This window comes from Pseudomonas sp. B10(2017), from assembly GCF_002113295.1.
GTDB classification, from domain to species: Bacteria; Pseudomonadota; Gammaproteobacteria; order Pseudomonadales; family Pseudomonadaceae; genus Aquipseudomonas; species Aquipseudomonas pudica.
The window spans coordinates 1-57671 of sequence record NZ_NEJU01000016.1; the positions used below are offsets into that span (position 1 = coordinate 1).

50 protein-coding genes, 5 tRNA genes and 1 pseudogene (1 of these 56 running past the window's edge) are annotated in these 57671 nt (G+C 62.4%); 43 read left to right on the top strand and 13 right to left on the bottom strand.

The window, feature by feature from the left end:
• Positions 1-9 precede the first annotated feature (9 nt).
• The gene (locus tag CAF92_RS18660) at positions 10-264 is read right to left on the bottom strand and encodes a DUF2790 domain-containing protein (protein WP_085601597.1); all 255 of its coding nucleotides are present in this window, start codon (positions 262-264) and stop codon (positions 10-12) included.
• A 398-nt stretch (positions 265-662) separates the two neighbouring features.
• On the opposite strand from CAF92_RS18660, the gene acs reads away from it, so the two are divergent.
• The 13 genes from acs (at position 663) to astE (ending at position 15561) form a co-directional block, all read left to right on the top strand.
• Complete coding sequence (gene acs / locus CAF92_RS18665) at positions 663-2624, top strand: acetate--CoA ligase (protein ID WP_015271271.1); 1962 nt, start codon at positions 663-665, stop codon at positions 2622-2624.
• Between the two features lie 612 nt (positions 2625-3236).
• A complete protein-coding gene (locus tag CAF92_RS18675; RefSeq protein WP_046614631.1) occupies positions 3237-4022 on the top strand; it encodes an ABC transporter substrate-binding protein in 786 nt (261 codons plus the stop codon).
• Between the two features lie 88 nt (positions 4023-4110).
• The gene (locus CAF92_RS18680; protein ID WP_003260113.1) at positions 4111-4800 is read left to right on the top strand and encodes an ABC transporter permease; all 690 of its coding nucleotides are present in this window, start codon (positions 4111-4113) and stop codon (positions 4798-4800) included.
• The gene (locus CAF92_RS18685) at positions 4797-5495 is read left to right on the top strand and encodes an ABC transporter permease (RefSeq protein ID WP_046614630.1); all 699 of its coding nucleotides are present in this window, start codon (positions 4797-4799) and stop codon (positions 5493-5495) included. The genes CAF92_RS18680 and CAF92_RS18685 overlap by 4 nt, the downstream gene beginning before the upstream one ends.
• Before the next feature lie 22 nt (positions 5496-5517).
• A complete protein-coding gene (locus tag CAF92_RS18690; protein WP_025340127.1) occupies positions 5518-6282 on the top strand; it encodes an ABC transporter ATP-binding protein in 765 nt (254 codons plus the stop codon).
• 98 nt (positions 6283-6380) lie between these two features.
• Entirely contained in the window at positions 6381-7361 is a 981-nt protein-coding gene (gene argR / locus CAF92_RS18695) for a transcriptional regulator ArgR (RefSeq protein WP_085601599.1), read from the top strand.
• Between the two features lie 545 nt (positions 7362-7906).
• Entirely contained in the window at positions 7907-9127 is a 1221-nt protein-coding gene (locus CAF92_RS18700) for an aspartate aminotransferase family protein (RefSeq protein ID WP_046614628.1), read from the top strand.
• A 147-nt stretch (positions 9128-9274) separates the two neighbouring features.
• Positions 9275-10294 (top strand): arginine/ornithine succinyltransferase subunit alpha, encoded by a 1020-nt coding sequence (aruF, locus tag CAF92_RS18705; protein WP_085601600.1) that lies wholly within the window; start codon positions 9275-9277, stop codon positions 10292-10294.
• A gap of 78 nt (positions 10295-10372) precedes the next feature.
• The gene (gene astA / locus CAF92_RS18710; protein ID WP_013973651.1) at positions 10373-11401 is read left to right on the top strand and encodes an arginine N-succinyltransferase; all 1029 of its coding nucleotides are present in this window, start codon (positions 10373-10375) and stop codon (positions 11399-11401) included.
• Complete coding sequence (gene astD / locus CAF92_RS18715; protein ID WP_046614626.1) at positions 11402-12865, top strand: succinylglutamate-semialdehyde dehydrogenase; 1464 nt, start codon at positions 11402-11404, stop codon at positions 12863-12865.
• A gap of 23 nt (positions 12866-12888) precedes the next feature.
• Entirely contained in the window at positions 12889-14238 is a 1350-nt protein-coding gene (gene astB, locus CAF92_RS18720; protein WP_046614625.1) for an N-succinylarginine dihydrolase, read from the top strand.
• A gap of 14 nt (positions 14239-14252) precedes the next feature.
• Positions 14253-14543, top strand: a complete 291-nt coding sequence (locus CAF92_RS18725; RefSeq protein WP_003256592.1) for a topoisomerase II — start codon at positions 14253-14255, stop codon at positions 14541-14543.
• Positions 14544-14553: 10 nt separating this feature from the next.
• Positions 14554-15561 carry a succinylglutamate desuccinylase gene (gene astE, locus CAF92_RS18730; RefSeq protein WP_046614624.1) on the top strand — a complete coding sequence of 336 codons (1008 nt, stop codon included), beginning with the start codon at positions 14554-14556 and terminating at the stop codon, positions 15559-15561.
• Between the two features lie 21 nt (positions 15562-15582).
• On the opposite strand, the gene CAF92_RS18735 is transcribed toward astE, so the two are convergent.
• The gene (locus CAF92_RS18735; protein WP_085601601.1) at positions 15583-16860 is read right to left on the bottom strand and encodes a M91 family zinc metallopeptidase; all 1278 of its coding nucleotides are present in this window, start codon (positions 16858-16860) and stop codon (positions 15583-15585) included.
• A gap of 265 nt (positions 16861-17125) precedes the next feature.
• Between CAF92_RS18735 and alaS the strand changes: the two genes are divergently transcribed.
• From alaS to mgtE, 8 genes are all read left to right on the top strand, one after another.
• Entirely contained in the window at positions 17126-19750 is a 2625-nt protein-coding gene (gene alaS / locus CAF92_RS18740) for an alanine--tRNA ligase (RefSeq protein WP_046614622.1), read from the top strand.
• Positions 19751-19833: 83 nt separating this feature from the next.
• Complete coding sequence (locus CAF92_RS18745; RefSeq protein WP_013973645.1) at positions 19834-21069, top strand: aspartate kinase; 1236 nt, start codon at positions 19834-19836, stop codon at positions 21067-21069.
• A 165-nt stretch (positions 21070-21234) separates the two neighbouring features.
• Complete coding sequence (gene csrA, locus CAF92_RS18750) at positions 21235-21423, top strand: carbon storage regulator CsrA (RefSeq protein ID WP_003254503.1); 189 nt, start codon at positions 21235-21237, stop codon at positions 21421-21423.
• Between the two features lie 72 nt (positions 21424-21495).
• Positions 21496-21586, top strand: a tRNA-Ser gene (locus tag CAF92_RS18755).
• Positions 21587-21692: 106 nt separating this feature from the next.
• Positions 21693-21769, top strand: a tRNA-Arg gene (locus CAF92_RS18760).
• Between the two features lie 71 nt (positions 21770-21840).
• Positions 21841-21917: transfer RNA gene (locus CAF92_RS18765), tRNA-Arg, on the top strand.
• 73 nt (positions 21918-21990) lie between these two features.
• Positions 21991-22067 (top strand) — tRNA-Arg (locus CAF92_RS18770).
• A gap of 530 nt (positions 22068-22597) precedes the next feature.
• A complete protein-coding gene (gene mgtE / locus CAF92_RS18775) occupies positions 22598-24040 on the top strand; it encodes a magnesium transporter (RefSeq protein ID WP_046614621.1) in 1443 nt (480 codons plus the stop codon).
• A 208-nt stretch (positions 24041-24248) separates the two neighbouring features.
• On the opposite strand, the gene CAF92_RS18780 is transcribed toward mgtE, so the two are convergent.
• On the bottom strand, positions 24249-24575 hold the full coding sequence (locus CAF92_RS18780) for an Arc family DNA-binding protein (RefSeq protein ID WP_012273554.1): 327 nt from the start codon (positions 24573-24575) through the stop codon (positions 24249-24251).
• Between the two features lie 345 nt (positions 24576-24920).
• Here CAF92_RS18780 and phnN point away from each other — a divergent pair, with 345 nt between their 5' ends.
• Together phnN and CAF92_RS18795 are read left to right on the top strand one after the other, a co-directional pair.
• Positions 24921-25514, top strand: coding sequence for a phosphonate metabolism protein/1,5-bisphosphokinase (PRPP-forming) PhnN (gene phnN / locus CAF92_RS18790; protein ID WP_085601603.1), 594 nt, complete (start codon positions 24921-24923; stop codon positions 25512-25514).
• 111 nt (positions 25515-25625) lie between these two features.
• A tRNA-Arg gene (locus CAF92_RS18795) sits at positions 25626-25702 on the top strand.
• Positions 25703-25776: 74 nt separating this feature from the next.
• Here the strand turns inward: CAF92_RS18795 and CAF92_RS18800 are convergent.
• Together CAF92_RS18800 and CAF92_RS18805 are read right to left on the bottom strand one after the other, a co-directional pair.
• Complete coding sequence (locus CAF92_RS18800; protein WP_046614619.1) at positions 25777-26103, bottom strand: AzlD domain-containing protein; 327 nt, start codon at positions 26101-26103, stop codon at positions 25777-25779.
• Positions 26100-26834 (bottom strand): AzlC family ABC transporter permease, encoded by a 735-nt coding sequence (locus tag CAF92_RS18805; protein WP_085601604.1) that lies wholly within the window; start codon positions 26832-26834, stop codon positions 26100-26102. The genes CAF92_RS18800 and CAF92_RS18805 overlap by 4 nt, the downstream gene beginning before the upstream one ends.
• A gap of 121 nt (positions 26835-26955) precedes the next feature.
• On the opposite strand from CAF92_RS18805, the gene CAF92_RS18810 reads away from it, so the two are divergent.
• Both CAF92_RS18810 and CAF92_RS18815 read left to right on the top strand, forming a co-directional pair.
• Positions 26956-27834: a LysR family transcriptional regulator gene (locus CAF92_RS18810; RefSeq protein WP_085601605.1), complete on the top strand. Its 879-nt coding sequence runs from the start codon at positions 26956-26958 to the stop codon at positions 27832-27834.
• A gap of 91 nt (positions 27835-27925) precedes the next feature.
• Positions 27926-28392 (top strand): annotated as a pseudogene (locus CAF92_RS18815) (GGDEF domain-containing protein).
• 129 nt (positions 28393-28521) lie between these two features.
• Here CAF92_RS18815 and lpdA read toward each other — a convergent pair.
• From lpdA to CAF92_RS18835, 4 genes are read right to left on the bottom strand one after another with little or no spacing between them, the layout of a single operon-like run.
• The gene (lpdA, locus tag CAF92_RS18820) at positions 28522-29901 is read right to left on the bottom strand and encodes a dihydrolipoyl dehydrogenase (RefSeq protein WP_085601606.1); all 1380 of its coding nucleotides are present in this window, start codon (positions 29899-29901) and stop codon (positions 28522-28524) included.
• A 2-nt stretch (positions 29902-29903) separates the two neighbouring features.
• Entirely contained in the window at positions 29904-31190 is a 1287-nt protein-coding gene (locus tag CAF92_RS18825) for a dihydrolipoamide acetyltransferase family protein (RefSeq protein ID WP_046614615.1), read from the bottom strand.
• Positions 31191-32249 carry an alpha-ketoacid dehydrogenase subunit beta gene (locus tag CAF92_RS18830; protein ID WP_013973637.1) on the bottom strand — a complete coding sequence of 353 codons (1059 nt, stop codon included), beginning with the start codon at positions 32247-32249 and terminating at the stop codon, positions 31191-31193.
• A gap of 1 nt (position 32250) precedes the next feature.
• Positions 32251-33483, bottom strand: a complete 1233-nt coding sequence (locus CAF92_RS18835; protein WP_013973636.1) for a 3-methyl-2-oxobutanoate dehydrogenase (2-methylpropanoyl-transferring) subunit alpha — start codon at positions 33481-33483, stop codon at positions 32251-32253.
• Positions 33484-33681: 198 nt separating this feature from the next.
• Here CAF92_RS18835 and bkdR point away from each other — a divergent pair, with 198 nt between their 5' ends.
• Positions 33682-34167 (top strand): Bkd operon transcriptional regulator BkdR, encoded by a 486-nt coding sequence (gene bkdR / locus CAF92_RS18840; protein WP_012273540.1) that lies wholly within the window; start codon positions 33682-33684, stop codon positions 34165-34167.
• Between the two features lie 238 nt (positions 34168-34405).
• Complete coding sequence (locus CAF92_RS18845; protein WP_046614613.1) at positions 34406-35746, top strand: MFS transporter; 1341 nt, start codon at positions 34406-34408, stop codon at positions 35744-35746.
• Between the two features lie 169 nt (positions 35747-35915).
• On the opposite strand, the gene CAF92_RS18850 is transcribed toward CAF92_RS18845, so the two are convergent.
• The 4 genes from CAF92_RS18850 to flgA form a co-directional block, all read right to left on the bottom strand.
• Positions 35916-36659, bottom strand: coding sequence for a flagellar brake protein (locus CAF92_RS18850; RefSeq protein WP_046614612.1), 744 nt, complete (start codon positions 36657-36659; stop codon positions 35916-35918).
• A gap of 80 nt (positions 36660-36739) precedes the next feature.
• A complete protein-coding gene (locus CAF92_RS18855; RefSeq protein ID WP_085601607.1) occupies positions 36740-37207 on the bottom strand; it encodes a flagella synthesis protein FlgN in 468 nt (155 codons plus the stop codon).
• Positions 37208-37256: 49 nt separating this feature from the next.
• On the bottom strand, positions 37257-37571 hold the full coding sequence (gene flgM / locus CAF92_RS18860; protein WP_015271247.1) for a flagellar biosynthesis anti-sigma factor FlgM: 315 nt from the start codon (positions 37569-37571) through the stop codon (positions 37257-37259).
• 164 nt (positions 37572-37735) lie between these two features.
• Positions 37736-38488 carry a flagellar basal body P-ring formation chaperone FlgA gene (gene flgA, locus CAF92_RS18865; RefSeq protein ID WP_046614610.1) on the bottom strand — a complete coding sequence of 251 codons (753 nt, stop codon included), beginning with the start codon at positions 38486-38488 and terminating at the stop codon, positions 37736-37738.
• A gap of 77 nt (positions 38489-38565) precedes the next feature.
• Between flgA and CAF92_RS18870 the strand changes: the two genes are divergently transcribed.
• From CAF92_RS18870 to CAF92_RS18945, 16 genes are all read left to right on the top strand, one after another.
• A complete protein-coding gene (locus tag CAF92_RS18870) occupies positions 38566-39495 on the top strand; it encodes a chemotaxis protein CheV (RefSeq protein WP_013973629.1) in 930 nt (309 codons plus the stop codon).
• 51 nt (positions 39496-39546) lie between these two features.
• Positions 39547-40374 carry a protein-glutamate O-methyltransferase CheR gene (gene cheR, locus CAF92_RS18875; protein ID WP_046614609.1) on the top strand — a complete coding sequence of 276 codons (828 nt, stop codon included), beginning with the start codon at positions 39547-39549 and terminating at the stop codon, positions 40372-40374.
• Positions 40375-40742: 368 nt separating this feature from the next.
• Complete coding sequence (gene flgB, locus CAF92_RS18880) at positions 40743-41153, top strand: flagellar basal body rod protein FlgB (protein ID WP_015271243.1); 411 nt, start codon at positions 40743-40745, stop codon at positions 41151-41153.
• Between the two features lie 2 nt (positions 41154-41155).
• Entirely contained in the window at positions 41156-41599 is a 444-nt protein-coding gene (flgC, locus tag CAF92_RS18885) for a flagellar basal body rod protein FlgC (protein ID WP_003257260.1), read from the top strand.
• A gap of 15 nt (positions 41600-41614) precedes the next feature.
• Positions 41615-42319 (top strand): flagellar hook assembly protein FlgD, encoded by a 705-nt coding sequence (gene flgD, locus CAF92_RS18890; protein WP_085601608.1) that lies wholly within the window; start codon positions 41615-41617, stop codon positions 42317-42319.
• Between the two features lie 31 nt (positions 42320-42350).
• A complete protein-coding gene (flgE, locus tag CAF92_RS18895; RefSeq protein WP_046614607.1) occupies positions 42351-43706 on the top strand; it encodes a flagellar hook protein FlgE in 1356 nt (451 codons plus the stop codon).
• A 72-nt stretch (positions 43707-43778) separates the two neighbouring features.
• The gene (locus CAF92_RS18900; protein WP_046614606.1) at positions 43779-43964 is read left to right on the top strand and encodes a hypothetical protein; all 186 of its coding nucleotides are present in this window, start codon (positions 43779-43781) and stop codon (positions 43962-43964) included.
• Between the two features lie 274 nt (positions 43965-44238).
• Positions 44239-44979 (top strand): flagellar basal body rod protein FlgF, encoded by a 741-nt coding sequence (locus CAF92_RS18905; RefSeq protein ID WP_085601609.1) that lies wholly within the window; start codon positions 44239-44241, stop codon positions 44977-44979.
• Positions 44980-45026: 47 nt separating this feature from the next.
• On the top strand, positions 45027-45812 hold the full coding sequence (flgG, locus tag CAF92_RS18910) for a flagellar basal-body rod protein FlgG (protein ID WP_015271239.1): 786 nt from the start codon (positions 45027-45029) through the stop codon (positions 45810-45812).
• Between the two features lie 50 nt (positions 45813-45862).
• The gene (gene flgH, locus CAF92_RS18915; protein WP_015271238.1) at positions 45863-46558 is read left to right on the top strand and encodes a flagellar basal body L-ring protein FlgH; all 696 of its coding nucleotides are present in this window, start codon (positions 45863-45865) and stop codon (positions 46556-46558) included.
• 12 nt (positions 46559-46570) lie between these two features.
• Entirely contained in the window at positions 46571-47680 is a 1110-nt protein-coding gene (locus CAF92_RS18920; RefSeq protein ID WP_015271237.1) for a flagellar basal body P-ring protein FlgI, read from the top strand.
• An 11-nt stretch (positions 47681-47691) separates the two neighbouring features.
• Positions 47692-48846 carry a flagellar assembly peptidoglycan hydrolase FlgJ gene (gene flgJ, locus CAF92_RS18925; protein WP_046614605.1) on the top strand — a complete coding sequence of 385 codons (1155 nt, stop codon included), beginning with the start codon at positions 47692-47694 and terminating at the stop codon, positions 48844-48846.
• A 12-nt stretch (positions 48847-48858) separates the two neighbouring features.
• The gene (gene flgK / locus CAF92_RS18930) at positions 48859-50892 is read left to right on the top strand and encodes a flagellar hook-associated protein FlgK (RefSeq protein ID WP_085601610.1); all 2034 of its coding nucleotides are present in this window, start codon (positions 48859-48861) and stop codon (positions 50890-50892) included.
• Between the two features lie 13 nt (positions 50893-50905).
• Entirely contained in the window at positions 50906-52489 is a 1584-nt protein-coding gene (locus tag CAF92_RS18935) for a flagellar hook-associated protein 3 (protein WP_046614603.1), read from the top strand.
• A gap of 76 nt (positions 52490-52565) precedes the next feature.
• The gene (locus tag CAF92_RS18940) at positions 52566-56141 is read left to right on the top strand and encodes a glycosyltransferase (protein ID WP_085601611.1); all 3576 of its coding nucleotides are present in this window, start codon (positions 52566-52568) and stop codon (positions 56139-56141) included.
• Positions 56142-56195: 54 nt separating this feature from the next.
• Positions 56196-57671, top strand: partial view of a glycosyltransferase gene (locus tag CAF92_RS18945; protein ID WP_256573770.1) — the 5' portion only. Its footprint extends 1272 nt past the window's final position; only the first 1476 of its 2748 coding nucleotides appear in the window; the start codon lies at positions 56196-56198; the stop codon falls past the right edge of the window.

Here is a 57671-nt window from a genome sequence, read left to right on the forward strand (position 1 = left end):
CACAAGGTGTCAGCCGTTCGAGCAGCCGTTCCCCATCACGCGATATTCGAGAATGTGCTTCTGGCCCTTGGAGTCCTCGTAGGTCATGCGGGCTGGCACGACTTCGCACACATTGGGCACTTCGCTTATGGAAATGACGCGGGCAATGTCCAGGTGCTGCGAGTAACTGTACTGTTCAACCGGAATCTGCTCGGCATCTTTGGCTTCGCCGGCCATCGCCGCGCCGCAAAGACTGCCAAGTACCAATACCAGTAAAGCTTTCATTTTCAATTTACCTGTCTAAGGTCGTGAGGGGGCACGCGGCGCTTATGGCGCCGCGAGTATTGCTAGTTTCAACTATCGGGTTTGGATGGGGATTAACGCTTGCCTTCGTGGGGGCTGTTACCAGTTGTTAATCGCCTTGCCGTTGCTGGCGAAGTGAATTTTATGGCTGCCGCCAAGACCGAAACAGTGGGTCTTTTGATAAAGTGTTTTGACAGAATCTGTAACAATCCTCTGATAAACCGCCCCCGTATTTTCTCGTCTGGGCTGTAAGGTGCGTGCCAGAGCGCTTTGTCGGGACGGGCGTACCAAATTACTACCAACGTCGAATGGCTTTTGTCGCTCTGGTACAGTTACAAACGGTTCCATACAAAAACAACTATTACACCGAGGTAACACAGATGAGTGCGGCTCCACTGTATCCCGTTCGTCCCGAGGTTGCGGCCACCACCCTGACCGACGAGGCCACTTACAAGGCCATGTACCAGCAATCGGTGATCAACCCGGACGGCTTCTGGCGCGAGCAGGCCCAGCGCATCGACTGGATCAAGCCGTTCACCAAGGTCAAGCAGACCTCCTTCGACGACCACCACGTCGATATCAAATGGTTCGCCGACGGCACTCTGAACGTTTCCTCCAATTGCCTGGACCGCCACCTTGAAGAGCGCGGCGACCAGCTGGCCATCATCTGGGAAGGCGACGACCCTTCCGAGCACCGCAACATCACCTACCGCGAACTGCACGAGCAGGTCTGCAAGTTCGCCAACGCCCTGCGTGGCCAGGACGTGCACCGTGGTGACGTGGTCACCATCTATATGCCAATGATCCCCGAGGCCGTGGTCGCCATGCTGGCCTGTGCCCGTATCGGTGCGATCCATTCGGTGGTATTCGGCGGCTTCTCGCCCGAGGCGCTTGCCGGCCGTATCATCGACTGCAAGTCCAAGGTCGTGATTACCGCCGACGAAGGCGTGCGCGGTGGCCGGCGTACCCCGCTCAAGGCCAACGTCGACCTGGCGCTGACCAACCCTGAAACCAACAGCGTGCAGAAGATCATCGTGTGCAAGCGCACCGGCGGCGACATTGCCTGGCACCAGCACCGCGATATCTGGTACGAAGACCTGATGAAGGTCGCCTCCAGCCACTGTGCACCGAAAGAGATGGGTGCCGAGGAAGCGCTGTTCATCCTTTATACCTCCGGCTCCACCGGCAAGCCGAAGGGCGTGCTGCACACCACTGGCGGCTACCTGGTATACGCCGCGCTGACCCATGAGCGCGTGTTCGACTATCGCCCGGGCGAGGTGTACTGGTGCACCGCCGACGTGGGTTGGGTCACCGGCCACAGCTACATCGTCTACGGCCCGCTGGCCAACGGTGCCACCACCCTGCTGTTCGAAGGCGTGCCGAACTATCCCGACATCACCCGTGTGTCGAAGATCGTCGACAAGCACAAGGTCAACATCCTGTACACCGCGCCAACCGCCATCCGCGCGATGATGGCCGAAGGGCAGGCTGCTGTTGAAGGTGCCGATGGCTCCAGCTTGCGCCTGCTGGGCTCGGTGGGTGAGCCGATCAACCCCGAAGCCTGGAACTGGTACTACAAGACCGTGGGCAAGGAGCGTTGCCCGATCGTCGACACCTGGTGGCAGACCGAGACCGGCGGCATCCTGATCAGCCCGCTGCCGGGCGCTACCGGCCTCAAGCCGGGCTCGGCAACCCGCCCGTTCTTCGGCGTTGTGCCGGCGCTGGTGGACAACCTGGGCAACCTGATCGAGGGCGCTGCCGAAGGCAACCTGGTGATCCTCGATTCCTGGCCGGGCCAGTCGCGTTCGCTGTACGGCGACCACGACCGTTTCGTCGATACCTACTTCAAGACCTTCCGTGGCATGTACTTCACTGGTGATGGTGCGCGCCGCGACGAGGATGGCTACTACTGGATCACCGGCCGCGTGGATGACGTGCTGAACGTGTCCGGTCACCGCATGGGTACTGCCGAGATCGAAAGTGCCATGGTGGCGCATGCGAAAGTTGCCGAGGCCGCGGTGGTGGGTGTACCGCACGACATCAAGGGGCAGGGCATCTATGTGTATGTCACCCTCAACGCCGGTATCGAGGCCAGCGAGCAGCTGCGCCTGGAGCTGAAGAACTGGGTGCGCAAGGAAATCGGCCCGATCGCCTCGCCGGATGTGATCCAGTGGGCGCCGGGTCTGCCGAAGACACGGTCGGGCAAGATCATGCGCCGCATCCTGCGCAAGATTGCCACGGGTGAGTACGATGCCCTGGGTGATATCTCGACCCTGGCCGACCCGGGCGTGGTGCAGCACCTGATCGATACGCACAAGGCCATGAGCCTGGCTTCGGCCTGATAGAGGGCTGGTGCACGCTGAAGGCTTTGTGCGATCCCTGTGGGAGCGGCTTTAGCCGCGGAGAACCCAGCGCGGTGGATGGCACCGGCGTTGCCGGTGTTCGCGGATGAAGCCGCTCCCACAGGGGAAGGCGTGTGCTGTACCAACAAAACCCCGCCCGGGAAACCGGCGGGGTTTTTGCTTTACTGTTACCCGACATTCATCGGTAACTATTCTGTCACCGGCGCCGCACAAGATCGGGGCGCCAGGAAACAATTCCGGCCTGTTTCGGTGCGTTTTCACAGCCTTTTTTTGCAACGCAGCACGCTGCACTTGCCGTAATACAAGGCTTTGCCAATAATAGGCCCGGGAATTGCTAGTACTATAGGTTCTATTTCTTGCGCTCTTGCATATTTTGCAATGGCTGTCAACATCGCCCGCTTCGGTTTCAAGCGCTTCTGTAAGTAGTTGTCGCTTTGAAGAAATATCGACTACCGGGCTGTCGTTAAAATGCCACTCACTCGCTCGTGGTCTGCGACCTTGGTCGAACCCTGCGCGGCTCGCGTTGTACCCATTCGCATATCGGGCAGCCGTTACCTGCCTTGTATTGCCCAGTACCGATGGAGTTACCTGATGAAGAAGCTCGCACTGCTTGGCGCCCTGGCGCTGTCCGTGTTTTCCCTGGTGTCGCAGGCCGATGAAAAACCGCTGAAAATCGGCATCGAAGCCGCCTATCCACCCTTCGCCTTCAAGCAGCCAGACGGCAGCATTGCCGGTTTTGACTACGACATCGGCAACGCCCTGTGCGAAGAGATGAAGGCCAAGTGCACCTGGGTCGAGCAGGAGTTCGACGGCCTGATCCCGGCGCTGAAAGTGCGCAAGATCGACGCCATCCTGTCGTCCATGTCGATCACCGACGACCGCAAGAAATCAGTCGACTTCACCAAGCGCTACTACCTGACCCCGGCGCGCCTGGTGATGAAGGAAGGTACCGCCGTCAGCGACAGCCTGGATGAGCTCAAGGGCAAGAAGATTGGTGTGCAGCGCGGCTCGATCCACGACCGCTTCGCCAAGGAAGTGCTGGGCGCCAAAGGTGCCACCGTGGTCCCTTACGGCACCCAGAACGAAATCTACCTGGACGTGGCGGCTGGCCGCCTCGATGGCACCGTGGCTGACGCCACCCTGCTGGAAGACGGCTTCCTCAAGACCGACGCCGGCAAGGGCTTCGCCTTCGTAGGCCCGTCCTTCACCGACGCCAAGTACTTCGGTGACGGCATCGGTATCGCCGTGCGCAAGGGTGACAAGGCCAACGTCGACCGCATCAACGCGGCGATCGATGCCATCCGTGCCAACGGCAAGTACAAAGAAATCGAGAAGAAGTACTTCAACTTCGACATCTACGGTCCAGACTCGAACTAAGGCGTCGGGTTTCACCTGTGCAATGGTGCAAACAGCAGAAGCTCTGAGGTTTGCACCATTTTTCATTCTCTAGGTCGAGGACCTCATCATGTTGAAAGGCTACGGGGCAGTCATCCTCGACGGGGCGTGGCTGACGCTTCAGCTCGCCCTGTCGTCGATGGCCCTGGCCATCGTGCTCGGCCTGATCGGTGTGGCGCTGCGCTTGTCGCCGGTGCGCTGGCTGGCCTGGCTGGGCGATCTGTATTCCACGGTGATTCGTGGTATTCCGGACCTGGTCCTGATCCTGCTGATCTTCTACGGCGGGCAGGACATCATCAACCGGGTTGCGCCGCTGCTCGGTTATGAAGACTACATCGACCTGAATCCGCTGATCGCGGGTATCGGTACCCTGGGCTTCATCTTTGGTGCTTATCTTTCGGAAACCTTCCGCGGTGCATTCCTCGGTATCCCGAAAGGCCAGGCCGAAGCGGGCGTGGCGTATGGCATGAGCAACCGCCAGGTGTTCTTCCGCATCCAGGTGCCGCAAATGATTCGCCTGGCGATCCCGGGCTTCACCAACAACTGGCTGGTGCTGACCAAGGCCACCGCGCTGATTTCGGTAGTGGGCCTGCAGGACATGATGTTCAAGGCCAAGCAGGCGGCCGACGCCACCCGCGAGCCTTTCACCTTCTTCCTGGCGGTGGCGGCCCTGTACCTGGTGCTGACCAGCATCTCGCTGCTGGCCCTGAAGTATCTCGAGCGCCGCTACTCGGTGGGCGTCAAGGTGGCTGAACTATGATCTTCGACTACAACGTCGTCTGGGAGGCACTGCCGATGTACTTCGGCGGCCTGCTGACCACCCTCAAGCTGCTGGCGATTTCGCTGTTCTTCGGGCTGCTGGCGGCCATTCCGCTGGGCCTGATGCGGGTGTCCAGGCTGCCAGCGGTCAACCTCGTGGCGTGGCTGTACACCTACGTGATCCGCGGCACGCCGATGCTGGTGCAGCTGTTTCTGATCTACTACGGCCTGGCGCAGTTCGAGGCGGTGCGCGAAAGCTTCCTGTGGCCGCTGCTGTCCAGCGCTACCTTCTGTGCCTGCCTGGCGTTCGGTATCAACACCAGTGCCTATACCGCCGAAATCATCGCCGGCAGCCTCAAGGCCACGCCCCATGGCGAAATCGAGGCGGCAAAGGCCATGGGCATGTCGCGCATGAAGATGTACCGGCGCATTCTGCTGCCGTCGGCCCTGCGCCGGGCGCTGCCGCAATACAGCAACGAAGTGATCATGATGCTGCAGACCACCAGCCTGGCGTCGATCGTCACCCTGATCGACATCACTGGCGCTGCGCGCACGGTCAATGCGCAGTACTACCTGCCTTTCGAGGCCTATATCACGGCGGGCGTGTTCTACCTGTGCCTGACCTTCATCCTGGTGCGCCTGTTCAAGATGGCCGAACGCCGCTGGCTCGGCTACCTGGCGCCGCGCAAGCACTGACCGCTTTGTGAGAATCGACAGCATGTACAAACTCGAAGTCCAAGACCTGCACAAGCGCTACGGCAGCCATGAAGTGCTCAAGGGCGTGTCCCTGTCGGCCAAGGCAGGCGATGTCATCAGCATCATCGGCTCCAGCGGTTCGGGCAAGTCGACCTTCCTGCGCTGCATCAACCTGCTGGAGCAGCCGCACGCCGGCAAGATCCTGCTCAATAACGAAGAGTTGAAGCTGGTACCGGGCAAGGACGGCGCGCTCAAGGCCGCCGACCCGCGTCAGCTGCAGCGCATGCGCTCGCGCCTGTCGATGGTTTTCCAGCACTTCAACCTGTGGTCGCACATGACAGCGCTGGAAAACATCATCGAAGCGCCGGTGCACGTGCTGGGCGTGAACCGCAAGGAAGCCCTGGAAAAGGCCGAGCACTACCTGGCCAAGGTAGGTGTCGCTCATCGCAAGGACGCCTTCCCGGGGCACATGTCCGGCGGCGAGCAGCAGCGTGTGGCAATTGCCCGGGCGCTGGCCATGGAGCCGGAGGTCATGCTGTTCGACGAGCCGACCTCGGCGCTGGATCCGGAATTGGTGGGCGATGTGCTCAAGGTGATGCAGGCGCTGGCCCAGGAAGGCCGCACCATGGTGGTGGTTACCCACGAGATGGGCTTTGCCCGTGAAGTGTCCAACCAACTGGTGTTCCTGCACAAGGGCCTGGTGGAGGAAACCGGCTGCCCGCGCGAAGTGCTTGCCAACCCGCAGTCGGAGCGCCTGAAGCAGTTCCTCTCCGGCAGCCTGAAGTAAAAACTGCAAATTTGCACCAGAATAGGGCATGCTGCGCGGCGAGCGCAGCCTGACCCGGCGCACAGACTCGAACGACCTCAGGTTTCGGACCGCACCCTATGACCACCCAGCGAATCGGTTTTCTCATCTGGCCCAGCACCAGGCCCTTGACCCTGGCGCTGGCCGAGGAAGTGTTGCAGGTGGCGCAGCGGGTGCACCCGGAGGTGGCCTACGAGCTGGTCTTCCTGCAGGCGGAGCCGGCGCAAGAGGGTAGCTGGCGCTTGCCGGGCGACCCTTGGAACGGTCGCCTTGAGGGGTGCCACAAGCTGTTTCTTTTGGCTGACGAGCAGCCGTCGGCGGTGGGGGCGGCGTTGTCGGCGGCGCTCAAGCAGTTGGCGCGCAGTGGCTGCATGATCGGTGGCCTGTCGGCCGGGGTCTACCCCCTGGCGATGCTGGGCCTGCTCGACGGTTACCGGGCTGCGGTGCACTGGCGCTGGCAGGATGATTTTGCCGAGCGCTTCCCCAAGGTGATCGCCACCAGCCACCTGTTCGACTGGGACCGTGATCGCCTGACCGCTTGTGGCGGCATGGCCGTGACCGACCTGCTGCTGGCGGTGCTGGCTCGTGACCATGGAGCGGAGCTGGCCGGAGCGGTGTCGGAGGAGCTGGTGGTCGAGCGCATCCGCGAGGGTGGCGAGCGCCAGCGCATTCCGTTGCAGAACCGCCTGGGCTCCAGCCATCCCAAGCTGACCCAGGCGGTGCTGCTGATGGAGGCCAACATTGAAGAGCCACTGACCACCGACGAAATTGCCCAGCACGTGTGCGTTTCGCGCCGGCAACTGGAGCGTATCTTCAAACAATACCTCAACCGCGTGCCGAGCCAGTACTACCTGGAGCTGCGCCTGAACAAGGCGCGGCAGATGCTGATGCAGACCAGCAAGTCGATCATCCAGATCGGGCTGTCCTGCGGCTTTTCCTCGGGGCCGCATTTTTCCAGTGCCTACCGCAACTTCTTTGGCGCAACGCCGCGGGAGGATCGCAACCAGCGGCGTAGCAGCAGCCCGTTCGAACTGAGCTCGGCGCCTGCCGAAAAAGGCTGAAATTTCGAGGGGGTTCGGGGCGTAGGCCTTGGGTTTGATGGTGCGGCGGAAATCGAACGCCGCCCGCGCGGCGCTTCGCAGCACAAGGCTGCTCCTACATCTGTTTCCGGCCAGTCACGCCTGCACCATCGCACGCGACCGCCTTGTTTGTCCGACGCAATATCGAGATGAACAGCAAGGGGCCGCGCCCTCACCTCAGGAATAACTGGCCTTAAGCAGATGTAGGAGCAGCCTTGTGCTGCGAAGCGCCGCGCGGGCGGCGCTCGATCTCACAGGCGCCACACGAACCTCGCCGAACATCCCGCACGATTCACCAGGCATCCCGCCCCTCACAAACCTTCGTGTACACCCGTTCACCCAGCCCCCTCTCTCCCGTACACTGCGCGATTGCGACAGTGTTTGTCGCATTGCCGAAAGCCTTGCCAAAACTGGGTTTTGCGCTGTAACAAGTTGTCGCTTGGCCGCAAGGACAGGCGCGGATCAGTCCTTACAATCCCCCCATCGCTCGCCACTTCCAGGCCAGCGTTCCTCTTCAGGAGACTCAGATGTCCGTTGAGCAAGCCCCGGTGCAACGTGCCGATTTCGACCAGGTCATGGTCCCCAACTATTCTCCGGCGGCCTTCATTCCTGTGCGAGGCGAGGGTTCCCGCGTCTGGGACCAGTCGGGTCGCGAATTGATCGACTTTGCCGGTGGTATCGCGGTCAACGCCCTGGGCCACTGCCACCCGGCACTGGTCAAGGCCCTGACCGAGCAGGCCAACACCCTCTGGCATGTATCCAACGTGTTCACCAACGAGCCGGCCCTGCGCCTGGCCCACAAGCTGGTGGACGCAACCTTTGCCGACCGAGCGTTCTTCTGCAACTCCGGCGCCGAGTCCAACGAGGCCGCCTTCAAGCTGGCCCGTCGCGTTGCCCATGACCGCTTCGGCCCGGAAAAGCACGAAATCATCGCCACCGTGAACAGCTTCCACGGCCGTACCCTGTTTACCGTCAGCGTCGGTGGCCAGCCGAAGTACTCCGATGGCTTCGGCCCGAAGATCACCGGCATCAGCCATGTGCCGTACAACGACCTGGAAGCGCTGAAGGCACAGATTTCCGACAAGACCTGCGCCGTGGTGATCGAGCCTATCCAGGGCGAGAGCGGCGTGGTGCCGGCCGACAAGGCCTACCTGGAGGGCGCGCGCAAACTGTGTGACGAACACAACGCCCTGCTGATCTTCGACGAAGTGCAGACCGGCGTTGGCCGTACCGGTTCGCTGTATGCCTACCAGCACTACGGCGTTACCCCGGACATCCTCACCAGCGCCAAGAGCCTGGGCGGCGGTTTCCCTATCGGTGCCATGCTGACCACCACCGAGCTGGCCAAGCACCTGGCCGTCGGCACCCACGGCACTACCTACGGCGGCAACCCGCTGGGTTGCGCTGTCGCCTGCGCGGTGCTGGACGTGGTCAACACCCCGCAAACCCTGGCCGGCATCAAGGCCAAGCATGAGCGCTTCAAGGTCCGCCTGGAGCAGATCGGCCAGAAGTACAACCTGTTCAGCCAGGTGCGTGGCGTTGGCCTGCTGCTGGGCTGCGTGCTGACCGAGGCCTGGAAAGGCAAGGCCAAGGACGTGCTCAACGCCGCCGAGAAAGAAGGCGTGATGGTGCTGCAGGCCGGCCCGGACGTGGTCCGCTTCGCGCCAAGCCTGGTGGTTGAAGACGCCGACATCGACGAAGGCCTGGACCGCTTCGAGCGCGCCGTGGCCACCCTGACCAAGGGCTGATCCGCCTGCAGTCCCTTCACCGGCCCTGGCCCAGGCTCAACCCGAGTCTGCACCGGGCCGGTGATACCCGATTCCAGTGCAGGTGCCGGTGCACCTGCCGTTTTCCCGTGCTGCCGTGAGCGGCCCGTATTCCAAAGGAGTGACACCATGCTGGTGATGCGCCCCGCGCAAATGGCTGATCTGAACGAAGTGCAGCGCATGGCTGCAGACAGCCCCATTGGTGTCACCTCGCTGCCGGACGACACCGCTCGCCTGGGCGACAAGATCGCCGCATCCGAGACTTCCTTCGCCGCCGAGGTCAGCTTCAACGGTGAAGAAAGCTACTTCTTCGTGCTCGAGGACAGCGAAACCGGCAAGCTGGCCGGTTGCTCGGCCATCGTAGCTTCGGCCGGCTACTCCGAGCCGTTCTACAGCTTTCGTAACGAGACCTTCGTGCACGCCTCGCGCGAGCTGAAGATCCATAACAAGATCCACGTGTTGTCGCTGTGCCATGACCTGACCGGCAACAGCCTGCTGACCAGCTTCTATGTGCTGCCGGAACTGGTGAACAGTGGCTGGGCCGAGCTCAATTCACGTGGCCGCCTGCTGTTCATGGCCGCTCACCCGGAGCGTTTCGCCGACTCGGTGGTGACCGAGATCGTCGGCTACAGCGACGAGCAGGGTGAGTCGCCGTTCTGGGATGCCATCGGGCGCAACTTCTTCGACCTCAATTACGCCGACGCCGAGCGCCTGTGCGGCCTTAAAAGCCGCACCTTCCTCGCCGAACTGATGCCGCACTACCCGATATACGTGCCGCTGCTGCCTGACCTGGCTCAGGAAGCCATGGGCCAGGTACATCCGAGGGCGCAGATTACCTTCGACATCCTCATGCGCGAAGGCTTCGAGACCGAGCACTACATCGACATCTTCGATGGTGGCCCGACCTTGCATGCGCGTACCTCGGGCATCCGCTCGATCGCCCAGAGCCGGGTGGTGCCGGTGAAGCTCGAGGACACCCCGGTCAAGGGCGGGCGCCCGTACCTGGTGTGCAACGGCCAGTTGCAGGACTACCGCGCTGTACTGCTGGACCTGGACTGGGTGCCGGGCAAACCCGTCAGCCTGAGCCCTGCAGCCGCCGAGGCGCTGGGGGTGGGCGAGGGGGCCAGCGTGCGTCTGGTTGCGGTCTGAGGTCTGGCGACAGACGTTTCGGGATTGATGCGTTAGAAGAGTTTCGCGCCGGCCGCCGCCGCCGCAAAAGGAGATAGCATGATCGTTCGTCCTGTACGCAGCAGCGATTTGCCTGCGTTGATCGAATTGGCACGCAGCACCGGTACCACCGGGCTGACCACGCTGCCGGCCAACGAAGAGCGCCTGGGGCATCGTGTTGGCTGGGCGGAAAAGAGCTTCCGTGGCGAAGCCGAGCGTGGCGACACCGACTACCTGTTCGTGCTGGAAAACGACGAAGGCATGGTGGTGGGCATCAGTGCCATCGCCGGTGCCGTCGGCCTGCGCGAACCTTGGTACAACTACCGGGTCGGCCTGACCGTCAGCGCCTCGCAGGAGCTGAAGATCTACCGCGAAATCCCCACCCTGTTCCTGGCCAACGACCTGACCGGCAACTCCGAGCTGTGCTCGCTGTTCCTGCGCAGCGACTATCGCTCCGGCCTCAACGGCCGCCTGCTGTCGCGGGCGCGCATGCTGTTCATCGCCGAGTTCCCCGAGCTGTTCGGCAAGAAGATCATCGCCGAAATGCGCGGCATGTCCGACGAGCAGGGCCGCTCGCCGTTCTGGGAAAGCCTGGGCCGGCACTTCTTCAAGATGGAGTTCAGCCAGGCCGACTACCTCACCGGCGTGGGCAACAAGTCGTTCATTGCCGAACTGATGCCGAAGTTCCCGTTGTACACCTGCTTCCTCTCCGAAGCGGCGCGCAACGTGATCGGCCGCGTGCACAAAGACACCGAGCCGGCGCTGGCCATGCTCAAGCAGGAAGGCTTCAACTATCAGGGCTACGTCGACATCTTCGATGCCGGCCCCGCCATCGAGTGCGACACCTCCAGGATACGCGCCGTGCGCGAAAGCCAGACCCTGGTGCTGGCGGTGGGCACGCCGGGCGATGACGCGACGCCTTACATCATCCACAACCGCAAACGCGACGACTGCCGCATAACGGCCGCACCTGCGCGGCTGGCTGCCGGTACCCTGGTGGTCGACCCCCTGACCGCCAAGCGCCTGCGCATGGGTGCCGGTGACAACGTGCGCGCCGTGCCGCTGTCGGCAAGCCGGGAGGCCCAGTAAATGACCACGCATTACATCGCAGGCAATTGGCAGGTTGGCCAGGGTGAAACCCTGCAGTCGCTCAACCCGGTGACGCAAGCCGTCGTCTGGGAGGGGCAGGGCGCTGACGCCGGCCAGGTGGATGCCGCCGTGCAGGCTGCGCGACAGGCCTTCCCGGCCTGGGCGCAATTGAGCCTGGAAGCGCGTATCGATGTGCTGGAGAAGTTTGCCACGCAACTGAAAGCGCATGCCGAAGCCATGGCCCAGTGCATCGGCGAGGAAACCGGCAAGCCTCTGTGGGAGTCGGCGACCGAAGTCACCAGCATGATCAACAAGGTAGCGATCTCGGTGCAGAGCTACCGCGAGCGCACCGGCGAGAAGAGTGGCCCGCTGGCCGATGCCACGGCCGTGCTGCGGCACAAGCCCCACGGTGTGGTGGCGGTGTTCGGCCCGTACAACTTCCCCGGCCACCTGCCCAACGGCCATATCGTGCCGGCGCTGCTGGCGGGCAACTGCGTGGTGTTCAAACCCAGCGAGCTGACGCCCAAGGTCGCTGAGCTGACCGTCAATTGCTGGATTGCCGCCGGGCTGCCGGCGGGGGTGCTCAACCTGGTGCAGGGCGCGCGCGAAACCGGTGTGGCGCTGGCCGCCAACCCGGGGATCGACGGCCTGTTCTTCACCGGTTCCAGCCGCACCGGCAACCTGCTGCACCAGCAGTTCGCTGGCCGCCCGGACAAGATCCTGGCCCTGGAAATGGGCGGCAACAACCCGCTGGTGGTGGATGAGGTCAAGGACCTGGATGCGGCGGTGTATACCATTATCCAGTCGGCGTTCATTTCCGCCGGCCAGCGCTGCACCTGCGCCCGTCGTCTGCTGGTGCCGCAAGGCGCCTGGGGCGATGCGCTGATCGCGCGGCTGGTCGAGGTGAGCCGATCCATCACGGTCGGCGCGTTCGATCAGCAGCCGGCGCCGTTCATGGGCTCGGTGATTTCACTGCAGGCAGCGCGAGCGTTGATTGCAGCCCAGGCCGAACTGGTCGCCAAGGGTGCCGTTAAGCTGCTGGAAATGACCCAGCCACAGGCCGATGCCGCACTGCTGACCCCGGGCATTGTCGATGTCACCGCTGTGGCCGAGCGCCCGGACGAAGAGTTCTTCGGCCCGCTGTTGCAGGTGATCCGCTATGCCGACTTCGATGCCGCCATCGATGAGGCCAACAACACCCAGTACGGCCTGGCCGCCGGCTTGCTGTCCGACTCCCGCGCCCGTTACCAGTACTTCTGGCTGCGCAGCCGCGCCGGCATCGTCAACTGGAACAAGCAATTGACCGGTGCCGCCAGCAGTGCACCGTTCGGCGGCGTGGGCGCCAGTGGCAACCACCGCGCCAGCGCCTATTACGCGGCGGACTACTGCGCTTACCCCGTGGCTTCGCTGGAGACCGCCAGCCTTGCCTTGCCGGCGACCCTGACGCCGGGCATCACCCTATAACAACAGGTCACGGAGCCTAGCCGATGAAATCCTACGAAGTGAATTTTGATGGCCTGGTGGGGCCTACCCACAACTATGGCGGCCTGTCCTACGGCAACGTGGCTTCGCAGAGCAACAGCCAGCAGGGGTCCAACCCGCGCGAAGCCGCGCGCCAGGGCCTGGCGAAGATGAAAGCGCTGGCCGACATGGGCTTCAAGCAGGGCGTGCTGGCGCCGCAGGAGCGCCCGGACGTGGCCGCACTGCGCCGCCTGGGCTTCGGCGGCAGCGACGCCGAAGTGATCCAGCGCGCCGCCAGGGAGGCCATGCCATTGCTGGTGGCCAGCTGCTCGGCCTCGAGCATGTGGGTGGCCAACGCCGCCACAGTCAGCCCCAGTGCCGACACCGCCGATGGCCGCGTGCACTTCACCGCTGCCAACCTCAACTGCAAGTACCACCGCAGCATCGAGCACCCAACCACCAGCCGCGTGCTGGGTGCCATGTTCAGCGATGACAAGCACTTTGCCCACCACGAGGCACTGCCTGCCGTGGCGCAGTTCGGTGACGAGGGTGCGGCCAACCACACGCGCTTCTGCCGTGCGTATGGCGAGGCCGGCGTGGAGTTCTTCGTCTACGGCCGCAGCGCCTTCGACAGCCGCTACCCGGCGCCGCAGAAGTACCCGGCCCGGCAAACCCTGGAAGCCTCCCAGGCCGTGGCCCGGCTGCATGGCCTGCGCGATGACGGCGTGGTCTACGCTCAACAGAACCCGGCCGTGATCGACCAGGGCGTGTTCCACAACGATGTGATTGCGGTGGGCAACGGCGAGGTGCTGTTCTATCACGAGGACGCTTTCCTCGACACCGACGCGGTACTTGGCCAGCTGCGAGCTAAACTGGCCAGCAAGGGTGGCAACTTCCAGGCCATCTGCGTGCCACGGGCAGCGGTGACGGTGGAGGACGCGGTGCGTTCCTATCTGTTCAACAGCCAGCTGCTCAGCCGCGACGACGGCTCCATGCTGTTGGTGGTGCCGGAAGAGTGCCGCAACAACGAGCGGGTCTGGGCCTACCTGGGCCAGTTGACCAGCCAGGGCGGCGCGGTGAAAGAGGTCAAGGTATTCGACCTCAAGCAGAGCATGCAGAACGGCGGTGGGCCGGCTTGCCTGCGTTTGCGCGTGGCGTTGAAGGAAACGGAACTGGCAGCGGTCAACCAAGGCGTTATCATGACCGCCTCGCTGTACGACACCCTGCTGCTGTGGGTCGACAAGCATTACCGCGATCGCCTTGGCGAGGCGGACCTGGCCGACCCGCAGTTGCTGGTGGAATGCCGTACGGCACTGGACGAATTGACCCAGATCCTGAAGTTGGGCTCGGTGTATCCGTTCCAACGCCAACCTTGAAGAGAGACTTTGCAATGACCGACGCCCTGCGCCTTATCCTGGAAGATGAAGACGGCACCCAGCTGGAAACTTCCTGCACCCGCTTTGCCGTGGTCTGGCAAGGCAAGGAAGTGTGGATTCAGCAGGATGGTCGTGGCCAGCTGTTGATCGGCGTGGATGTCGAGGAAGACGACACCGAGTACGCCAACCTGCTGCTGCGCCCGATGGCCACCAACCTGGTCAGCCTGCAGCTGGAAATGGAACCGGCGGAGGTCGGCGAAGACGACGATCACGTCCATGGCCCCGACTGCGGCCACCACCACTAAGGAAGTACCTATGCTCGCCCTTGGCAAATTGCTTGAGCTGACCCTCACCGATCACGAACCGGCCGAGAAGACCCAAGTGACAACCAAGGGCGCGCGTTTGCGCTGGCTGGGGGAGGGCGCGCTCGAAGTGCGCCCGGCCGAAAACGAGGATTGCGGGCTGGATTTGCTGTTGTCCGCCGGCATCCACGGCAACGAAACGGCACCGATCGAGTTGCTCGAGCGGCTGCTGCATGGCGTGGCCAACGGCAAGATCATACCCAAGGCCCGGGTGCTGTTCCTGTTCGGCAACCCGGCAGCTATCCGCAAGGGCGAGCGCTTCATCGAGCAGGACATCAACCGCCTGTTCAACGGGCGCCACGAGCTGTCCAGTGGCTTCGAGGCATTGCGTGCCGCCGAGCTTGAACAGTTCGCCCGGGTGTTCTTCAGCAAGCCGGGGCGCAGCCGCCTGCACTACGACCTGCATACCGCCATCCGTGGCTCGAAGATCGAGCAATTTGCCTTGTACCCTTATAAAGAGGGGCGCAAGCATTCCCGTCGCGAGCTGGTACGGCTGGCGGCGGCGGGCATGGAGGCAGTGTTGCTGCAGAGCAAGTCTTCAATCACGTTCAGCGCCTTCACCTACGAGCAGCTGGAGGCCGAGGCCTTTACCCTGGAACTGGGCAAGGCCCGACCGTTCGGGCAGAACGAGCTGGTCAACCTCGACAAGCTGGAAGCGAGGCTGATCCGCATCATCGAAGACACCGAGCCGCAGGGCGAAAGCTCGCTGGATGGCCTGCAGCTGTTCAGCGTGTCCCGCGAGATCATCAAGCACAGCGACAGCTTCCACCTGCATCTGCCGGCGGACATCGAGAATTTCTCCGAGCTGAGCAAGGGCTACCTGCTGGCCGAGGACCTGGCCGAGACGCGCTGGGTGGTCGAGGAGGAGGGCGCGCGCATCATTTTCCCCAACCCCAAGGTCAAGAATGGCCTCAGGGCGGGGATTCTGATCGTTCCTGACTCCGGCCAGCGACTGGGCTGAGCTGGCCCCGGTACCCTGGGCTCACGGCTGTGTGCGCAGTTCCAGTTGCAGCGCCTGGCGCAGCCCGTTTTCAGTGAAGGCGGGTGGGTTGGTGTTCAGGACGGTGCTGCCGCCAAATGTGAACTTGCAATCGGTGGGCAAGCCGATGCTCTGCAGCAGCAGGTTGTCCACCGGATAAGTGCCGTTTTTCCCTGGAACCTCGGTCTGGCCCGGAAAGACGGTGCCAGTCATCGAGTTCCAGCCTTGGCACAGACAGCGGTACAGGTCGAGTAGCGGCAGTTGCGCAGCGGTCGACCAGCCAGGGTTGTAGGCCAGGGTGCCGCCGCTGTAGCCCCAGCTACTCTGGTTTTCGTCGATGATGAAGTGGCCTTCGTCTTCATCTTCTTCGTGGTCGCTGGGTGTATAGGTCGTGAATTGGTGTCTGGATGCTTCGATCAGGCTGATCGGTGTCCCGGACTGCCCGGCCTTTTTATCCAGGGCCGCCAGCAGCGCCTGGCCGCAGGGTAGTTTGCGCAGTAGCTCCAGCGCATCCTGTGCTGCTTGCCTGAACGGGTCGCTACCCGTCACTCGCACACCGATATTGCCCAGGGCCTGATGTTCGACCGTCACGGGCCGGGCCAGTCGTGCATCGTTTTCGGTATCACGGTAGAGCTCGACCCTGGAGGACTCGCGGCCAAGCAGGCGGTGCCCCGTGACGTTGACAACCGCGTCGCCCTTGTCGATGAGTACCGGGCCGCTACCGACCACAATCTGGTGCGTGCCGGTATGGGCGTCGATGTGGACGATACCTGCGCCGGTGTCGATCCTGTTGCCGCTCCCTATCATGTCGATCAGCACCGTCTTCTTCACCTCCGGGGCGATGACGACGTGGTGATTGCCATCGGTGAGGCGAATGGCGATGGCTTGGGCGGTATGCGCGACGACCATGAATACCGCATCGTTGATGGTCACTTCCAGCAGGCATTCGCGAGGGGCAATACGTACGCGCTTTTGCTGCCCATCCGCGCGCAGCGCACGCGGGGCCACGTTGAAGACCAGCAGTTCGCTGTTCTGGGTGTTGCGGCGATAGCGTCGCCCCAGCGGGTAAGTGTGTTCCAGGGTGATTCGCACGTTGGAGTCAGCCTGGATGTACTTGACCTCGGTCTGCTGCTGGGGGTTGTCTTCATTGGGAAAGGCGGTCTGGGCGTAACCAGGTTCGCGAGCATCTATGTAGTAGATCGGGTTCGGATTGGCCAGGGTAGCCTCGTGAGGCAGTGGGTGTGGATCCGAGTGGAGTTTGGACAGGTTCAGCTCAGGCATGGAGGGCTCCGGCAGCGAAGGTGGGCCAGCAGGATCCCGTTCCGCTGCGCGGGTCAGGTGTTGCTTATGTACCGCATGGGCAGGCCTGCAGGTCCGCTTTGCCGCCTTGGGCGTGCTCATGAACGGCTTTTCATCCGCCGATTGCTGTTCTGGTGTACAAACACACTGTATCTCCCGTTCAGGCTGGCTATAATGGCGCCCTTTGCCGTCGTTTCGTCGATTCGACGTATTAGCCCAAACGGCCGCCGTTTCCGTGGAAGAACCTATGAAAAGCGCAGAAATCCGTGAAGCCTTCCTTCGCTTCTTCGAAGAGCAGGGACATACCCGAGTCGCCTCCAGTTCGCTGATCCCGAACAACGACCCGACCCTGTTGTTCACCAATGCCGGCATGAACCAGTTCAAGGACTGCTTCCTCGGTGCGGAGAAGCGTGCCTACACGCGTGCCGTCAGCAGCCAGAAGTGCGTGCGCGCCGGCGGCAAGCACAACGACCTGGAAAACGTCGGTTACACCGCGCGCCACCATACCTTCTTCGAAATGCTGGGCAACTTCAGCTTCGGTGACTATTTCAAGCGCGATGCCATTACCTTCGCCTGGACCTTCCTGACCTCGGAAAAATGGCTGAACCTGCCAAAGGAAAAGCTCTGGGTCACCGTCTACGCCACTGACGACGAAGCCTACGATATCTGGACCAAGGAAGTCGGCGTGCCGGCCGAGCGCATGGTGCGCATCGGCGACAACAAGGGCGCCCCGTACGCCTCCGACAACTTCTGGACCATGGGCGACACCGGCCCGTGCGGCCCGTGCACCGAGATCTTCTACGACCACGGCCCGGACATCTGGGGCGGCCCACCCGGTTCGCCGGAAGAAGACGGCGATCGCTACATCGAGATCTGGAACAACGTCTTCATGCAGTTCAACCGCACCGCCGATGGCGTGCTGCACCCGCTGCCTGCGCCGTCGGTGGATACTGGCATGGGCCTGGAGCGCGTCAGCGCCGTGCTGCAGCACGTGCACTCGAACTACGAGATCGACCTGTTCCAGAACCTGCTTTCCGCCGCGGCCAAGGCCATCGGTTGCAGCAATGAGGGGCAGGCCTCGCTGAAAGTGGTCGCCGACCACATCCGTTCGTGCGGCTTCCTGATCGCCGACGGCGTGCTGCCGTCCAACGAAGGCCGTGGCTACGTGCTGCGCCGCATTATTCGTCGCGCCTGCCGCCACGGTAACAAGCTGGGTGCCAAAGGCAGCTTCTTCTACCAGATCGTTGCCGCGCTGGTCGCCGAAATGGGTGAGGCCTTCCCGGAACTGAACAGCCAGCAGGCGCACATCGAGCGCGTGCTCAAGGCTGAAGAAGAACAGTTCGCCAAGACCCTGGAGCAGGGCCTGCGCATCCTCGAGCAGGACCTGGCCCAGCTGAAGGGCGACGTGGTGCCGGGCGACGTGGTGTTCAAGCTGTACGACACCTACGGCTTCCCGATGGACCTGACCGCCGACATTGCCCGCGAGCGCGAGCTGACCATCGACGAAGCCGGTTTCGAGCGCGAGATGGACGCCCAGCGTGAGCGTGCCCGTTCCGCCAGCGCCTTCGGCATGGATTACAACAGCCTGGTCAAGGTCGACAGTGCCACCGAGTTCCTCGGCTACGAGGCCACCGAAGGCCAGGGCAAGATCATCGCCCTGTACAAGGACGGCCAGGCCGTCGACCAGCTGGGTGAAGGCGAGCAGGGCGTGGTCGTGCTCGATCGCACGCCGTTCTACGCCGAATCCGGTGGCCAGGTGGGCGACACCGGCTACCTGCAGGCTGGCGCTGCGCGCTTCGATGTGCGCGACACTACCAAGACCGGTGGTGCCTTCCTGCACCATGGCGTGGTTGCCAGCGGCGCGCTGGTGATCGGTTCGCCGGTCGAGGCCAAGGTCGATGCCGAGGTGCAGCACGCCACCTCGCTGAACCACTCTGCCACCCACCTGCTGCACGAAGCGCTGCGCCAGGTACTGGGCGAGCACGTGCAGCAGAAAGGCTCGCTGGTCGACAGCCAGCGCCTGCGTTTCGACTTCAGCCACTTCGAAGCGGTGAAACCGGAGCAGATCAAGGCCCTGGAAGACATCGTCAACCGCGAAGTGCGCAAGAACACTGCGGTGGAAACCGAACTGACCGACATCGAAACCGCCAAGGCCAAGGGTGCCATGGCGCTGTTCGGCGAGAAGTACGGCGACACCGTGCGTGTGCTGAGCATGGGCGGCGATTTCTCGGTGGAGCTGTGCGGCGGTATCCACGCCAAGCGCACCGGTGACATCAGCCTGTTCAAGATCATCAGCGAAGGCGGCGTGGCCTCTGGCGTGCGCCGCATCGAAGCGGTCACCGGCGCTGCTGCGCTGGCCTACCTGAACGCTGCCGAAGAGCAGGTCAAGGAAGCCGCCCAGCTGGTGAAGGGTAACCGCGACAACCTGATCGACAAGCTGTCGGCTGTGCTCGAGCGCAACCGCCAGCTGGAGAAGCAGCTGGAACAGCTGCAGGCCAAGGCCGCCAGCGCCGCCGGGGATGATCTCTCCAACGCGGCCGTTGAGGTCAAGGGCGCCAAGGTGCTCGCCGCCCGCCTGGATGGGCAGGACGGCAAGGCCCTGCTGGCGCTGGTCGATCAGCTGAAGAACAAGCTCGGCCACGCAGTGATCCTGCTGGGCAGCGAGCATGAGGGCAAAGTCGTGCTGGTGGCCGGCGTGACCAAGGACCTCTCCAGCCAACTCAAGGCTGGCGATCTGATGAAACAAGCCGCTGCGGCGGTGGGTGGCAAGGGCGGTGGCCGTCCGGACATGGCCCAGGGTGGCGGCGTCGACGTCGCTGCACTGGACCAGGCCCTGGCGCTGGCCGTGCCATTCGCAGAGCAGGGACTTTGAGATGAAGGGGCCGGCGGTCTAGTCGCGGCCTCTTCATGTTGGATTGTTTTTTGGGGCCCTGTATGGGCTGAGGCACCATTGAAATGGCGTTGATCGTACAGAAATTTGGCGGCACCTCTGTCGGTTCCATCGAGCGGATCGAGCAGGTAGCCGATAAGGTCAAGAAACACCGTGAGGCGGGCGACGACCTGGTGGTTGTGTTGTCGGCAATGAGCGGTGAAACCAATCGCCTGATCGACCTGGCCAAGCAGATCACCGATCAGCCGGTTCCGCGTGAACTGGATGTGATCGTGTCGACCGGTGAGCAGGTCACCATTGCCCTGCTGACCATGGCCTTGATCAAGCGTGGTGTGCCAGCGGTGTCCTACACCGGCAACCAGGTGCGCATTCTCACTGACAGCGCGCACAACAAGGCGCGCATCCTGCAGATCGACGACCAGAAGATTCGTGCCGACCTCAAGGAAGGCCGCGTGGTCGTGGTAGCGGGCTTCCAGGGCGTCGACGAGCACGGCAGCATCACCACCCTGGGCCGTGGCGGCTCCGACACCACGGGTGTGGCCCTGGCGGCTGCGCTGAAGGCTGATGAGTGCCAGATCTACACCGACGTCGATGGCGTCTACACCACCGACCCGCGCGTTGTGCCACAGGCCCAGCGCCTGGAGAAGATCACCTTCGAAGAGATGCTGGAAATGGCCAGCCTCGGTTCCAAGGTGCTGCAGATCCGTTCGGTGGAGTTCGCCGGCAAGTACAACGTTCCGCTGCGCGTGCTGCACAGCTTCAAGGAGGGTCCGGGTACCCTCATTACCATTGATGAAGAGGAATCCATGGAACAGCCGATCATTTCCGGTATCGCCTTCAACCGTGATGAAGCCAAGCTGACCATTCGCGGCGTGCCGGACACTCCGGGCGTGGCCTTCAAGATCCTCGGCCCGATCAGCGCCTCGAACATCGAGGTCGACATGATCGTGCAGAACGTTGCCCACGATAACACCACCGACTTCACCTTCACCGTGCACCGCAACGAGTACGAGAAGGCGCAGAGCGTGCTGGAAAACACTGCCCGCGAAATCGGTGCCCGTGAAGTGATCGGTGACACCAAGATCGCCAAGGTCTCGATCGTTGGCGTCGGCATGCGTTCGCACGCCGGTGTTGCCAGCCGCATGTTCGAAGCCCTGGCCAAGGAGAGCATCAACATCCAGATGATCTCCACCTCCGAGATCAAGGTTTCGGTCGTGATCGAAGAGAAGTACCTGGAGCTGGCCGTGCGCGCGCTGCACACCGCGTTCGAACTCGACGCTCCGGCACGACAGAGCGAGTAATACGCTGCCTGGAAGGGCGCGGCTTGCCGCGCCCTTCGCGTTTCTGCTCGCCACGCAGGCCTGTCCTGCCCTGGGTGACGAGCAACCGGGCCCTGGTCGTCGTCCACGACCAGGCCGCGACACCCAAGACTGTTACCCCTGAATGTTTTGCGTAAGGAGAAAGCTATGTTGATTCTGACTCGTCGGTGCGCCGAGAGCCTGATCATTGGAGACGGCGAGATCACCGTGACGGTGCTCGGCGTCAAAGGCAACCAGGTGCGTATTGGCGTCAGCGCCCCGAAGGAAGTGGCTGTGCACCGCGAGGAAATCTACCTGCGGATCAAGAAAGAGAAGGACGAGGAGCCAAGCCTTTAATTTTTTTGAAGTTTTTTTCAAAAAAAGGGTTGCAAACGAGGAAGAGCCTGTTTAATATTCGCCTCGTGTTGCGGTGAGGTGGCCGAGTGGCCGAAGGCGCTCCCCTGCTAAGGGAGTATACCTCATAAGGGTATCGGGGGTTCGAATCCCCCCTTCACCGCCATTATTCGCTTAGGGCGCTGTAAACGGTAAGAACGCTAAGTAGTTGATTTTAAACGAAAAAGTTCTTGCAAAAATGTTTCAGCGACCTATAATGCGCGGCAAGACACGGACTCATAGCTCAGCTGGATAGAGTACTCGGCTACGAACCGAGCGGTCGGAGGTTCGAATCCTCCTGAGTCCGCCACTTTTGAAGTGGCTTTGTTTGCAAGGCTACTTCAATCAACCAGTGGTAATCTGGTCTAAAAATACCATCGCGGACTCATAGCTCAGCTGGATAGAGTACTCGGCTACGAACCGAGCGGTCGCAGGTTCGAATCCTGCTGAGTCCGCCACTTTTTGAAGTGGCTCTGCTTGCAAAGGCACTTCAGTCAACCAGTGGTAACCTGGTCTAAAAAGTACCACCACGGACTCATAGCTCAGCTGGATAGAGTACTCGGCTACGAACCGAGCGGTCGGAGGTTCGAATCCTCCTGAGTCCGCCACACAAAATCAAGAAGCCCGCTCAATAGAGCGGGCTTTTTGTTTTTCTGCGCCAATGAATTGTTGCTGATGTCCATCTACGCTCTTCTGTAATGATTGTGGTGTAGCTCGGGGCCGCCATGCGGCCCATCGCCGGCGAGCCAGCTCCCACAGGACTCGCGCTGCTCTCTGGACTGTGTCGTCCCTGTGGGGGCTGGCTTGCCGGCGAAAGGGCTGCAAAGCAGCCCCGAATTCGATCAGGTATCGCATACACATCCAGGCACACAACAAATGTGCTTTAACCGCCAGACCCACCGTCGCACTGATAGCTTCGAGCCTTGTCCCAGCTTTATCACGCAAACGATTGTTCTGGCCAAAATTTTAAGCGATCTGACAGCTTTAGCAGTGTATGATTGCGCCCGTCAGCCCCGCCGGGGCTTGTGGAAAACCACCATGGACTTACCCAGTAGTTACTCGCTAACAAGATTCATACAGAAAGATCTGACCGATTGATTCTCCCGGCGTGCTCCGCTGCTGGGAGTGGAGTTCGCCTATGACTGAAGTAGAAGTAAAAAAAGCGCAGGAAAGCCTGCAGGACCGCCTGGCCCAGGTGGTCGAACTGCTGCAACGCCAGCGCGTGGTCGAAGACCTGACCCACCGTCAGGAAGGCGCCCACAACGACCTGGTGGAAAACCTGGTCCACCGCCAGAACCTCGTCGAGCTGCAGCGCAAGCTCGATGACCTGCACCCCGCCGACATCGCCTACATCCTTGAAGCCTTGCCACTGGAAGACCGCCTGACGGTCTGGCAGCTGGTGCGCTCGGATCGCGATGGCGACATCCTGCTGGAAGTGTCCGACGCCGTGCGGCAATCGCTGATCGCCGACATGGACGATCACGAACTGCTCGCCGCCGCCAAGGAAATGGACGCCGACGAACTGGCCGACCTGGCTCCTGAGCTGCCGCGTGACGTTGTTCACGAGCTGATGGAAACCCTCGATGCGCAGCAACGCGAGCGCGTGCGTTCGGCGCTGAGCTACGACGAGGAGCAGGTTGGTGCGTTGATGGACTTCGAGATGGTCACCATCCGCGAAGACGTCAGCCTCGAAGTGGTGTTGCGCTACCTGCGCCGTTTGAAAGAACTGCCGAACCACACCGACAAACTGTTCGTGGTGGACTATGACGGTATTCTGAAGGGCGTATTGCCGATCAAGCGCTTGCTGGTCAACGACCCGGAGAAGAAGGTGGCGGAGGTCATGGCGACCGACCCGGTTTCCTTCCACCCCGACGAAGATGCCTATGACGCGGCGCAGGCCTTCGAGCGTTATGACCTGGTATCTGCGCCGGTCGTGGACAAGAACGAACGCCTGATCGGCCGCTTGACCATCGACGAAATGGTCGACCTGATTCGTGAAGAAAGTGAAAGCGAAGTGCTGAACATGGCCGGTTTGCGCGAGGAAGAAGACATCTTCGCCTCGGTCTGGCGTTCGCTGCGCAACCGCTGGGCCTGGTTGGCCATCAACCTGATTACCGCTTTCGTTGCGTCGCGTGTGATCGGCCTGTTCGAAGGTTCGATCGAGAAGCTGGTCGCCCTGGCTGCGCTGATGCCGATCGTGGCGGGTATTGGTGGCAACTCCGGTAACCAGACCATCACCATGATCGTGCGCGCCATGGCGCTGGACCAGGTGTCGCCGGGCAATACCAGCCGCCTGATGCGCAAGGAGCTGGCGGTATCGCTGCTCAACGGCCTGATCTGGGGCGGGGTGATCGGTGCGGTGGCGTTCTGGTTGTATGGCAGCTGGTCGTTGGGCTTGGTGATGACTGCGGCGATGACCTTGAACCTGCTGTTGGCGGCCTTGATGGGGGTGTTGATCCCGATGACCCTGACACGCCTGGGGCGCGACCCGGCGATGGGCTCCAGCGTGATGATTACCGCGGTTACCGATAGTGGCGGGTTCTTCATCTTCCTCGGCCTGGCCACACTGTTCCTGCTGTAACCGATTAGGTCTCTGTGGGAGCGGCCTTGTGTCGCGAAAGGGCTGCGAAGCAGCCCCGGAAATTTGTGCGGCGCTGCAGACATCGTGGGGCCGCTCTGCGGCCCTTTGGCGACACAGGGCCGCTCCCACGGAAATAGTGATCCCACAGCCGTGGTGAGCCCACAAAAAAGCCAGCTTTCGCTGGCTTTTTTGTGTTCGGCTGCAAACCTCAGGAGGCGTCGGTAGCCATTTCCACATCGTGAGCGATGAGGGCGACCAGCGCGTTCTGCTGGCGGTGCGACAGTTGACGGAAGCGTTGCAGCAACTCGCGTTCATGCAGGGACAGTTCGGGGCTGTCCAGGCGCATGCTCAACTCGTCACCCAACGCACCTTCCTGGATAAGGCTCTGTTCCAGGCGCGCGATGATTTCGGAGTTCATGCTGCGGTGATGGTTGCGCGCTACCTCGGCAATGCGCTCACGCATCCCGTCTGGCAGGCGGACGACGAACTTGTCAGCGGTGCGGCTCGAATAAATAGCCTGTTTCATTGGGCGCATATAAATTGACCGGATTTTGGTTCAGGGGAAGCGGTTCTCAAATTGGCCGCACGGGGTGGTAGTACGACCGTAGCGACGATGAAATGTTCAACCGTCTGTGAAAAATGGATGCTCATCTTGCCTCATGGTCGCCGTTTCCTTGGCGTCAATTCTGTGACAAATAGTGAGCCGGATAAAGGCTTTGTGCCAGTACCAATTATCAGAAATGAGTACTGGTTTGAAAAGTTTTACATGCTCAGGCTTACTCGATCGTCAGACTTTTGCCGTCAAAAACTGGTAAAACGCAGCAAAAGGCCGGTAAACGCCCTAGAATGTGCCGATTTCCCTCCATAGAGCATAGTGGCTATGCAACATGACGCAAGCGACCGCCAATCAGGGACGGGCCGGTTGATATATCTGGTAGGACCGTCGGGTTCCGGGAAAGATTCCCTGATCGACGCTTCTCGTGAGCGGTTGGCAGCCGCGGGGGTGGAAATCGCCCGTCGCGTCATTACCCGGTCGGCCGAAGCAAAGGGCGAAGCCGCCCATGGAGTTACGTCCGAACAGTTCGAAGCACTGCGCGAGCAAGGGGCGTTTGCCATGCATTGGCGGGCCAATGGTCTGGATTACGGTATCCCACTACAGGTGGACCGGTGGCTGGCGGAGGGCAGGGCGGTGCTGGTGAATGGTTCGCGGGCATATCTGGCCGAGGCACGCCGGCGCTACCCGAACCTGTTGGCAGTGCTGATCGAGGTCAGGCACGAGGTATTGCGCGAGCGCCTGGTGGCCCGCGGCCGGGAAAGCGCAGAGGAAGTCGAGCAGCGCCTGGCACGAAATGCACGCTTGCAGGCGCTGGCCGATCCGTCGCTGCATGTGCTGGACAACTCCACCACCCTGGAAACCGCGGTCGAGGGACTGTTCGTGCTGCTGCGTGATGAAGGCGTGCTGCCACAGGTGTAGCATTGGCAGAAAAGGATTACGCGAAAAAGCCCGCTTGAGGCATGACAAACGCCAGCGTGCTGGTTAACATGCTGGCCGTCCTGCTGTGCAGCGTCCGCTGTCGGCACTTGCGTCTCAGTAGCTCAATTGGATAGAGCATCCCCCTCCTAAGGGGAAGGTTGCAGGTTCAATTCCTGCCTGGGACGCCATTTCCTTTCGTTCCCTTACCGCGTCCACCCAGTGTTGATGACGCGAAATCGGGAAGCCTTGAACCTGCGTATTTCTACATCCCCAGATGCTTCAAGGCCCACAGCACTCCCATGCCCACAATCAGCGTCAGCATTGTGCTGCGCGTGCGCCACGCCACCAGCGCGGCCAATATTGCTGCCGGTATCTGCGGGTTCATCCAGTCGAACCCCGCCTGCCGATCGGGCAACACCACTGCCGGCAGTACCAAGGCGGCCAGCACGCTGGCCGGCACATACGCCAGGGCGCGGCGAAACAGTGGGGGGATGCGCAATACCGTATGCAACTCGATGAACGACAAGCGGATGGCGAAGGTGCCCAGGCCGATCAGAATGAAGGTTATCCACTGGGTCGTTTCGCTCATGATGCTTCCTGTTCGGTATTGGCTGCTGCCGCAGATTGCTGCTTTTGCCAGTTCTCGATGGCCAGCCCGGCGATGATGCCGCCCAGCGCGCCAGTCAGCAGGCCGAGGTTGTAGGGCAGGTTGGCGGCCAGCACGGCGAGCACGCCGCCGGTCAACGCTGCGCCAAGCGTGGCCGCATTGCGAATGCCAGGTACCAAAAGCGCCAGGAATGACAATGGAATTGCAAAGCCCAGCGACCAGTCCTCAGGGATGCTCGCGCCCAGGTACATGCCCGCCAGCACCGAGAGGTTCCAGCCGAAGAACATGGTGATTGCCGTACCGGCATAGTAGGGGTAGGCAGACTGCCCGAGCCCGCCCGAGCCCATCTTCAGCGTGCACAGGGCGAAGGACTGGTCTGACAGCATGTACGCCATCGGCCACTTGTGGCGACGCGGCAGCTGGCCCAGGTGTGGCGCCAGGCTGGCGCTGTACATCAGGAAGCGCAAATTGATCACCAGCGCGGTGACTACCATGGTCACCGGCAGGGCAGCGCTTTGCATCAGCTGCATCACTACCATTTGCGCGGACCCGGAGTAGAACAGCAAGGTCATGCCGATGGCATCGGTTGGCGACAGGCCTATGCCGATCGCCGTCACCCCGGTGATCAGGCCGAAGGGCACGATGCCGGAGGTCAATGGCAGGGCGCTGTGGGCACCTTGCCTGAACGCTTGGGTCCCGCTTGGATACGGCATTTGAAATCCTTGAAAGTGTGCAGACGGTGCAAGGGCGGCACGTCCACGTTAATGCGCGCGACAGTTGGCCTCAACGTCAGATTTCTGGAATAGTAGGCCTAAAAAAAATAGGCCTGAAAGCGTGTACCTCGATACTCCTACCCGGCACTCGCTGCAGCTCAATGCCCTGCGTGCCTTCGAAGCTTCAGCCCGCCTGGGCGGTTTTGCCCGTGCCGCACTCGAACTGAAGGTGACCCCGGGGGCCATCGCCGCCCTGGTCAAGACCCTGGAAAGCGAATACGGCGCGGCCTTGTTCGAGCGCCACGCAAAAGGCGTGCGCCTGACGCCCTTGGGCGAAAGCGTGAAAGGCCAGTTCACCGAGGCGTTCGACGCCGTGGAGGCCGCTGCGCGCACGCTGCGCCGTCTGGCCGCACCACAGCGGGTGCATATCGTCACATCGCCTGCCCTGGCGCAGTTGTGGATCGGGCCACGCCTGCCGGAACTGACCCGACTGCTGGCACCCATCGAGATCTCGGTGACGGCGGTGGATGAACCGCCCAACCTGAAGCGCAGCCCGTTCGACCTGTGCCTGTTCTACACCGAAAAACCCGAGCGCTGGCAACGCAGGATAGCCACGGAAGAAATCCTGCCCGTGTGTGTGCCGGCCTTGGCCGCCAGCATCGCCAAGCCCGAGGACCTTGCCGACGCCCGTTGCATTGCCGACGTGGGCTGGAACGACTGGGCAGTGTGGACGGGAGCGGTGATGCCCGGGCACAAGTTCGTTGCCCGCGGGCCGGGGTTTTCCCTGTACTCGATCGCCTTGCAGCAAGCGCTGCTGGCCGCCGGGGTGCTGATAGGGCGCAGAAGCCTGGTGCAGCGCTACCTCGACAGCGGCGAACTGGTCGCCCCCATCGACCTCGCGGTGCCACTGGGTGTGACCATCGCCGCATGGCGGCTGCCAGGTGCCAAGGGCAACCAGGTGGTTGCTGCAGTGGAGGAGGCGCTGTTGCATCTGGCTTGAACGTCCTCAATCCATGCCCGTCCTCAGCACCGCCAAAACAGGGCGTCGGGGCTATTCTGTTCGGGTGCGCCAGGAGCCAGGGGGAGCGTCCATGAGTCAGGAAACCCGGCCGGTACCCACCGGCTTCAGTGAACACCAGTTGCATACGTTGTTCGATCTGATCAGCGAAGGCATCTGGGACTGGAATGCCCTAACAAGCGCCTGGTGGCGCAACTGGAGCAGAGGAACCAGTCCCTGGAAAGCCAGGTGGCCGAACGCACCCGCGAGCTGTCCTGGGTGAACCAGCAACTGCAGCGGCAGCAGGACCTGCTGGCGCGCTGGGGTGGGGACGAGTTCGTCGTCGTATTGCCGCAGGCCTCGCTGGGCGAGGCGCTGGAGGTGGCAGCACGCTTGCGTCAGGCGATGGTGCAGGTGGAGCCGGTGGGCGATTGCCGGCTGACCATGAGCTACGGCGTGGTGCAATGGCAGGAAGGAGAGGACCAGCATGCACTGCTGGCGCGTGCCGACACGGCGCTGTACCGCGCCAAGGGGAACGGCAAGAACGCGATAGCCCAATAGATCGCGATCATTGTGGGAGCGGCCGCGGTGGTTTCAGGTTTTGTGTTGGACCGCCGTAAGGCCTGAACGAAAAAAGACCCGCAACGCCTTGGGGCGCTGCGGGCCAAATCGGCCTCGGCCGCTTCAGTGTCAGATATGCAGGGCGTGGCCCAAGGCGCGCAGTGCCGCTTCCTGTACCGCCTCACCCAGTGTCGGGTGGGCATGGATGGTGCCGGCCACATCCTCCAGGCACGCGCCCATCTCCAGCGACTGGGCAAACGCCGTCGACAACTCGGAAACCGCCACGCCAACCGCCTGCCAACCCAGGATCAGGTGGTTGTCACGGCGCGCCACCACTCGCACGAAACCGCTTTTCGATTCCAGGCTCATGGCCCGGCCATTGGCGGCAAACGGGAACTGCGCGACGATGCAGTCCAGCCCTTGCTGGCTGGCTTGCTCCGGGGTCTTGCCGACTACCACCACTTCCGGGTCGGTGAAACACACCGCGGCGATCGCGCTGGGTTCGAAACGGCGTGCCTTGCCGGCGATGATCTCGGCGACCATCTCGCCCTGGGCCATGGCCCGGTGCGCCAGCATCGGTTCGCCGGCCACGTCGCCGATGGCCCAGACGTTGCGCATGCTGGTCTGGCAGCGCTCGTCGATGGCGACGGCGGCGCCGTTCATCTTAAGGTCCAGGCACTCCAGGTTGAAGCCTTGTGTGCGCGGCCTACGGCCCACGGCCACCAGCACCTGGTCGGCTTCCAGGCGCAGTTGGCCACCCTGGCCATCACGGGCCAGCAGGCAGCCACCTTCGTAACCTTCGACGCTATGGCCCAGGTACAGGGTGATGCCCAGCTTCTTCAGCGATTCGGCCACGGGGGCGGTCAGCTCGCTGTCGTAGGTCGGCAGGATGCGCTCGCGCGCCTCCACCACGCTGACCCGAGCGCCCAGCTTGCGGTAGGCGATGCCCAGCTCCAGGCCGATGTAGCCGCCGCCCACCACTACCAGGTGCTGCGGCAGGGTTTTCGGCGCCAGGGCTTCGGTCGAGGAAATGATCGGCCCGCCCAGTGGCAGCATCGGCAGTTCGACACTGCTGGAGCCAGTGGCCAGCAACAGGTGCTCGCACTGGATACGCTGGCCATCGACCTCGACCTGCTTGCCGTCGAGCACTTTCGCCCAGCCATGGATCACCTTGACCCCGTGCTTTTTCAGCAGGGCTGCGACGCCGGTGGTCAGGCGGTCGACGATGCCGTCCTTCCAGGCCACGCTCTGGCCAATCTCCAGGCGCGGCGAGGCGACGCTGATGCCCAGCTCCGACGGGCCGGCAAAGCGCGAAGTCTGGTGGAACTGCTCGGCCACGTGGATCAGCGCCTTGGACGGGATGCAGCCGATATTCAGGCAGGTACCGCCCAGTGCCTGGCCTTCCACCAGCACGGTGGGGATGCCCAGTTGCCCGGCGCGGATGGCAGCCACGTAGCCGCCAGGGCCGCCGCCGATGATCAACAGGGTAGTCTGGATAGTCTCTTGCATGCTCACTCCACGAACAGGCAGGCGGGTTGTTCGAGCAGGCCGCGCACGGCCTGGATGAACAGCGCGGCGTCCATGCCATCGACCACGCGGTGGTCGAACGAGCTGGACAGGTTCATCATCTTGCGCACGACGATCTGGCCATCGATCACCACAGGTCGCTCGACCATGCGGTTGACGCCGACGATCGCCACTTCCGGGGTGTTGACCACCGGCGTGCTGACGATGCCGCCCAGGGCGCCCAGGCTGGTCAGGGTGATGGTCGAACCGGACAGCTCGTCGCGGCTGGCCTTGTTGTTGCGGGCAGCGTTGGCCAGTCGCGAGATCTCGCCTGCGTTGCTCCACAGGCTGCCAGCTTCGGCATGGCGCAGCACCGGTACCATCAGGCCGTTGTCGCCCTGGGTGGCGATACCCACATGTACCGCGCCATGGCGGGTGATGACCTGGGCTTCGTCGTCATAGGTGGCGTTGATCTGCGGGAAATCGCGCAGTGCCACGACAAGGGCACGCACCAGGAACGGCAGCAGGGTCAGCTTGCCGCGGCTGTCGCCATGCTTGCTGTTGAGTTGCTGGCGCAGGGCTTCCAGGGCGGTGACATCGATTTCTTCCACATAGCTGAAGTGCGCGACCCGGCGCTTGGCGTCCTGCATGCGCTGAGCGATCTTGCGGCGCAGGCCGATCACCGGCACCTGCTCGCTGTCGGTGCGCTTGGCATAGCCGCTCGGGGCTTGTCCGCCGGCGCTGTGCGGCTTGCTCATGAAGGCGTCGAGGTCTTCGTGCAGGATGCGCCCGGCCGGGCCGCTGCCATGCACGTAACGCAGTTCGATACCTGCATCCAGAGCACGCTTGCGCACCGCCGGCGAGGCCAGCGGCTTGTCGCCTGGCTGGCGTGGCACGATCGGGGCTGCCTCGTGGTTGACGGGCGTCTGGTACGCGGCCGGTCTTGCTTCCTTCTGCGGCTCTGGCTTGGCGGCTACCGGGGCATCGGGGGCCTCGACCTGTTCGCGCTTGGGCACATCCTTGGTAGGCACATCCACATGGTTGCCGCTGCCTTCCACTTCGATGCGGATCAGCTCGCTGCCGACCGCCATCACTTCACCTGGTTGCCCACCCAGTGCCAGCACCTTGCCGCTGACCGGCGAAGGGATTTCCACGGTGGCCTTGTCGGTCATGACGTCGGCGACTACCTGGTCTTCGGCGATCATGTCACCGACCTTGACGAACCACTCGACCAACTCGACCTGCGCGATGCCTTCGCCAATGTCCGGCATCTTGATGACGTGCGTGCCCATTCAGACCTCCATGACCTTTTTCAATGCCGCACCTACCCGCGAAGGCCCTGGGAAGTAAGCCCATTCCTGTGCGTGTGGGTAGGGGGTGTCCCAGCCGGTGACGCGCTCGATCGGCGCCTCCAGGTGGTGGAAGCAGTGTTCCTGCACCAGCGACACCAGTTCGGCGCCGAAACCGCAGGTGCGGGTAGCCTCGTGTACCACCACGCAGCGGCCAGTCTTTTTCACCGACTCGACGATGGTGTCCAGGTCCAGCGGCCACAGGCTGCGCAGGTCGATCACCTCGGCGTCGACGCCGGTTTCTTCGGCGGCCACCTGGGCCACGTACACCGTGGTGCCGTAGGTCAGCACGGTCACGTCATTGCCGGGGCGGGTAATGGCCGCCTTGTCCAGCGGCACGCTGTAGTAGCCATCGGGCACGGCGCTTTGCGGGTGCTTCGACCACGGCGTGACAGGGCGGTCGTGGTGGCCGTCGAACGGGCCGTTGTACAGGCGCTTGGGTTCCAGGAAAATCACCGGGTCATCGCATTCGATCGAGGCGATCAGCAGGCCCTTGGCGTCATAGGGGTTGGACGGCATGACAGTGCGCAGGCCGCACACCTGGGTGAACATCGCTTCCGGGCTCTGGCTGTGTGTCTGGCCGCCATAGATCCCGCCACCGCAGGGCATGCGCAGGGTGAGCGGGGCGATGAATTCGCCGGCCGAACGGTAACGCAGGCGCGCCATCTCGGAAACGATCTGGTCGGAGGCCGGGTAGAAATAGTCGGCGAACTGGATTTCCACCACCGGGCGCAGGCCGTAGGCACCCATGCCCACGGCGGTGCCGACGATACCGCTCTCGGAGATCGGCGCGTCGAACACACGGGACTTGCCGTACTTGTTCTGCAGGCCTTCGGTGCAGCGGAACACGCCGCCGAAGTAGCCGACGTCCTGGCCGTAGATAACCACATTGTCGTCGCGCTCGAGCATGACATCCATGGCCGAGCGCAGGGCCTGGATCATGGTCATGGTAGTGGTGGCCATGGCGGTTTCCGGGTTGATGCTGTTGTTGTGGTCGTTCATCTCAAACCCCCAGTTCCTGGCGTTGACGGCGCAGGTGGTCGGGCATTTCCTTGTACACGTCCTCGAACATCGAGGCGGCACTCGGGATGTGACCATTGGCCAGGGTGCCGTACTGCTCGGCTTCTTTCTGCGCGGCGATCACCGCGGCTTCCAGCTCGGCAGTGGTGGCCTGGTGCTCTTCCTCGGACCAGTGGCCGATCTTGATCAGGTGCTGCTTCAGGCGGGCGATCGGGTCGCCGAGCGGGAAGTGGCTCCAGTCATCGGCCGGGCGGTACTTGGACGGGTCGTCCGAAGTGGAATGCGGGCCGGCACGGTAGGTGACCCATTCGATCAGGCTCGGGCCCAGGCCGCGACGGGCGCGTTCTGCGGCCCAGCGCGAAGCGGCGTACACGGCGACGAAGTCGTTGCCGTCAACCCGTAGCGAGGCAATGCCGCAACCCACGCCACGGCCGGCGAAGGTGGTCGACTCGCCACCGGCGATGGCCTGGAAGGTGGAGATCGCCCACTGGTTGTTGACCACGTTGAGGATCACCGGGGCACGGTACACGTGGGCGAAGGTGAGGGCGGTGTGGAAGTCCGACTCGGCGGTTGCGCCGTCGCCGATCCACGCCGAGGCGATCTTGGTGTCGCCCTTGATCGCCGAAGCCATGGCCCAGCCGACCGCCTGCACGAACTGGGTCGCCAGGTTGCCGCTGATGGTGAAGAAGCCGGCCTCGCGTACCGAATACATGATCGGCAGCTGGCGGCCCTTGAGCGGGTCGCGCTCGTTGGACAGCAGCTGGCAGATCATCTCGACCAGCGACACGTCGCGGGCCATCAGGATGCTTTGCTGGCGGTAGGTGGGGAAGCACATGTCGGTGCGGTTCAGGGCCAGGGCCTGGCCGCTGCCGATGGCCTCTTCACCCAGGCTCTGCATGTAGAAGGACATCTTCTTCTGGCGCTGGGCGACCACCATGCGGCTGTCGAAAATCCGCGTCTTGAGCATGGCGCGCATGCCCTGGCGGAGAACTTGCGGGTCGATGTCTTCGGCCCACGGGCCTTGCGCGTCGCCTTGCTCGTCGAGCACGCGGATCAGGCTGTAGGACAGGTCCGCAGTGTCGGCAGCGTCGACATCGACTGGCGGTTTACGGGCTTGACCTGCATCGTTCAGGCGCAGGTAGGAGAAATCGGTCTGGCAGCCTGGCCGGCCGGTAGGCTCGGGCACATGCAAACGCAGGGGGGCGTACTCGTTCATGCTTTTTACGCTCGCTCGGGTATTTGTTTTTGTGAGCTCTGAAGCGGCCGCCGCTGAGTACCGGCTTGTGACTGGTAGGTCAGCGTCCCCTACATCTTAGTGGGCCAGCAGGAGAATTTTTCTCTCAAGTTGATTGCCTTTGCCGAGCAGGGCAGATAAACATTCCGCATAAACACAAAAAACCGGTGATTTTGTCTCATGCGCAAACTCGATCGTACCGATATCGGCATTCTCAACAGCCTGCAAGAAAATGCCCGCATCACCAACGCCGAGCTGGCCCGCTCGGTGAACCTGTCCCCCACACCCTGCTTCAACCGAGTGCGGGCAATGGAGGAACTGGGGGTGATCCGCCAGCAGGTGACCTTGCTGTCGCCCGAAGCGCTGGGGCTGGATGTGAACGTGTTCATTCATGTGAGCCTGGAGAAGCAGGTGGAGCAGTCGTTGCACCGCTTCGAGGAAGAGATCGCCGAGCGCCCCGAAGTGATGGAGTGCTACCTGATGACGGGCGATCCGGACTATCTGTTGCGGGTGCTGCTGCCCAGCATCCAGGCGCTGGAACGGTTTCTCGATTACCTGACGCGGCTGCCAGGGGTGGCCAACATCCGTTCCAGCTTCGCCTTGAAGCAGGTGCGCTACAAGACGGCCCTGCCGTTGCCGGCCAATGGCATGACCTTGCGGGAATAGAGGCAGCTTGATCTTCTTCCTGACGGAGAAGAGGCAGGCTGCCCCTTTGTCTGGTGAACAATGAATGTAAACGCTGGGAGCGCAGTCCGGTCTCATGCAAGTGCACGATCACGACATGACCGACACTGGACGCGCCCTTGATTCACGATTTGTCTGGCAGGGGACTGCGCCGCAGCAGTTTTGCTTTTATGCTTGGCTGCAACCCATCGCCACCTGACCCGGGAGCCGCAAGGGACTTATGCGAAATATATGGAAGCCGTTTCAGTCGTTGTATTTCGCCGCGCTGATGATGTTGATCGGCTCGGGCCTGCTCAGTACCTACCTGGCCCTGCGCCTGGCAGCCGATCATGTCGACAGCCTGTGGGTGGGTGCCTTGATGGCGGCCAACTACTTCGGCCTGGCTGTAGGCGGCAAGGTCGGCCATCGGTTGATTGGCCGGGTAGGGCACATTCGCGCCTATGCCACTTGCGCCGGCATCGTCGGCGCGGCGGTGCTCGGCCATGGCCTGACCAGCTGGTTGCCAGCCTGGGTCGGGCTGCGGATGATCGTCGGCCTGGGGATGATGTGTCAGTACATGGTCATCGAGAGCTGGCTGAACGAGCAGGCTGATGTGAAGCATCGCGGCGCGGTATTCAGCGGCTACATGATCGCCTCGTACCTGGGCCTGGTGCTCGGCCAGCTGATCCTGGTGGTGCACCCACAGCTTGGCCTGGAGTTGCTGATGCTGGTGGCCATGTGTTTCACCCTGTGCCTGGTACCGGTCGCGATGACCCGGCGCATTCACCCGGCGCCGTTGCGCCCGGCACCCATGGAGCCGAAGTTCTTCATCAAGCGCGTGCCGCAGTCGCTCAGCACGGTGCTGGGTTCGGGGTTGATCGTCGGCTCGTTCTATGGCCTGGCGCCTTTGTATGCCTCCAGCCAGGGCATGACTACCGAGCAGGTTGGTCTGTTCATGGGTAGCTGCATTTTTGCCGGCCTGTTGGTGCAGTGGCCGCTGGGCTGGTTGTCTGACCGCTATGATCGGGCCGTGCTGATCCGCAGCGTGGCGGTGGGGTTGGCGCTGGCCTCGGCGCCGCTGGCAATGTTGCCCAGCGTGCCGCTGGAGTTGCTGTTTGGCATAGGCTTCGTGATTTCGTTGCTGCAATTCTGCCTGTACCCGCTGGCTGTGGCGTTTTCCAACGACCATGTGGAAAGCGAACGGCGGGTGTCGCTGACCGCGATGCTGCTGGTGACCTACGGCGTGGGCGCGTGTATCGGGCCGCTGGCCGCAGGTGTGCTGATGAAGGTGCTGGGCCCGCAGATGCTGTATGCCTTCTTCGTGTTCTTTGCCCTGGTGCTGGTGTGGCGCATCCGGCCGAAGGCGGTTACCGGGCTGCATCAGGTGCAGGATGCACCTTTGGGCCACGTTGCCATGCCGGCTGCAGGTTCACCGTTGTCGGCGGCGCTGGACCCACGGGTGGATGAGCAGACGGTGCAGGAGGTAATGCAGGCGCCGGTGGCGGCGGAGGATACCGAGGCGGAAGAGAAGGGGGCTGACAAGCAGCCTGAGCCGGAAGGTGAGGTCAGCAAGTCGGTGTAGATCTATGCCGGCCTCTTCGCGGGTGAACCCGCTCCCACAGGAAGCCGCGCCGGGCTCAAGGCATGCGCTGTACCTGTGGGAGCGGGCGAGCCCGCGAAGAGGCCGGCAGAGGAGAAGCACCAATGACAACGCCACCTTGATAGGTGGCGTTTTTGTACTCGATCGACAATCAATAGTCGTCTTTGTCGAACCGCCGCGCTTCACGCTGCAACTGGTACACGAAGCTCTCGACCTTGCGCTGCGCCTGCCCGTTGAGGTTGTGGAAGCGCACCCCGGCAAAGGTGGTGTTGATCCGCTCTTCATAGTGCAGGTGACGCAGCTCGACCATGGTGTCGACCAGGCCCAGCGGGTTACCCGCCTTGAATCGCTCGTACACCTGGCCCAGTTGCAGGCGATCTTCGACATTGCCTTCGAAGCGCAGCTTGCAGCCGGTGGCGGAGATGTCCAGCAGCTTGCCACGCAGGGCGCCGTTGCCCTTGAGGTGGGTACCATCAAGGATGATATCGACCAGCTGCGACAGCTTCAGCGCGGCACGGAAGGCGTTGCGGCGCTGGTGGTAGGTCATTTCCTGGGGCATGGCGCCGCGGTAGCAACGGTGGCCGTCGACTTCGCTGATCTTCAGCTCGTGGTTACAGTCCCAGGCGATACGCACGCCATCGTGGAAGCCTTCGACGCGAAAGTGTTCGCCGTTCTCGATGAACTTCTCACCGTCGCGCGGGATCATCTCGTCCAGCGCCAAGGTGTTGCTTTCACGGTCCACGTGCACCACGTAGCTCTGGAAGCGCTGGCTGCGGTCGTGGAAGGTGATGATCAGAGGGTCATGGCTTTCCTGCAGCTGCCGCAAGTTGGCCGCAATCTCCAAAGGGGTGTTCAGCACCTTTGGCGGCTGCGGGGCATCGGATTCATTGAACACGGCTTATCGTTCTCCAGGCAAAAGCGACACACGCAATTAACGGCATTTTGCCAGTATGTTCCGTGCCTTGATAGAAAAAATCACACTTGGCTGAGCGCCCGTGGCTTGGCCAGTGGCGAGGTGCTGCCGCGGCTGTCGTAGAGCGAAGGGGCTTCGCCGCCCATGAGGATCCGGATCTGGTTGTTGGTGACGTGTTGCTGCACCTGGATGATCCGGCCATTGGTCTCGTTGAGCTGCTGGCAGGCTTGCATCAGCTGGCTGATCACATCGAGTTGTTGCAGTAGCAGCTCACCGTTCGGCGATTGTGCCGCCACGGCTTCCACTCCGGCGCGATCAGGGCTCAGGCCAAGGCTGGCAAGCAGGTTGTTGCGCCGCAGGCCTTGCTGCTCCAGCAGCACGATCAAAGACTGCTTGCGGGCCAGGATGTTCTCCAGTGGCGCCATGTCGCGGCCATGCAGGGCGATCGCTTCTTTTTGCAGAAGCTCCAGCAGTTCCTGCATGGGGGCAATGTCATCTTCGATCAGTTGCAGCAAGGTGGTGTCGTGCATGGCTAACTCTTGGCTTTTCTAGCGTCCATGAAGTCAGCGCGCCGAACGGTCAGCGCTGGGCTTCGAAATCGAGCAGTTTGCTGGCGACCCGGCCGGCATCGACCTGGTAGCTGCCGTCGGCGATCGCCTGTTTCAACTGGGCCACACGGGCACTGTTGACCACCGGCTCGTCGCGCAGCTTGTCGCTGATCTTCTGCAACTGCTGGGCCTCTTGGCTGAGGTGTACCGCTTCTCCGCTGGCGCTGGTGGCGGTTGCCGCTTCCTGGCTGGCTGCCGGTTTTTCGGCGCTGCCGCTCGCGGTGTTGCCGCGCACGCCGCCCGTTACGGACGGAGAGTTATTCAAACGACTGAAGTCGATGACCATGATCAGAAACCTCTGGGTATTTGGACGCTTGCCTTGTTTTCGGCCAACCCGAAAGAAACTTTAGGCACAAATGCATAGCCGCCTGTCAGCAAGCTCGCGAACCCGTTTTCTGACACAGTTTAGGAAAAGCGGTTCCTCACCGCCAGCGCAAATCAATGGGCTGGCTACATACTTACCTCGACCTGGCCGGGGCCGGTCACCCTGGCTTTGATTACCCGTTTGGAATTGAGATTGCGCACCCGGATCTGTTCGCTCAGGCCGCCCTTGCTCAGGGCTTCTCCGGGCATGCGCACACTCAGGCTGCCACTGCGGGCGATGATCACCACGTGGTCGCCCTTGCGCACCACCTCGGCCTGTTCCAGATGTTGCGGGGTGAGTACCTGGTCGATCACCGTGGGGCGCAGCATCTTCATGCCCACCGCCTGTTCCAGTTCGGTCAAAAAGCCTTGGCCCAGGGTGCCGACATCGCGCTCGCGCAGGGCCACGTCGCCTTCGCCCACCACGTTGTCGCGCTTGAGCGGCCGGGTCACCACCACCACATCGCGGAACAGCCGCACGGTGGCCGGCACGAATACGGTCCATGGCGCAGTGCCTTCGCAGCGTACCTTTACCGTGACGCGGCCCAGCGGCTGGGCCGGGCTTTCCAGCGAGGCGTCCAGCTGCTGGCTGCACAGCGGCATGCGCAGGCGCGGGTCCAGTGGGTTGACCTGGATCTCGTAACGGCCGGCGGTCTGGGTGGTGGCCAGATAATCTTCGACGCTGAATTCAAGAAACCCTTGAGTGACACCGATAAGCTGTTCAGGCAAGGTAAACGCGTCCGCTACCGTGCGAGCGCCGGGCACCATCAGGCACAGCATGGCCAGCGAGCCAGTCAGCAGGCGTGTCAATCGTCGGAAAAATGTCGTTTTCGTGTACATGGCGCTCAAAAAAGCAAAGCCCGTGCCGACTCGCTACCTGAGTTGCAACGAAAGGCTGAAACATAAAGGAGTCTGGCATGGCAGGTGTTATGGATTCGGTCAACCAGCGCACGCAGCTGGTGGGGCAGAATCGCCTGGAATTGCTGCTGTTCCGCCTCAATGGCGAGCAGCTTTACGGCATCAACGTATTCAAGGTCAGGGAGGTGCTGCAATGCCCTGCGCTGACCCTGCTGCCCAAGGCGCACCCGGTGGTGCGCGGTGTTGCCAATATTCGCGGGGCGACCATCCCGATCCTCGACCTGTCGATGGCCACCGGGTTGCGGCCGCTGCAGGAAGACACGCGCAACAGTTTCGTGATCATCACCGAGTACAACACCAAGACCCAGGGCTTCCTGGTGCACTCGGTGGAGCGCATCGTCAACATGAACTGGGAAGAAATCCATCCGCCACCCAAGGGCACCGGCCGTGACCACTACCTGACGGCGGTCACCCGGGTGGACAACCGCATGGTCGAGATCATCGATGTGGAGAAGGTGCTGGCCGAAGTGGCGCCGTCGTCCGAATCGGTGTCGGCCGGGGTGATCGATGCCGAGGTGCAGGACAAGGCCGTGCTGTTGCGGGTGCTCACCGTCGACGATTCGTCGGTGGCGCGCAAGCAGGTCAGCCGCTGCCTGCAGACCGTGGGGGTCGAGGTGGTAGCGCTCAACGACGGCCGTCAGGCCCTGAACTACCTGCGCCAGCTGGTGGATGAGGGCAAGAAGCCGGAAGAAGAGTTCCTGATGATGATCTCGGACATTGAAATGCCGGAAATGGACGGTTATACGCTGACGGCGGAGATCCGCAGCGATCCGCGCATGCAAAAATTGCACATCTGCCTGCATACTTCGCTTTCCGGGGTGTTCAACCAGGCGATGGTCAAGAAGGTCGGTGCCGATGACTTCCTGGCCAAGTTCAAGCCGGACGACCTGGCCCAGCGGGTAGTCGACCGGATCAAGGCAGCGCATTGAAGCAGCCGGGGGCAGGCCCCCGGCACCAGTGATTTAAAAGAGGCGGCAGTAGTGTCTACGGGTAATTTGGATTTCGAACAGTTCCGGGTCTTCCTGGAGAAAGCCTGTGGCATCCTGCTGGGCGAGAATAAGCAGTACCTGGTCTCCAGCCGTCTCAACAAGCTGATGGAGCAACAGGGCATCAAGAGTCTGGGCGAGCTGGTTCAGCGGATCCAGGCCCAGCCGCGCGGCGGCTTGCGTGAGCAGGTGGTCGATGCCATGACCACCAACGAGACCCTGTGGTTTCGCGATACCTATCCGTTCGAGGTGCTGAAGAACAAGGTCATACCCGAGTTCATCCGCAACAACCCCGGCCAGCGCCTGCGCATGTGGTCGGCGGCCTGTTCGTCGGGGCAGGAGCCGTATTCCATCTCGATGGCCATCGACGAATTCGAGCGCAGCAACCTCGGCCAGTTGAAGATGGGCGCGCAGATCGTTGCCACCGACCTGTCCGGCACGATGTTGACCAACTGCAAGACCGGCGAGTACGACAGCCTGGCGATTGCCCGTGGCTTGTCCCAGGAGCGCCTGCAGCGCTACTTCGACACCAAGGGGGCGGGGCGCTGGGCAGTCAAGCCTGCGATTCGCAGCCGCGTCGAGTTCCGCTCGTTCAACCTGCTCGACAGCTATGCCAGCCTGGGCAAGTTCGATGTGGTGTTCTGCCGTAACGTGCTGATCTACTTCTCGGCGCAGGTGAAGAAGGACATCCTGTTGCGTATCCACAGTACCTTGAAGCCGGGCGGGTATCTGTTCCTCGGGGCTTCCGAGGCGCTGAACGGGCTGCCGGACCATTACCAGATGGTGCAGTGCAGCCCGGGAATCATCTACCAGGCGAAGTAAGCACAAAGGCCGGCAGCGAAAGTTGCCGGCCTTTTTGTTTGCCTGTGCCGGCCTCTTCGCGGGCATGCCCGCTCCCACAGGTACCGCGCCGACCTTGAAAGCTGTGCAGAACCTTGTGGGAGCGGGTTTACCCGCGAAGAGGCCGGCACAGGAGAAATGCTGACGTCAATTTTTTGTTTTGCCGCTTTTGCCGCCCGGCAATTGCCGCTTTCGCCGCCCAAGGCGGAAGGCCTTTGCCGCTTTTCTGGCATCACTCTGACAGCATCTCGTCCTGCAAGCCCGTATTTCCGGGGTTTCTGTTGGTTGGCACAGCACTTGCTATACCTTGCCCAACGATATTCCGGTCAACCTCCGAAGGTTTCCCCGACATGAGCATCAGTTTCGACAAGGCGCTTGGTATTCACGAAAAGGCCCTGGGCTTCCGCGCTCAGCGTGCCGAAGTGCTGGCCAACAACATCGCCAACGCCGACACGCCCAACTACAAGGCGCGCGACATGGACTTCGCCTCGGTGCTCGCTGCCGAAAGCGACAAGCAGCAAAGCGGCGGCCGTTTCAGCCTGGATCGTACCAACAGCCGCCATATCGAGGCCGAGGGCCTGGCCATGGCTGACGATACCCTCAAGTACCGCACGCCAACGCAGCCGTCGATCGACCAGAACACCGTGGACGCGCAGATCGAGCAATCGAACTACACCGAAAACGCCGTCGGCTTCCAGGCCAGCTTCACCTTGCTCAACAGTAAATTCAAAGGGCTGGTTTCGGCCCTGCGGGGAGAATGACCATGTCCCTTTCCAGTGTCTTCAATATTGCCGGTAGCGGCATGAGTGCGCAGAACACGCGCCTGAACACCGTTGCGTCCAACATCGCCAACGCCGAGACCGTTTCCTCGAGCATCGATCAGACCTACCGCGCCCGCCACCCGGTGTTCGCCACCACCTTCCAGGACGCGCAGGCCGGCGGCAGCCAGTCGCTGTTCGAAGACCAAGGCGAGGCAGGGCAGGGCGTGCAGGTAAAAGGCATCGTCGAGGACCAGAGCAACCTGGAGGCCCGTTACGAGCCCAACCACCCGGCGGCGAACAAGGATGGCTACGTCTACTACCCGAACGTCAACGTGGTTGAGGAGATGGCTGACATGATCTCCGCCAGCCGCGCGTTCCAGACCAATGCCGAGCTGATGAACACGGCCAAGGCCATGATGCAGAAGGTCCTGACCCTCGGTCAGTGATAAGGAAACCAGACCATGGCAATCGATACCAACGGTGTGAACCTCAACGACGTGCTGGCGGCGTCGGGTGTAGGTACCAGCACGAAGAAGACCACGGACACCGCATCCAAGACCGGCAATGACTCGCTCGGCAAGGACGCGTTCCTGCAATTGCTGGTCACCCAGATGCAGCACCAGAACCCGCTGGACCCACAGGACAACGGTGAATTCGTTGCCCAGTTGGCGCAGTTCAGCAGCCTGGAAGGTATTACCTCACTGAATGAATCGGTCAACTCCATCACCAGCGCCATGGCCTCGTCCCAGGCCCTGCAGGCATCGTCGCTGGTCGGGCGTTCGGTGGTGGTGCAGAACGACAAGGCCGTGGTCGACACCGCAGAAAGCTTCAATGCGCAGTTCGTCGTACCACAAGCCATCGGTGAAGCGAAGATCACCATCAAGGACAAGGACGGCAATACCGTCAAGACCATCGAGCTGGGTGAACAGAAAGCCGGTTACGCCGACTTCATCTGGGACGGTACCAACAACAGTGGCGAAAAAGTCGACCCTGGTACCTACACCTTCACTGCCACCACCACGGTGGATGGCAAGTCGGTGCAGATGAACACGCTGTTGCCAGCCAAGGTGACCAGCGTCAGTTTCAGCGCCGCCGGCGAAATGGTGCTCAACCTCGCCGGTGTCGGCAAAGTGTCCCTCTCCGACGTGCAAACCATCGGTATCTAAGGCCCGCTAGAGCGGCAAAAGGAGCGAATTCATGTCTTTCAATATCGGCCTTAGCGGTCTGTACGCAGCAAACAAGCAACTGGATGTCACTGGCAACAACATCGCCAACGTCAACACCAACGGCTTCAAGTCGTCGCGTGCCGAGTTCGCCGATGTCTATGCAGGTTCCAACCGCCTGGGCGTGGGCAAGAACCAGGTAGGTAACGGCGTGCGCCTGGCAGCTGTTTCCCAGCAGTTCACCCAGGGTGACGTCAATACCACCGGCAACGTGCTGGACATGGGGATTCAGGGGCAGGGCTTCTTCGTGCTGTCTGATAACGGCTCGCGCGTGTACACCCGTGCCGGTGCTTTCCAGGCCAGCAAGGACAACTTCGTGGTTACCTCGGATGGCCTGCGCCTGCAGGGCTATGCCGCCGACTCGACTGGCAAGATCCAGAAGGGTGTGCTGACCGATCTTCAGATCGATACGTCGTCGCTGCAGCCAAAGGCAACGTCCCTGATCGACCAGGGCATCAACCTGAACTCTTCGGCCGCCGACATTCCGTTGGAAGTGGATGATGGTACTGGCGCGATGGTGCCGAACCTGCCGTTCGATCCTTCCGATCAGACGACTTACACCAAGTCTTTCCCGACCAAGGTGTACGACAGCCAGGGTAACGAGCACACCATGGAGCAGTTCTATCGCAAGACTGGCACCAATGAGTGGACCATGTACACCCTGGTCGATGGGCGCAACCCGTTTTCGCCATCCTCCACCGCGCCGCTGACTGGCACCATCAGCTTCAACAGCGATGGTTCGGTCAAGAGCATGACTGCGGACAATACCGGCCACCCGGCGGGCTCGTCGTTCACCGTGACCAACAACACCTTCACCATGACTGGCTGGGTGCCGGCGGTTGAAGATTCTGCGGGTAACTGGATCTCCAACGGCGCGGTGGGCAATGCCGATGGCATGCGCCTGGCGATGAACAGCACCACCTCCTACAACACCGAGACCGCGCGCATGTCGCAGTCCCAGGACGGCTACGCGACCGGTATCCTGTCGAGCCTGAGCATCGACTCGACGGGTGTGCTGTTCGCCAGCTTCAGCAACCAGCAATCCCGCGCCATTGGCCAGGTGGCCCTGGCCAGCTTCGCCAACGAGCAGGGCCTGCAGCAGATTGGTGGTACCCGCTGGACCGAAACCTACACGTCCGGCATCCCGGGCATCGATGCGCCGAAGACAGGTACCCTGGGCAGCGTCGAGTCCAACGCGCTGGAAGGCTCGAACGTGAACCTGACGCAGGAGCTGGTAGAGCTGATCAAGGCGCAGAGCAACTACCAGGCGAACGCCAAGACTATCTCCACTGAAAGCACCATCATGCAGACCGTCATCCAGATGGCCTGATGGTCGCTGGCTGAGTGCATGTGGGCGAACCCCTTTGTCATGAAGGGGTTCGTCGTCTTTGCCGGAGGGGTCATGAAAAGGCTGGTTGTCACATTGGTCGCTGCTTTTTGCCTGTACCAGGCCCAGGCCGGTACCGCGCCCTGGTGGCGCTGGGAAAGCCAGGTGGATGGGCGCCTGGTCTGCTCGCAATGGCCGCCGGGGGAGGGCTGGAAGAAATTCGCCGGGCCTTACAGCAATGGTGGTTGCCGCGAGCCTTGAATAAACCTGTACCGGCCTCTTCGCGGGTGAACCCGCTCCCACAGGTGCCGCGCTGTACCGGTGGGAGCGGGTCCACCCGCGAAGAGGCCGGTACAGGTTTGCCGCCATCGGCAACCAAGCGCCGGATAACCGGCGTCCAACACACCGACTGCCCCCTCGAAAGCCCGTATCCACGGGCTTTTTCATGATTTCGCAAAGTTGGTTCGGAACTTGCTTTCTAGCTCGCATAGCAACGGCGAGCGGCAAACGACCGCCAGTGCAATGGAGGATGACTGTGGACAAGATGCTTTACGTGGCCATGACCGGTGCCAGCCAGAATGCGCTGGCGCAGAAGGCGCACGCCAACAACCTGGCGAACATTTCCACCAACGGTTTCCAGCGAGACCTGGAGCAGGCTCGCTCGATGCCGGTGTTCGGCGACAGCTTTCCGTCGCGCGCCTTTGCCATGACCGAGCGCCCGGCCACCGACTTCAGCGAAGGTCCGATGGTGGAAACCGGCCGCGATCTGGATGTGACGGTGACCGGCAAGGGCTTCATCGCCGTGCAGGCGCCCGATGGCAGTGAAGCCTACGTACGCACCGGCAGCCTGAACATCGATGCCCTCGGTGTGCTGCGTGCCGGCAACGGCATGCCGGTAATCGGCAACGGCGGCCCGATTGCGATTCCGCCAGAGCAGAAGGTCGAAGTCGGCGCCGATGGCACCATCAGCATCCGCTCCATGGGGGAAGACCCGCGAGTGATGGCCGAAGTCGACCGCATCAAGCTGGTCAACCCCGATACCAAAGGCCTGACCAAGAGCCTGGATGGCCTGATCCATACCCGCGACGGCCAACCGGCCGACGCCGACGTCAATGTACGGGTGGTATCGGGCTTCCTGGAAGGCAGCAATGTCAACGCCGTGGAAGAAATGACTTCGGTACTGGCGCTGTCCCGTCAATTCGAACTGCACGTCAAGATGATGAACGCGGCCAAGGAAGGCGACGAAGCCATGGCGCGTGTTTTGCAAATCGGCTAATCACTTTTGAACGGGTGCCGTAAAACAGGCGCACGAGGAGAACTTACATGCTTCCGGCTCTTTGGGTCGCTAAAACCGGCCTGTCCGCCCAGGACACCAACCTGACGGTCATCTCCAACAACCTGGCCAACGTCTCGACCACCGGCTTCAAACGGGATCGCGCCGAGTTCCAGGACCTGCTGTACCAGATCAAACGCCAGCCAGGCGCGCAGTCCACCCAGGACAGCGAGCTGCCTTCCGGCCTGCAGGTCGGTACTGGTGTGCGCATTGTCGGCACCCAGAAGAACTTCCAGACCGGTAGCCTGCAGACCACGGAAAACCCGCTGGACATGGCGGTCAACGGTCGTGGCTTCTTCCAGGTATTGCAGCCGGACGGCACCGTTTCGTACACCCGTGACGGTACCTTCCACCTGAACTCCGACGGCCAGATCGTCACCGCCAACGGCTTTGCGCTGGAGCCTGCCATCGTCGTGCCGAACGACGCGCAGACCTTCACCGTCGGCCAGGACGGCACCGTGTCGATCACCACCGCCGGCAACCCGGCTGCGCAGGTGATCGGCAACATCCAGACCGCCGACTTCATCAACCCGGCCGGCCTGCAGGCGATTGGCGACAACCTGTTCCTCGAGACCGCCGCCAGTGGCGCGCCGCAAGTCGGCACCCCGGGCCTGAACGGTTTCGGCACCACCCTGCAGCAGACCCTGGAAAACTCCAACGTCAGCACCGTGGAAGAGCTGGTGAACATGATCACCACCCAGCGTGCCTACGAGATGAACTCCAAGGTCATTTCCACCGCTGACCAGATGCTGTCGTTCGTTACTCAACAGCTCTGAAGCAGGCAGCTCTAACCCCGTCACTCCGTTGCACCCGTGAGGTAAGCGTCATGAATCGTCTGTTGTCCGTTTTCGCCCTGGGGGGGGCGGTGTTGCTGGCAGGTTGCGTCGCGCCGACGCCCAAGCCCAACGACCCGTACTACGCGCCGGTACTGCCGCGCACCCCGTTGCCGGCAGCGGCCAACAACGGTTCGATCTACCAGGCCGGCTTCGAGCAGAACCTGTACAGCGACCGCAAGGCTTTCCGGGTGGGTGACATCATCACCATCACCCTTAACGAGCGCACATCGGCCAGCAAGAACGCCGGCTCGCAGATCCAGAAAAACAGCAACGCCAACATCGGCCTGACATCGTTGTTCGGCACCACGCCGAACACCAACAACCCGTTCGGCAGTGGTGACCTGTCGCTGGAGGCCGGCTACAGCGGCGAGCGCGCCACCAAGGGTGACAGCAAGGCCACTCAGGGCAACACCCTGACCGGTTCGATCACCGTGACCGTGGCCGAAGTGCTGCCCAACGGCATCATCGCCGTGCGCGGCGAGAAGTGGCTGACCCTGAACACCGGCGAAGAGCTGGTGCGCATTGCCGGCATGATCCGCGCCGATGACATCGCCACCGACAACACCGTGCCGTCCACCCGTGTGGCCGACGCGCGCATTACCTATTCCGGTACCGGCTCGTTCGCCGATGCCAGCCAGCCCGGGTGGCTGGACCGCTTCTTCATCAGCCCGCTTTGGCCTTTCTGAGTACGGATGACCATGTTCAACGTGAGGCAGCTGATTGCCGCAACCCTGCTCCTGTCCTGTGCCTTTGGCGCCCAGGCCGAGCGCCTGAAGGACATCGCCAGCATTTCTGGCGTGCGCTCCAACCAGCTGATCGGCTACGGCCTGGTGGTGGGGCTCAACGGTACGGGTGACCAGACCACCCAGACGCCGTTCACCCTGCAGACCTTCAACAACATGCTGTCGCAGTTCGGCATCAAGGTGCCGGCCGGCTCCGGCAACGTGCAGCTGAAGAACGTTGCTGCAGTGTCGGTGCATGCCGACCTGCCGGCGTTCGCCAAGCCAGGCCAGGTGGTGGACATTACCGTGTCCTCGATCGGTAACTCCAAGAGCCTGCGCGGCGGTAGCCTGCTGATGACCCCGCTCAAGGGTATCGATGGCAACGTCTATGCCGTGGCCCAGGGCAACCTGGTGGTGGGTGGCTTCGATGCCGAGGGCCGTGACGGTTCGAAGATCACCGTCAACGTTCCGTCGGCCGGTCGTATCCCTGGCGGTGCTACCGTCGAGCGTGCAGTGCCGAGCGGCTTCAACCAGGGCAACAGCCTGACCCTTAACCTCAATCGCCCCGACTTCACCACTGCCAAGCGCATTGTCGACAAGGTCAACGACCTGCTCGGCCCGGGCGTGGCCCAGGCCGTGGACGGCGGTTCGGTGCGTGTCACTGCGCCGATGGACCCGAGCCAGCGCGTGGACTACCTGTCGATCCTCGAGAACCTCGAGATCGACCCTGGCCAGGCAGTCGCCAAGGTCATCATCAACTCGCGCACCGGCACCATCGTCATTGGGCAGAACGTCAAGGTGTCGCCGGCCGCAGTGACCCACGGCAGCCTGACCGTGACCATTACCGAAGACCCGATCGTCAGCCAGCCGGGGCCGTTCTCCAATGGCCAGACCGCCGTTGTGCCGCGCTCGCGGGTCAACGCCGAGCAGGAAGCCAAGCCGATGTTCAAGTTCGGCCCGGGCACCACGCTGGATGAAATCGTCCGCGCGGTGAACCAGGTGGGCGCAGCGCCCAGCGACCTGATGGCCATCCTCGAAGCCCTGAAACAGGCCGGCGCCCTGCAGGCCGACCTGATCGTGATCTGAGGACGGCGCGCATGAACAGCAAAAGCCTGGTTTCTGGCAGTGCCGACAGCGGCGCCTACACCGACCTCAATCGCCTGAGCTCGCTCAAGCATGGCGACCGCGACAGCGATGCCAACGTGCGCAAGGTGGCCCAGGAGTTCGAGTCGCTGTTCATCAGCGAAATGCTCAAGGCCTCGCGCAAGGCCAGCGACGTGCTGGCCGACGACAACCCGATGAACACCGAAACGGTGAAGCAGTACCGCGACATGTACGACCAGCAGTTGGCCGTGAGCATGTCCCGCGAAGGTGGCGGCATCGGGCTGCAGGACGTACTGGTGCGCCAGCTGTCGAAGAACAAGGGCACGCCGGCCAACACCAGCCCGTTTCCGCGTATCGAGGGCAATGCACCGACGTTGTGGGGCAACAAGGTGGCCGAGCCCGTGCATGCCGTGCAGTCGACTGCCACCCGCAACGACGTCGCCGCGCTCAATTCACGACGCCTGGCGCTGCCGAGCAAGCTCACCGACCGCCTGATGGCCGGCATCGTGCCGTCGGCGGCCAGCACCAATACCGCAGCCGTGCCGGCCCGTGACGGCCAGCAAGTGGCCAAGGCCTTCGCCGTGCCGGATAACGGCTTGCGCATCCTCGGGCGCGCCGTGGCCCAGCCACCGCTGGCACCGAAAAAGGCCTTTGCCGACAGCGACGAATTCGTCGCCACCATGCTGCCGATGGCCGAGCAGGCAGCCAAGCGCATCGGTATCGACCCACGCTACCTGGTTGCGCAGGCCGCCCTGGAAACCGGCTGGGGCAAGTCGGTCATGCGCAACACCGATGGCAGCAGCAGCCACAACCTGTTCGGCATCAAGGCAACCGGCAACTGGGAGGGTGGCGAGGCGCGTGCGATCACCAGCGAGTTCCGCGATGGCCAGTTCGTCAAGGAGACAGCGGCGTTCCGCTCCTACGATTCCTACCAGGACAGCTTCCACGACCTGGTCAGCCTGCTGCAGAACAATTCGCGCTATCAAGATGCGGTGAAGGCCGCCGATAAACCAGAGCAGTTCGTGCAAGAGTTGCAAAAGGCCGGGTACGCCACCGACCCGAATTACGCCAGCAAGATCTCGCAGATCGCAAGACAGATGAAGTCGTACGAGCACTACGCAATGCTCGGTACCGCAACGAAACTTTAAGGGCATGGAACCATGGCGAGTCTGATCAACATTGGTATGTCGGGGCTTGGCGCCGCGCAATCGGGGATGTACACCCTCGGTAACAACATCGCCAACGCCGATGTCGAAAGCTACTCGCGCCAGCAGAACGTGCAGAAGACCAAGGGCGGCCAGCAAGTCGGCCAGGTGTTCATTGGCAGCGGTACTACCTTGGCGGATGTGCGCAGGGTCTATAACGCGTTCCTCGAGAACCAGCTGCGCAGCACCACCTCGCTGAGCAGCGATGCCACATCGTACCTGAACCAGATCACGCCGCTGGATACCGCCCTGTCGAGCAGCGACACCGGTATCACCGCTGCATTGAAAAGCTTCTTCAGCGCCATGCAGGATGCTGCGGCCAAGCCGACCGAGGACGCCTCGCGCCAACTGCTGCTGACCAGCGCGCAGTCCCTGGCCAAGCGCTTCAACACCCTGTCGGCGCAGCTCAACCAGCAGAACAGCGACATCAATGCCAACATGGCGTCGATCGCTGACAAGGTCAACGCGCTGACCAAGTCGATTGCCGACCTCAACGGCCAGATCTCCAAGATGACGGCCGTCAATGGCCAGCCCAACGACCTGCTCGACCAGCGCGACGGCGCGGTGCGCGAGTTGTCGGCGCTGATCGGTGCCGATGTTGTAGAGCAGAAGAACGGCAACTACGACATCTACCTGAAGAACGGCCAGGCCCTGGTGCTGGGTAACACCACCCAGACCATCGGCGTGCAGCCGAGCGCCACCGACCCGACTCGCATGAGCCTGATCCTCAATCGCGGCTCGACCAAGATGGACATCACCAGCAGCACTACCGGTGGTGAGCTCGGCGGCCTGATCCGCTACCGCAAGGATACCCTCGACCCGGCGCTCAACGAGCTCGGTCGCGTGGCCCTGGTAGTAGCCGATGCGATCAACAGCCAGCTGGCCCAGGGCATCGACAAGAACGGTGACTTCGGTGCCACCCTGTTCGGCGATATCAACAGCGCCGCGGCCATCAGCCAGCGTAGTGTCGCCAAGACCGGCAACAGCGCAGGTTCCGGCAACCTCGATGTGACCATCAAGGACACTGGCAAGCTCAGCACCAGCGATTACCAGGTGACCTTCACCAGCGCCACTGGCTACAGCGTGCGCAAGCTGCCAGAAGGCACCGACATGGGCAGCTTCGACCTCACCGACACCCCGCCCCCGGTGATCGACGGGTTCACCCTGTCGCTCAATGGTGGCGGCCTGAGTGCTGGCGACAGCTTCAAGATCACCCCGACCCGCAATGCGGCCGCAGGCATCGACACTGTCCTGACCGACCCAAAGCGCCTGGCCTTGGCTTCGCCGCTGACCGCCACCAGCGGATCGGGCAACAAAGGTACCGGCGTCATCACCCAGCCGACGCTGACCTCGGAGATGGACATCTACGATGCCGCCCAACGTTCGCAATTGCAGACTGGCCTGAAGTATTCGACCCCGGTCAAGCTGGTGTTCGGCGATGACACCAGTTCGCCTCAGGCCTACAAGATGTACGACGCCAAGGGTACCGAGATCGGCAGCGGCACCATCGTGCCTGGCCAGGAGAACAAGTTGCAGCTGTCGGTGCCGATGGTCGATGGCAGCGGCAATTCGCTGGGCGGCAATTTCACCTTCGAGATGAGCGTTTCCGGCGCACCGAAGAACGGCGACAGCTATACCGTGGCGCTGACCGGCGCAGGTTCGGCAGACAACCGCAACGCCTTGTCGGTGATCGACCTGCAGACCAAGTCCACGGTCGAGGTTGGCGCCAACGGCAAGGGCATCAGCTTCACCGATGCCTACGCCAAGCTGGTCTCCAACGTTGGCGGCAAGGCCGGCCAGGCGCAGATGGACAGCGATGCAACCACAGCCTTGCATACCTCTGCTGTGGAAAGCCGCAACGGCCTGTCGGGTGTGTCGATCGATGAAGAGACCGGCAACCTGATCAAGTTCCAGCAGTACTATACCGCGTCGTCGCAGATCATCAAGGCGGCCCAGGAAACCTTCGCCACCCTGATCAACAGTCTTTAAGGAGCCGTAGATCGTGAGCGTACGCATCTCTACTTCGCAGTTCTACAACACCAACCAGGCCAACTACCAGAGCAACTTTGCCAAGACGGTGAAGAGCCAGCAGGAGGCAAGCGATGGCATTCGCGTGCGTTCGGCCAAGGATGACCCGGTGGGGGCGGCGCGTCTGCTGCAACTGGAGCAGCAGCAGAACATGCTGAAGCAGTACAGCAGCAACATCGTCAACGTGCGCAATGCCTTGGGCACTGCCGAAAGCACCCTCAACTCCATCGGCACCATCCTGCAGCGGGTCAACGAGCTGGCGGTGAGTTCTGGCAACGGTACATTCACCGATGCCGACCGCAAGGCCAACGCCGACGAACTGGCGTCGCTGGAGGACCAGCTGTTCTCCTTGATGAACAGCAAGGACGAGAACGGCAAGTACATCTTCTCTGGCTCCAAGGGCGATACCCCGCCTTACGCGCGCAATGCCGATGGCACCTACAGCTACCAGGGCGACCAGGGCAAGCTCAACCTGCAGGTGGGTGACATGCTCAGCCTGGCGGCCAATGAAACCGGCTACGATGCCTTCGAGCAGGCGCTGAACACCAGCCGCAGCCAGACCAGCCTGACCGCGCCGGCGACCGACGATGGCCGCGTCAGCCTGTCCAACGGCCAGGTCTCCGGCAACAGCCTGTACAACGATCGCTTCCGCAGTGGCGAGCCGTACACCATCGAATTCCTCAGCAGCACCGAATACAAGATCACCGACGTCGACGGCAATGACGTCACGCTCGAGGCCAGCCAGGGCGGCAAGTTCGACCCCAATGGCGACAACACCAGCATCAGCTTCCGCGGTGTCGATCTGCGCCTGGACATCACCTTCAAGGATGGCGACAAGGGTAATGAAGATGCCGCTATCGCAGGGCATACGTTCAGCCTGAGTTCCAAGGCCGATGAGGTTTCCGGCACCCGTAGCCCCGGCAATACCTCTTCCGAGCAAGTGACGGGCGCGACCATCACCGATGAGGCTGCCTACAAGGCCGCTTTCCCTGGCGGTGGCGCGGTACTCAAGTTCACCGGCAGCAGCACCTTCGAGCTATACGCCGCACCGGTCACTGCTGACAGCCGCCCGGTGGCATCGGGTGCACTGGGCGGGCCGAACGGCACCACCGCCACCGCGGCAGGGGTCAGCTTCGAGCTGTCCGGTGCGCCGAATGCCGGGGACTCGTTCGCGGTCAAGGTCGATACCCACCAGACCCAGAACATCCTCGACACCATCGGCAAGCTGCGTACCGCACTGACCAGCCCGGTGGACAACGACCCGGTGGCGCGGCAGAACTTCCTCGCCGCGCTGGATTCGGCGGTTGGCAACATCGCCAGTGCGACCAACCAGGTGTCGTCGTCGGTCAGTGCGATCGGCGGCCGTGGCCAGGCGCTGGATGTGCAGGCCGAAACCAACGAGGCGCTGAGCACCGAGAACACCAAGACCCAGAGCTCGATCCGCGAAAGCGACCCGGCTGAAGTGATGCTGCGCCTGCAGATGCAGACCAACATGCTGCAAGCGTCGCTGCAGGCCTATGCCAAGGTCGCCAGCCTGTCGTTGGTCAACTACATCTGATTTCACCTCTCTCGCGTCATCCGGCGTGTGCCAGCCCATTCGGTGCTGGTCACGCCACCTCTTCAAGGTCTTCGCCGTGAATCAACAGACCCTCGTCAGCATCGCCATCCCAGCCTTCAACCCCGAGTTTTTCCGCGCCACCTTGCTCAGCGCGCTCAACCAGGATTACTCGACGCTGGAGGTGCTGGTCTGCGATGACAGCCGTGGCCTGGAGATCCAGCGTATCGTCGACGAGGTTGTGAGCCAGACCGGCAAGCCGGTACGCTACGTGCGCAACCCACAGACCCTTGGGTTCGCCCGCAACCTGCTGGCGTGCCTGGAGCATGCTGAAGGGCCGCTGATCAAGTTTCTCTGTGACGACGACCGACTGTTCCCTGAATGTGTCGGCCTGCAGGCCGCGGTCATGGAACAGCATGCCGATGTCAGCATGACCATCTGCCAGCGCATGCTGTGCGCAGCCGACGATGCCTTGCTACCGCCGCGCATGCTCAATGCAGTGATGTGCCCGGAGGATGCGGTAGTCAAGGGCAGCGACTTGCTCGAAGCGTTGGAGACGAACGCACCCAACCTGTTCGGCGGCCTCAGCCATGCACTGATGCGCCGTGACCTGGTGGCCGAGTTCCTGCCGGCGCTGGTGCAGGAGGGCAGCGGGTTTGCCGCGCGCCTGGACATGGCGCTGTACATTTGCCTCATGCGCCGAGGCAATCTGGGGCATCTGTCACGCTTTCTCAGCATGGAGCGTCTGCACCCTGCACGTTTGAGTCACCAGGCAGGCATGACCCTGGCCTTCCCCATCGAGACCGACTGGATAAAGGCAATGCTGGCTGCGCGGGCAAGCGAGGCCGCACCAGCCAGTGGCTGGGTGCGCTATCTGTCACTGGAGCGGTACCAGGGCGAGCAGGGCGCGCAGTGGGACGAATACGAACTCAACCGCCTTTACGGGGCTCAGCAGGCCCGCCAGGCGCAGCAGGTTGGCACTGACTGCCTGTCGTTTGAAGAGGTGTATGCCCAGTGGCTGGAGTGCCGTGACCTGTCGGCTGCACAGCTCAAGGCCCTGCCCAAGCGCTTCGAGCAGTGGGCCCGGCAGCCGCGTATCGTCCCGGTGATCTGGGCCGAGGCGGGTGATGAACTGGCCCTGCGCGCGACCCTCGACAGCCTTGCCGCGCAGTCCTATTCCGCAGCTGGCTGTTGGCTGCTGGCGCCTGCGACGCTGGAATTGGCAGGCCACCCGGTCGGGGTTGAGCGCATGCTGGTGCAGGGTAATGGCCTGGCCCAGTTGCAGGCGCGCCTGACACGCGCCGGCGATGCCGACTGGGTATTGCTGTTGCGCGCTGGCGACCGCCTGGTGCCCCATGCCCTGGCGATCATGGGCGAGCGCATGGCACTTCGCGAGCGGGCCTGTATCTATGTCGACGAAGGTAGCCATGACGGGCTGCGCCCGACAACCCCCATCTTCAAGCCGGACTTCAACCTCGACCTGATGCGCAGCCTGCCGTATGTAGGACGCGTACTGGCATTCAACTGTGCGGCGCTGCGCGAGGTCGGCGGCTTCGACACGGACTTCGATGCCCTGGCACCCCACGACCTGCTCTGGCGTCTGGCGGAAAGCCAGGGCCTGCAAGTCATCGAGCACATCGACGAACTCCTGGTGCATTGCCAGCATGACTTTGGCCAGTGGCTGCGCGACCCGCGTTGCGTGCAGCAGGCGCCACGCGTGGTGCGAGCCCATCTGCGGCGTCTGGGTGTCGATGCCGAGGTTGTCGGTGCCGAAGGCATGTCGTTGTGCCGGGTGGCGTACCGGCACCCGGAGCAAGCCCTGGTCTCGATCCTGGTGACGCTCGGTGACGACCTGAGCGCGGCAATGCGTTGTGTCGAGTCCCTGTTCGAACACACCCAGTATGGCCGATTCGAGGTACTGCTGATCGCCTCGCCGGATACGCCTGCCGACCTGCGTCAATGGCTGCAGGCCATGCAGGGGCTGGGCAGCAGCCAATTGCGGGTGATCGAGGTGGTCAGCGGCAGCCAGCTGGCGCAGTTGAACCAGGCCAGCGAGGCTGCCCGTGGCGACTACCTGCTGATGCTCGACAGCGCCTGCGCCGCCTTCGACCGGCCCTGGCTGGAGCAGTTGATGGTTCAGGCCCAGCGCCCGGAGGTCGGCGTGGTGGCGCCCAAGCTATGTACCCAAAGCGGCGAGATCTTTGGCGCCGGGCTGGTCCTGGGGCTGCATGGTGGTGTCAGCAGCCCGTTCGTTGGCATGCCGGCTGACAGCGGCGGCTACATGCTCCGGCTCAATGCCGTGCAGAACTGGAGCGCGCTTAGCCTGGACTGCCTGCTGGTGCGCCGCGAGCTGTTCGCCACGCTGGGCGGTTTCGATGTGCAGGGACTCAAGGGCGGCCTGCAGGACGCCGACCTCTGTCTGCGCATCCGCGAGCAAGGTTATCTGGCGGTATGGACACCCCATGCGGTGCTCGTGCGCTTCGCCTCGACCCGCGACGTGCGGACCGACAGCCAGCGCAAGGTGCTGGACAAGGACATCTTCCATGAACGCTGGTTGGCCAAGGTTGCCCGCGACCCTGCCTACAACCGCAACCTGAGCCTGAAGATGGCCAGCTTCAACCTTGATGCCGGACAGCGTCGTGGCTGGGACCCGTTCATCAGCCGTGTGCTGCCGTCGGTGTTGGCGCTGCCGATCAACACCTCGGCGGTCGGTCACTACCGGGTGGCACAGCCGTTCACCGAGCTGGAGCGTGCGGGCTGGATCCAGGGGCGGCTTGATTACAGTACCCCGGAGATGATCGATATCGAACGCGAGAAGCCCGATGTGATGATCTTGCAGTGTCGCTACACGGTCAATTCGATCGATGAAATGACGCGCTTCAAGCGCCTGTCGAACGCCCGGCGCATCTACGAGATCGACGACTACATCATCGAGGTGCCGGAAAAGAACGCCCATGCCCGGAACATACCGGCCAACATGCGCGAGCTGGTCAGCCAAGGCATTGCCTTGTGCGACCGGGTGGTGGTGTCGACCCAGCCGCTGGCTGATGCACTGTCGAGCATGCACCACGATATCCGGGTAGTCCCCAACATGCTCGCCGCCCCGCTGTGGGCCGGGCTGGCCAGCGAGCGCCAGACTAGCGCGCGGCCACGCGTTGGCTGGGCGGGGGGCACCAGTCACCGGGGCGATCTGGAGCTGTTGCTGGACGTCATCAAGGCCCTGGCCGACGAGGTCGACTGGGTATTCTTCGGCATGTGCCCGGATATCCTGCGGCCTTATGTGAAGGAATTCCACAAAGGCGTGCCCTTGGCGTCGTACCCGCAGAAGCTGGCCAGTCTCAACCTTGACCTGGCGCTGGCACCGCTCGAACAGAACCTGTTCAACGACTGCAAGAGCAACTTGCGCCTGCTTGAGTATGGTGCGTGCGGTTTCCCGGTGATTTGCACCGACACCAAGGCCTATGACGGCTACCTGCCTTGCACACGGGTGCGCAACAACACCTCGGAACAGTGGCTGGATGCGATCCGCATGCACCTGGCCGACCCTCAGGCCAGCTACCGCCAGGGTGATGCCCTGCGCGAAACGGTGCTGCGGGACTATGTGCTGATGCCGCAGCATTTGCAGCAATGGTCGAATGCCTGGCTGGCGGATTGATTCTTTTCGCGTTCGTTGCGAGCGGGCGCCCAACTCTCCCTTCGAAGGTGCTTTATGGTCGATATCGCAAACGGACCGCGCAGTGATGTAACGGTGGTGCTGCTGGGTCATGATCAGGCCGCTCATCGTGAGCGAGCGTTGCATTACTACCGCCAGGCGGGCATTGCCTGCCTGGCACTGGAAGCCCTTGAAACCCATAGTCCGGGCGCTGTGTGCAGCGCGCGTCTGAGTCAGGCGCTGCAGCAGGTTGCCACGCCGCTGGTCAATCTGGCCCTGGATGCCGACTTCGTGCAAGCTCCGGCACTGGACAGTGCTGCCGACTGCCTGAGTGCCAACCCACTGGCGCTAGGGGCTCAGGGTTACGCCTTGGGATATGTTCCGGGCAATGGTCAAGTGGCTTATTACAAGCTGGGACACGCATTTCCCGCGCAGGAAGGGGAGGGGGCCTCGGCGCGTATTCGGGCGCATGCGTTGGCGAACCAGCCAGCCTGGCGCGCCGTGGTCAGGGTCGAGAGGCTGCGTTCGGTGCTGAAGGATTTGCCGGAGGATCTGGATTTCGCCAGCTGGCGGGTTGCGCTGTCGTTGGCGTTGCTGGCCGACGGGGCCATCATTCAGCTTGATCAGACCGACGTCATCTGTGAATTGGCGCCGCGCACTTTGTCGCCGGTAGCCCGGGAAGAGCAGTTGGTGCGGACTGTGCGTCTGTTGCGTGCGTGGGACGCCGAACGTGATGGTACATGTACCGGCGATGCGGGCTTTGTCGTGCTCAACCGGTTGGTGCGTGGCAGCTACGATGCAGGCGAGCCGCCGTTGCTGTTCACCTCGCGCTGGACCAGTGTGATCGCCGACCCGGACCGCCAGTTCGAACCCCGGCAGTACATTGAGATGCCGTACTACCAGAGGGGCCTGTTCCAGCGCCTGGCGCAGCTCGAGTTCCTCTGCCATGGCTGGCCAACCGGGCAAGAGCACCGTCATGCACTTGAAGGCACCTGGGTGCGTCAGCGTGAACTGCTCGAGGTGCATCCCAATGACACCAAAGAAAGTCTGCAGCAGCGTTACTGGCAGGCCCTGGCATTGGGCTTGTTCAGCCGCGACGTCTGCCAGCGTCTGCTGGCGACCCTGGAGGACGAAGTGCAAGCGGAAAAAGTCCGCGAATTGAGTGCCTGGCTTGAGCGCCTTGACAGCCTTCCCTGTCAGGACGTGCCTGGGTGGCTGGCAACTACTGCCTCGGGACGGCTGTTGCAGGTGTTGGCGGACGCAACGCCAGCGTCCGCGGTGCGTCAACGCGTGCTTGCACAATTGGCCAAGCGGCCCGGCCCGCAAATTGGTTTCGTGGTCGCGGACCTGCAGGACGATGACCTGGCCCTGCAGGCGACCTTCGACAGCCTGCTGGCGGCCGGGCTGCGCAATTTCAAGCTGGTGGTGCTAAAAGCCGGGAAACCGCCGGCCATCACCACCGCGCGGGACACCTTGCATTTCGTCCAGGTGGAACCAGGTAACTGGGTTTCACACCTGAATCACGCGCTGCGC

Coding starts and splice junctions, on each gene's coding strand:
- CAF92_RS18660 (WP_085601597.1), bottom strand. CDS start 264: ATGAAAGCTTTACTGGTATTGGTACTTGGCAGTCTTTGCGGCGCGGCG.
- acs (WP_015271271.1), top strand. CDS start 663: ATGAGTGCGGCTCCACTGTATCCCGTTCGTCCCGAGGTTGCGGCCACC.
- CAF92_RS18675 (WP_046614631.1), top strand. CDS start 3,237: ATGAAGAAGCTCGCACTGCTTGGCGCCCTGGCGCTGTCCGTGTTTTCC.
- CAF92_RS18680 (WP_003260113.1), top strand. CDS start 4,111: ATGTTGAAAGGCTACGGGGCAGTCATCCTCGACGGGGCGTGGCTGACG.
- CAF92_RS18685 (WP_046614630.1), top strand. CDS start 4,797: ATGATCTTCGACTACAACGTCGTCTGGGAGGCACTGCCGATGTACTTC.
- CAF92_RS18690 (WP_025340127.1), top strand. CDS start 5,518: ATGTACAAACTCGAAGTCCAAGACCTGCACAAGCGCTACGGCAGCCAT.
- argR (WP_085601599.1), top strand. CDS start 6,381: ATGACCACCCAGCGAATCGGTTTTCTCATCTGGCCCAGCACCAGGCCC.
- CAF92_RS18700 (WP_046614628.1), top strand. CDS start 7,907: ATGTCCGTTGAGCAAGCCCCGGTGCAACGTGCCGATTTCGACCAGGTC.
- aruF (WP_085601600.1), top strand. CDS start 9,275: ATGCTGGTGATGCGCCCCGCGCAAATGGCTGATCTGAACGAAGTGCAG.
- astA (WP_013973651.1), top strand. CDS start 10,373: ATGATCGTTCGTCCTGTACGCAGCAGCGATTTGCCTGCGTTGATCGAA.
- astD (WP_046614626.1), top strand. CDS start 11,402: ATGACCACGCATTACATCGCAGGCAATTGGCAGGTTGGCCAGGGTGAA.
- astB (WP_046614625.1), top strand. CDS start 12,889: ATGAAATCCTACGAAGTGAATTTTGATGGCCTGGTGGGGCCTACCCAC.
- CAF92_RS18725 (WP_003256592.1), top strand. CDS start 14,253: ATGACCGACGCCCTGCGCCTTATCCTGGAAGATGAAGACGGCACCCAG.
- astE (WP_046614624.1), top strand. CDS start 14,554: ATGCTCGCCCTTGGCAAATTGCTTGAGCTGACCCTCACCGATCACGAA.
- CAF92_RS18735 (WP_085601601.1), bottom strand. CDS start 16,860: ATGCCTGAGCTGAACCTGTCCAAACTCCACTCGGATCCACACCCACTG.
- alaS (WP_046614622.1), top strand. CDS start 17,126: ATGAAAAGCGCAGAAATCCGTGAAGCCTTCCTTCGCTTCTTCGAAGAG.
- CAF92_RS18745 (WP_013973645.1), top strand. CDS start 19,834: ATGGCGTTGATCGTACAGAAATTTGGCGGCACCTCTGTCGGTTCCATC.
- csrA (WP_003254503.1), top strand. CDS start 21,235: ATGTTGATTCTGACTCGTCGGTGCGCCGAGAGCCTGATCATTGGAGAC.
- mgtE (WP_046614621.1), top strand. CDS start 22,598: ATGACTGAAGTAGAAGTAAAAAAAGCGCAGGAAAGCCTGCAGGACCGC.
- CAF92_RS18780 (WP_012273554.1), bottom strand. CDS start 24,575: ATGCGCCCAATGAAACAGGCTATTTATTCGAGCCGCACCGCTGACAAG.
- phnN (WP_085601603.1), top strand. CDS start 24,921: ATGCAACATGACGCAAGCGACCGCCAATCAGGGACGGGCCGGTTGATA.
- CAF92_RS18800 (WP_046614619.1), bottom strand. CDS start 26,103: ATGAGCGAAACGACCCAGTGGATAACCTTCATTCTGATCGGCCTGGGC.
- CAF92_RS18805 (WP_085601604.1), bottom strand. CDS start 26,834: ATGCCGTATCCAAGCGGGACCCAAGCGTTCAGGCAAGGTGCCCACAGC.
- lpdA (WP_085601606.1), bottom strand. CDS start 29,901: ATGCAAGAGACTATCCAGACTACCCTGTTGATCATCGGCGGCGGCCCT.
- CAF92_RS18825 (WP_046614615.1), bottom strand. CDS start 31,190: ATGGGCACGCACGTCATCAAGATGCCGGACATTGGCGAAGGCATCGCG.
- CAF92_RS18830 (WP_013973637.1), bottom strand. CDS start 32,249: ATGAACGACCACAACAACAGCATCAACCCGGAAACCGCCATGGCCACC.
- CAF92_RS18835 (WP_013973636.1), bottom strand. CDS start 33,483: ATGAACGAGTACGCCCCCCTGCGTTTGCATGTGCCCGAGCCTACCGGC.
- bkdR (WP_012273540.1), top strand. CDS start 33,682: ATGCGCAAACTCGATCGTACCGATATCGGCATTCTCAACAGCCTGCAA.
- CAF92_RS18845 (WP_046614613.1), top strand. CDS start 34,406: ATGCGAAATATATGGAAGCCGTTTCAGTCGTTGTATTTCGCCGCGCTG.
- CAF92_RS18855 (WP_085601607.1), bottom strand. CDS start 37,207: ATGCACGACACCACCTTGCTGCAACTGATCGAAGATGACATTGCCCCC.
- flgM (WP_015271247.1), bottom strand. CDS start 37,571: ATGGTCATCGACTTCAGTCGTTTGAATAACTCTCCGTCCGTAACGGGC.
- flgA (WP_046614610.1), bottom strand. CDS start 38,488: ATGTACACGAAAACGACATTTTTCCGACGATTGACACGCCTGCTGACT.
- CAF92_RS18870 (WP_013973629.1), top strand. CDS start 38,566: ATGGCAGGTGTTATGGATTCGGTCAACCAGCGCACGCAGCTGGTGGGG.
- flgB (WP_015271243.1), top strand. CDS start 40,743: ATGAGCATCAGTTTCGACAAGGCGCTTGGTATTCACGAAAAGGCCCTG.
- flgC (WP_003257260.1), top strand. CDS start 41,156: ATGTCCCTTTCCAGTGTCTTCAATATTGCCGGTAGCGGCATGAGTGCG.
- flgD (WP_085601608.1), top strand. CDS start 41,615: ATGGCAATCGATACCAACGGTGTGAACCTCAACGACGTGCTGGCGGCG.
- flgE (WP_046614607.1), top strand. CDS start 42,351: ATGTCTTTCAATATCGGCCTTAGCGGTCTGTACGCAGCAAACAAGCAA.
- CAF92_RS18900 (WP_046614606.1), top strand. CDS start 43,779: ATGAAAAGGCTGGTTGTCACATTGGTCGCTGCTTTTTGCCTGTACCAG.
- flgG (WP_015271239.1), top strand. CDS start 45,027: ATGCTTCCGGCTCTTTGGGTCGCTAAAACCGGCCTGTCCGCCCAGGAC.
- flgH (WP_015271238.1), top strand. CDS start 45,863: ATGAATCGTCTGTTGTCCGTTTTCGCCCTGGGGGGGGCGGTGTTGCTG.
- CAF92_RS18920 (WP_015271237.1), top strand. CDS start 46,571: ATGTTCAACGTGAGGCAGCTGATTGCCGCAACCCTGCTCCTGTCCTGT.
- flgJ (WP_046614605.1), top strand. CDS start 47,692: ATGAACAGCAAAAGCCTGGTTTCTGGCAGTGCCGACAGCGGCGCCTAC.
- flgK (WP_085601610.1), top strand. CDS start 48,859: ATGGCGAGTCTGATCAACATTGGTATGTCGGGGCTTGGCGCCGCGCAA.